General features: G+C 71.6%; 46 protein-coding genes, 1 tRNA gene and 4 pseudogenes (2 of these 51 cut by a window edge). 30 read left to right on the top strand and 21 right to left on the bottom strand.

What is annotated here, in order from left to right:
- From OG294_RS01375 to OG294_RS01340, 8 genes are all read left to right on the top strand, one after another.
- Positions 1–128 carry the end of an SDR family oxidoreductase gene (locus OG294_RS01375; protein WP_327064496.1) on the top strand. It extends 607 nt beyond the left edge of the window, so the window shows 128 of its 735 coding nt (coding positions 608–735); its start codon lies beyond the left edge, outside the window; it ends in the stop codon at positions 126–128.
- A gap of 204 nt (positions 129–332) precedes the next feature.
- Entirely contained in the window at positions 333–2,486 is a 2,154-nt protein-coding gene (locus tag OG294_RS01370; protein WP_327064495.1) for a transglycosylase domain-containing protein, read from the top strand.
- A gap of 249 nt (positions 2,487–2,735) precedes the next feature.
- A complete protein-coding gene (locus tag OG294_RS01365; RefSeq protein WP_327064494.1) occupies positions 2,736–4,910 on the top strand; it encodes an eCIS core domain-containing protein in 2,175 nt (724 codons plus the stop codon).
- A gap of 733 nt (positions 4,911–5,643) precedes the next feature.
- The gene (locus OG294_RS01360) at positions 5,644–6,378 is read left to right on the top strand and encodes a helix-turn-helix transcriptional regulator (protein ID WP_327064493.1); all 735 of its coding nucleotides are present in this window, start codon (positions 5,644–5,646) and stop codon (positions 6,376–6,378) included.
- A 150-nt stretch (positions 6,379–6,528) separates the two neighbouring features.
- Positions 6,529–7,065 carry an ImmA/IrrE family metallo-endopeptidase gene (locus OG294_RS01355; RefSeq protein ID WP_327064492.1) on the top strand — a complete coding sequence of 179 codons (537 nt, stop codon included), beginning with the start codon at positions 6,529–6,531 and terminating at the stop codon, positions 7,063–7,065.
- A gap of 4 nt (positions 7,066–7,069) precedes the next feature.
- Positions 7,070–8,419, top strand: coding sequence for an MAB_1171c family putative transporter (locus OG294_RS01350; RefSeq protein WP_327064491.1), 1,350 nt, complete (start codon positions 7,070–7,072; stop codon positions 8,417–8,419).
- Positions 8,416–9,621 (top strand): cytochrome P450 family protein, encoded by a 1,206-nt coding sequence (locus OG294_RS01345; RefSeq protein ID WP_327064490.1) that lies wholly within the window; start codon positions 8,416–8,418, stop codon positions 9,619–9,621. Before OG294_RS01350 ends, OG294_RS01345 begins: the two co-directional genes overlap by 4 nt.
- Before the next feature lie 137 nt (positions 9,622–9,758).
- Positions 9,759–10,229, top strand: a complete 471-nt coding sequence (locus OG294_RS01340) for a hypothetical protein (RefSeq protein WP_327064489.1) — start codon at positions 9,759–9,761, stop codon at positions 10,227–10,229.
- 672 nt (positions 10,230–10,901) lie between these two features.
- Here the strand turns inward: OG294_RS01340 and OG294_RS01335 are convergent.
- Positions 10,902–12,119 carry an MFS transporter gene (locus OG294_RS01335; RefSeq protein WP_327064488.1) on the bottom strand — a complete coding sequence of 406 codons (1,218 nt, stop codon included), beginning with the start codon at positions 12,117–12,119 and terminating at the stop codon, positions 10,902–10,904.
- Between the two features lie 642 nt (positions 12,120–12,761).
- Positions 12,762–13,157 carry a MerR family transcriptional regulator gene (locus tag OG294_RS01330; protein WP_327064487.1) on the bottom strand — a complete coding sequence of 132 codons (396 nt, stop codon included), beginning with the start codon at positions 13,155–13,157 and terminating at the stop codon, positions 12,762–12,764.
- Between the two features lie 99 nt (positions 13,158–13,256).
- On the opposite strand from OG294_RS01330, the gene OG294_RS01325 reads away from it, so the two are divergent.
- The 3 genes from OG294_RS01325 to OG294_RS01315 all read left to right on the top strand — a co-directional run bounded on the left by OG294_RS01325 (position 13,257) and on the right by OG294_RS01315 (position 16,096).
- Positions 13,257–13,997, top strand: coding sequence for an SDR family NAD(P)-dependent oxidoreductase (locus OG294_RS01325; RefSeq protein ID WP_327064486.1), 741 nt, complete (start codon positions 13,257–13,259; stop codon positions 13,995–13,997).
- A gap of 386 nt (positions 13,998–14,383) precedes the next feature.
- The gene (locus tag OG294_RS01320; protein WP_327064485.1) at positions 14,384–15,403 is read left to right on the top strand and encodes a hypothetical protein; all 1,020 of its coding nucleotides are present in this window, start codon (positions 14,384–14,386) and stop codon (positions 15,401–15,403) included.
- Between the two features lie 165 nt (positions 15,404–15,568).
- Entirely contained in the window at positions 15,569–16,096 is a 528-nt protein-coding gene (locus OG294_RS01315; RefSeq protein WP_327064484.1) for a peptidylprolyl isomerase, read from the top strand.
- 610 nt (positions 16,097–16,706) lie between these two features.
- On the opposite strand, the gene OG294_RS01310 is transcribed toward OG294_RS01315, so the two are convergent.
- From OG294_RS01310 to OG294_RS01300, 3 genes are all read right to left on the bottom strand, one after another.
- The gene (locus tag OG294_RS01310) at positions 16,707–17,771 is read right to left on the bottom strand and encodes a phosphatidylinositol-specific phospholipase C domain-containing protein (RefSeq protein ID WP_327064483.1); all 1,065 of its coding nucleotides are present in this window, start codon (positions 17,769–17,771) and stop codon (positions 16,707–16,709) included.
- A gap of 166 nt (positions 17,772–17,937) precedes the next feature.
- Complete coding sequence (locus tag OG294_RS01305; protein ID WP_327064482.1) at positions 17,938–19,194, bottom strand: cation:proton antiporter; 1,257 nt, start codon at positions 19,192–19,194, stop codon at positions 17,938–17,940.
- 222 nt (positions 19,195–19,416) lie between these two features.
- The gene (locus tag OG294_RS01300; RefSeq protein ID WP_327064481.1) at positions 19,417–20,433 is read right to left on the bottom strand and encodes an SMP-30/gluconolactonase/LRE family protein; all 1,017 of its coding nucleotides are present in this window, start codon (positions 20,431–20,433) and stop codon (positions 19,417–19,419) included.
- 455 nt (positions 20,434–20,888) lie between these two features.
- On the opposite strand from OG294_RS01300, the gene OG294_RS01295 reads away from it, so the two are divergent.
- Positions 20,889–21,101: a hypothetical protein gene (locus OG294_RS01295; RefSeq protein ID WP_327064480.1), complete on the top strand. Its 213-nt coding sequence runs from the start codon at positions 20,889–20,891 to the stop codon at positions 21,099–21,101.
- 228 nt (positions 21,102–21,329) lie between these two features.
- Here the strand turns inward: OG294_RS01295 and OG294_RS01290 are convergent, their stop codons facing one another.
- Positions 21,330–22,541: a glycosyltransferase gene (locus tag OG294_RS01290; protein WP_327064479.1), complete on the bottom strand. Its 1,212-nt coding sequence runs from the start codon at positions 22,539–22,541 to the stop codon at positions 21,330–21,332.
- 248 nt (positions 22,542–22,789) lie between these two features.
- Here OG294_RS01290 and thpR point away from each other — a divergent pair, with 248 nt between their 5' ends.
- The gene (thpR, locus tag OG294_RS01285) at positions 22,790–23,407 is read left to right on the top strand and encodes an RNA 2',3'-cyclic phosphodiesterase (RefSeq protein ID WP_327064478.1); all 618 of its coding nucleotides are present in this window, start codon (positions 22,790–22,792) and stop codon (positions 23,405–23,407) included.
- Positions 23,408–23,576: 169 nt separating this feature from the next.
- On the opposite strand, the gene OG294_RS01280 is transcribed toward thpR, so the two are convergent.
- Positions 23,577–23,666, bottom strand: a tRNA-Ala gene (locus OG294_RS01280).
- Between the two features lie 295 nt (positions 23,667–23,961).
- Between OG294_RS01280 and OG294_RS01275 the strand changes: the two genes are divergently transcribed.
- On the top strand, positions 23,962–24,675 hold the full coding sequence (locus tag OG294_RS01275; RefSeq protein WP_327064477.1) for a G1 family glutamic endopeptidase: 714 nt from the start codon (positions 23,962–23,964) through the stop codon (positions 24,673–24,675).
- Between the two features lie 1,530 nt (positions 24,676–26,205).
- Positions 26,206–29,118 carry a GDSL-type esterase/lipase family protein gene (locus OG294_RS01270; protein ID WP_327064476.1) on the top strand — a complete coding sequence of 971 codons (2,913 nt, stop codon included), beginning with the start codon at positions 26,206–26,208 and terminating at the stop codon, positions 29,116–29,118.
- 109 nt (positions 29,119–29,227) lie between these two features.
- Here the strand turns inward: OG294_RS01270 and OG294_RS01265 are convergent, their stop codons facing one another.
- Positions 29,228–32,320, bottom strand: coding sequence for a helix-turn-helix transcriptional regulator (locus tag OG294_RS01265; RefSeq protein ID WP_327064475.1), 3,093 nt, complete (start codon positions 32,318–32,320; stop codon positions 29,228–29,230).
- A 484-nt stretch (positions 32,321–32,804) separates the two neighbouring features.
- Here OG294_RS01265 and OG294_RS01260 point away from each other — a divergent pair.
- Positions 32,805–32,927, top strand: a pseudogene (locus OG294_RS01260) (SDR family oxidoreductase); the annotation flags it as partial.
- A gap of 252 nt (positions 32,928–33,179) precedes the next feature.
- On the opposite strand, the gene OG294_RS01255 reads toward OG294_RS01260, so the two are convergent.
- Both OG294_RS01255 and OG294_RS01250 read right to left on the bottom strand, forming a co-directional pair.
- Positions 33,180–33,803 carry a restriction endonuclease gene (locus OG294_RS01255; RefSeq protein ID WP_327064474.1) on the bottom strand — a complete coding sequence of 208 codons (624 nt, stop codon included), beginning with the start codon at positions 33,801–33,803 and terminating at the stop codon, positions 33,180–33,182.
- Between the two features lie 145 nt (positions 33,804–33,948).
- Positions 33,949–34,452 carry a DinB family protein gene (locus OG294_RS01250; RefSeq protein WP_327064473.1) on the bottom strand — a complete coding sequence of 168 codons (504 nt, stop codon included), beginning with the start codon at positions 34,450–34,452 and terminating at the stop codon, positions 33,949–33,951.
- Positions 34,453–34,633: 181 nt separating this feature from the next.
- On the opposite strand from OG294_RS01250, the gene OG294_RS01245 reads away from it, so the two are divergent.
- Positions 34,634–35,320 carry an alpha/beta fold hydrolase gene (locus OG294_RS01245; protein WP_327064472.1) on the top strand — a complete coding sequence of 229 codons (687 nt, stop codon included), beginning with the start codon at positions 34,634–34,636 and terminating at the stop codon, positions 35,318–35,320.
- A gap of 115 nt (positions 35,321–35,435) precedes the next feature.
- Here OG294_RS01245 and OG294_RS01240 read toward each other — a convergent pair.
- Positions 35,436–35,555: pseudogene (locus OG294_RS01240) on the bottom strand (SDR family NAD(P)-dependent oxidoreductase); the annotation flags it as partial.
- Positions 35,556–35,706: 151 nt separating this feature from the next.
- Here OG294_RS01240 and OG294_RS01235 point away from each other — a divergent pair.
- The 4 genes and pseudogenes from OG294_RS01235 to OG294_RS01220 all read left to right on the top strand — a co-directional run bounded on the left by OG294_RS01235 (position 35,707) and on the right by OG294_RS01220 (position 38,054).
- A complete protein-coding gene (locus OG294_RS01235) occupies positions 35,707–36,264 on the top strand; it encodes a GNAT family N-acetyltransferase (RefSeq protein WP_327064471.1) in 558 nt (185 codons plus the stop codon).
- 84 nt (positions 36,265–36,348) lie between these two features.
- The gene (locus OG294_RS01230; RefSeq protein WP_327064470.1) at positions 36,349–37,206 is read left to right on the top strand and encodes a helix-turn-helix domain-containing protein; all 858 of its coding nucleotides are present in this window, start codon (positions 36,349–36,351) and stop codon (positions 37,204–37,206) included.
- Positions 37,193–37,651 (top strand): annotated as a pseudogene (locus tag OG294_RS01225) (SDR family NAD(P)-dependent oxidoreductase); the annotation flags it as partial. The gene OG294_RS01230 and the pseudogene OG294_RS01225, both read left to right, overlap by 14 nt.
- Before the next feature lie 70 nt (positions 37,652–37,721).
- The gene (locus tag OG294_RS01220; protein ID WP_327071817.1) at positions 37,722–38,054 is read left to right on the top strand and encodes a hypothetical protein; all 333 of its coding nucleotides are present in this window, start codon (positions 37,722–37,724) and stop codon (positions 38,052–38,054) included.
- Positions 38,055–38,220: 166 nt separating this feature from the next.
- On the opposite strand, the gene OG294_RS01215 is transcribed toward OG294_RS01220, so the two are convergent.
- Entirely contained in the window at positions 38,221–38,892 is a 672-nt protein-coding gene (locus OG294_RS01215) for a GntR family transcriptional regulator (RefSeq protein WP_327064469.1), read from the bottom strand.
- Between the two features lie 179 nt (positions 38,893–39,071).
- On the opposite strand from OG294_RS01215, the gene OG294_RS01210 reads away from it, so the two are divergent.
- The 3 genes from OG294_RS01210 (at position 39,072) to murJ (ending at position 43,483) form a co-directional block, all read left to right on the top strand.
- A complete protein-coding gene (locus OG294_RS01210; protein ID WP_327064468.1) occupies positions 39,072–39,833 on the top strand; it encodes an SDR family NAD(P)-dependent oxidoreductase in 762 nt (253 codons plus the stop codon).
- Between the two features lie 835 nt (positions 39,834–40,668).
- Entirely contained in the window at positions 40,669–40,956 is a 288-nt protein-coding gene (locus tag OG294_RS01205; protein WP_327064467.1) for a hypothetical protein, read from the top strand.
- 220 nt (positions 40,957–41,176) lie between these two features.
- Entirely contained in the window at positions 41,177–43,483 is a 2,307-nt protein-coding gene (murJ, locus tag OG294_RS01200) for a murein biosynthesis integral membrane protein MurJ (protein ID WP_327064466.1), read from the top strand.
- A gap of 115 nt (positions 43,484–43,598) precedes the next feature.
- Here the strand turns inward: murJ and OG294_RS01195 are convergent, their stop codons facing one another.
- The 3 genes from OG294_RS01195 to OG294_RS01185 form a co-directional block, all read right to left on the bottom strand.
- Positions 43,599–44,801, bottom strand: coding sequence for an aminotransferase-like domain-containing protein (locus OG294_RS01195; protein WP_327064465.1), 1,203 nt, complete (start codon positions 44,799–44,801; stop codon positions 43,599–43,601).
- A 143-nt stretch (positions 44,802–44,944) separates the two neighbouring features.
- Entirely contained in the window at positions 44,945–45,733 is a 789-nt protein-coding gene (locus OG294_RS01190) for an alpha/beta fold hydrolase (RefSeq protein WP_327064464.1), read from the bottom strand.
- A 205-nt stretch (positions 45,734–45,938) separates the two neighbouring features.
- Positions 45,939–46,163: a hypothetical protein gene (locus OG294_RS01185; RefSeq protein WP_327064463.1), complete on the bottom strand. Its 225-nt coding sequence runs from the start codon at positions 46,161–46,163 to the stop codon at positions 45,939–45,941.
- A 182-nt stretch (positions 46,164–46,345) separates the two neighbouring features.
- Here OG294_RS01185 and OG294_RS01180 point away from each other — a divergent pair.
- The 3 genes and pseudogenes from OG294_RS01180 to OG294_RS01170 form a co-directional block, all read left to right on the top strand.
- Positions 46,346–46,525 (top strand): annotated as a pseudogene (locus OG294_RS01180) (IS701 family transposase); the annotation flags it as partial.
- A gap of 853 nt (positions 46,526–47,378) precedes the next feature.
- Positions 47,379–48,119 carry a lytic transglycosylase domain-containing protein gene (locus tag OG294_RS01175; RefSeq protein ID WP_442789095.1) on the top strand — a complete coding sequence of 247 codons (741 nt, stop codon included), beginning with the start codon at positions 47,379–47,381 and terminating at the stop codon, positions 48,117–48,119.
- Between the two features lie 649 nt (positions 48,120–48,768).
- The gene (locus OG294_RS01170; protein WP_327064461.1) at positions 48,769–49,293 is read left to right on the top strand and encodes an AAA family ATPase; all 525 of its coding nucleotides are present in this window, start codon (positions 48,769–48,771) and stop codon (positions 49,291–49,293) included.
- A 576-nt stretch (positions 49,294–49,869) separates the two neighbouring features.
- On the opposite strand, the gene OG294_RS01165 is transcribed toward OG294_RS01170, so the two are convergent.
- Positions 49,870–50,577, bottom strand: coding sequence for an SDR family oxidoreductase (locus OG294_RS01165; RefSeq protein ID WP_327064460.1), 708 nt, complete (start codon positions 50,575–50,577; stop codon positions 49,870–49,872).
- An 800-nt stretch (positions 50,578–51,377) separates the two neighbouring features.
- Between OG294_RS01165 and OG294_RS01160 the strand changes: the two genes are divergently transcribed.
- Positions 51,378–51,866 (top strand): hypothetical protein, encoded by a 489-nt coding sequence (locus OG294_RS01160; protein WP_327064459.1) that lies wholly within the window; start codon positions 51,378–51,380, stop codon positions 51,864–51,866.
- 27 nt (positions 51,867–51,893) lie between these two features.
- On the opposite strand, the gene OG294_RS01155 is transcribed toward OG294_RS01160, so the two are convergent.
- From OG294_RS01155 to OG294_RS01145, 3 genes are all read right to left on the bottom strand, one after another.
- Positions 51,894–52,157, bottom strand: a complete 264-nt coding sequence (locus OG294_RS01155; protein WP_327064458.1) for a hypothetical protein — start codon at positions 52,155–52,157, stop codon at positions 51,894–51,896.
- Positions 52,150–52,428, bottom strand: a complete 279-nt coding sequence (locus OG294_RS01150; protein WP_327064457.1) for a hypothetical protein — start codon at positions 52,426–52,428, stop codon at positions 52,150–52,152. Before OG294_RS01150 ends, OG294_RS01155 begins: the two co-directional genes overlap by 8 nt.
- A 460-nt stretch (positions 52,429–52,888) precedes the next feature.
- Complete coding sequence (locus tag OG294_RS01145) at positions 52,889–53,773, bottom strand: LysR family transcriptional regulator (protein WP_327064456.1); 885 nt, start codon at positions 53,771–53,773, stop codon at positions 52,889–52,891.
- Positions 53,774–53,872: 99 nt separating this feature from the next.
- Here OG294_RS01145 and OG294_RS01140 point away from each other — a divergent pair, with 99 nt between their 5' ends.
- Both OG294_RS01140 and OG294_RS01135 read left to right on the top strand, forming a co-directional pair.
- Positions 53,873–54,616, top strand: coding sequence for an SDR family oxidoreductase (locus OG294_RS01140; protein WP_327064455.1), 744 nt, complete (start codon positions 53,873–53,875; stop codon positions 54,614–54,616).
- Between the two features lie 352 nt (positions 54,617–54,968).
- Positions 54,969–55,622 carry a hypothetical protein gene (locus tag OG294_RS01135; RefSeq protein WP_327064454.1) on the top strand — a complete coding sequence of 218 codons (654 nt, stop codon included), beginning with the start codon at positions 54,969–54,971 and terminating at the stop codon, positions 55,620–55,622.
- Here the strand turns inward: OG294_RS01135 and OG294_RS01130 are convergent.
- Positions 55,540–56,838 carry an LCP family protein gene (locus OG294_RS01130; protein WP_327064453.1) on the bottom strand — a complete coding sequence of 433 codons (1,299 nt, stop codon included), beginning with the start codon at positions 56,836–56,838 and terminating at the stop codon, positions 55,540–55,542. The two genes, OG294_RS01135 and OG294_RS01130, sit on opposite strands and share 83 nt — an antisense overlap.
- A gap of 288 nt (positions 56,839–57,126) precedes the next feature.
- Positions 57,127–57,671, bottom strand: the 3' portion of a protein-coding gene (locus OG294_RS01125; RefSeq protein WP_327064452.1) for a helix-turn-helix transcriptional regulator. The gene runs 469 nt beyond the window's last position; the window shows 545 of its 1,014 coding nt (coding positions 470–1,014); its start codon lies off the right edge, out of view — the gene reads right to left on this strand; its stop codon occupies positions 57,127–57,129.

The following is a 57,671-nucleotide window of genomic DNA, read 5'->3' as shown; positions in this document are numbered from 1 at the left end:
TGAAGGCCTACCGCGCGGTGGCACTGCCCGCCGCCGCCGTCGCGCAGGCCATCGCCTACGCCGTCGCCCAGCCCCCGCAGGTCGACGTCAACGAGCTCGTGGTCCGCCCGGCGGGGAGTGCCCAGTGACCGCCGCCGATCTCCCGCCGGTCGTGGTGGTGCGCTCGGCGCCCGCGTCGGCCGGGGCCGGGCGCTGAGGCCGGCCGCGGGGAGGCCGCGGTGCCTCCCCGCGGTGGCCTGAGGACGGCTCAAAGCTGCACTGTGACTCTACTGTTACAAGCTGGAGAAAATATTCTTACTCTTTTCCCAGTGTGAGAACGTACGGTCAGCGCCATGGTGTCGAAGCCCCCTTCCAGCGCTTCTCGTCCGCTGGTGTTGCTCTCCTCAACTGTCCGCCTGGTCGGCGCGAGCGGCGTAGCCGGCGTCCTGGTGGCCGGAATGGCTCTTCCGTTCGTAGGCGGAATCGGCCTAGGCGCGAAGGACTCGGTCGACAGTTTCAACAGTCTGCCGAGCGACTTCAAGACGCCGCCGCTCTCGCAGGCCTCCACGATCTACGACGCGGACAACGGTGTGATCGCCACCGTCTACGACCGCGACCGCACGGTGGTCCCGAGCGACCAGATAGCCCCGCTGATGAAGTCGGCGCTGGTGGACATCGAGGACAACCGCTTCTACCAGCACGGTGCGATCGACCCGAAGGGCCTGCTGCGGGCGCTGGACAGCAACGCGAGCGGTGGCGGCACCCAGGGCGCGTCCACGCTGACCCAGCAGTACGTCAAGAACGTCTTCGTCGACGAGGCGGGCAACAACGCGGCGGCCGTGCAGGAGGCGCAGCGCCAGACCGTGGGCCGCAAGATCCAGGAGATGAAGTACGCGATCAGTGTCGAGCAGACCCTGACCAAGGACCAGATCCTCACCAACTACCTCAACATCACCTTCTTCGGCGAGAACGCCTACGGGGTCCAGGCGGCGGCCCAGCGGTACTTCAGTACCGACGCGAAGGACCTGACGCTCCCCGAGGCCGCCCTGCTGGCCGGTATCGAGCAGTCGCCCACCAACTACGACCCGATCGTGCACCCGGACAACGCGAAGGCCCGGCGCGACACGGTGCTGAAGAAGATGGCCCAGTACGGGACCATCACCGAGGCCGAGGCCAAGCAGGCGATCGCCACGCCGATCCAGCTGCACGTCACCTCGCCGCAGCAGGGGTGCATCACGGCCAAGGCGGGCGAGGGCTTCTTCTGCGACTACGTGAAGCAGATCATGCTCTCCGACCCGGCCTTCGGTCCCAGCGCCGCGGCGCGGCAGGCGCTGTGGAGCCGGGGCGGGCTGCAGATCCACACCACCCTCGACCCGAAGGACCAGAACGCCGTCAACCAGTCGATGGCGGACAACGCGAACGCCTCCGACAAGCCGGCGGCCGTGATGAGCGTCGTGCAGCCGGGCACCGGCAAGATCCTGGCGATGGGGCAGAGCCGGCCCTACGGGCTGGGGACCAACCAGACCACGATCAACCTGAACGTCAACAAGGCGCTGGGCGGCGGCCAGGGCTTCCCGACCGGGTCGACCTTCAAGCCGATCGTGGCGGCGGCCGCGATGGAGAGCGGCATGGGCGCCGACACGAACTTCAACGTGCCGTACAGCATGCCCTGGCCCACGATGAAGGACTGTCAGGGCAACGTGTACAAGGCGAAGGGCCAGACGGTCCACAACGACTCCACCTCGGAGGCCGGCAACATGGGCATGCCGCAGGCCCTGGCCGAGTCGATCAACACCTACTTCGCCATGCTGGAGGGCCAGACCGGTCTCTGCTCGGTGGACCAGATGGCCAACCGGCTCGGCATCACCCAGCAGGCCGGCGGCGACAAGCTGCAGGTGGTCCCCTCGATGACGCTGGGCGTCAACTCCCTGACGCCGCTGCAGATGGCCGGCGTGTACGCCACCTTCGCCGCCCACGGCACCTTCTGCGCGCCGACCGCGATCAGCTCGGTGACCGGCCCGGACGGCAAGGACGTGTCGGTCCCGTCGGGCAACTGCTCCCAGGTCATGTCGCCGACCACCGCCGACACGATCACCGCGATGCTGCAGGGCGTGGTGCAGGACGGCGGCACCGCCAGCGGTCAGGGCCTGGCCGGCCGCCCCTCCGCCGGCAAGACCGGTACCACCAACCAGGCCGAGCAGGCCTGGTTCATCGGCTACACCCCGGACCTGGTGGGTGCCACCGTGGTCGCCGACACCGGCAACCAGGAGCCGCTGCAGGGGCAGAACTTCGGCAGCGGCCCGATCGAGACCGCGTTCGGCGCCCAGGTGGCGGGCCCGGTCTGGCACGAGGCGATGCAGGCCATCACGGCCGGCACCCCGGTCAACGACTTCCCCGACATCCAGCTGCCCAGCGCACCGCCGCAGGACAACTCCAACGGTCCGACCGACGGCGCCTCGCCCACCGACGGTGCCTCCCCGACCGACGGGGCCGCCGGCGGCCAGTGACGCGGTCGAGCGGCACCGCCGCCGTGCTGCGCCGATCCCCCGGCCGGGGGATCGGCGCATGCGGCCGATCCGCCAGGATCCGCGAGAGGGGCCCCGGTCGCCCGGTCGTGCAACTCCTGCGGGAGAGGTGACTGTTCGGGCAGCGCGCGTGGCCCGCTGTCCGCCCTCCCCGCCCTTCCCCCGCGGCGGTCGCCGGGGCAGAGTCGTGTGTCGAGGCGATGCAGCAGGTCTCATGCGAGGGGATCTTCCATGCGGCGCACCACCGTGTCCCGATCGAACACCGGCTCCGACCGTGAACGGGTCGGGCCGGGTGCGCCCGTGCGCGGTTCCGGAACGCGCTCCTCCGGCGCGGCCCCGGTCGCAGGCGGCAGGCCGCTGCCGGGTTCGCCGGCCGCCCTGCAGCGGGCGGTCGGGAACGCTGCCGTCGCACGGATGATCGAGCGCGAGCGGGGCCGGGAGGGCGCCGGCCACGCCGCCGTGCAGGCCTTCGGGGGCGGCGGCGCGAGCGGGCCCGACGTCGTGCGGGAGGCTGCGGCAACGGCCGGGCGCGGCGGCAGCCGACTGCCGGCCGGCGTGCGGACGACGATGGAGAACGCCTTCGGCACCAGGCTCGACCACATCAGGGTCTCGGTCGACGAGCAGGCCACCGCGAGCATCGACGCCAGGGCGTACACCGTCGGCGACAACATCGTCGTGCAGAGCGCGAGCGTCCTGCGCGACGTGGAGACGATGGCCCACGAGATCCACCACACCACCCAGCACGACGCCCCCACCGGCCTCAGCGATCCCGACGACCGGTGGGAGCGCGAGGCGTCCGCCGTCGGGGCCCGGGTCGCCCGCGGCGAGCGCGTCCACCGCTGCGCCGACGACGACGAGGAGCACCGGGGCGGCGCCGTGCACCGCAGCGCGGTCCAGCGCCGCGTCGGCTTCGAGTTCGAGTCGCAGTGGCGGGTGCGCGACCACAACAACCTGACCGCGGAGGACGACCAGCGGCACCTCGACGAGGTCGCCCAGCGCGACGCCCAGATCGGCGTGCAGGTCCTGGTGCGGATGGCCGACCGGCGGCAGAACAGCGACCTCCTGGACGAGACGGAACGGGCCAAGGCCGGCGAGGAGTTGCAGAACGCCTGGCTCACCGCCCTGCCGGGCAGTCCGGTGCGGTACCAGGCCACGGAGGAGGGCAGGGCCCGGCTCGCCCGGGCACGGCAGGACGACCCTGGCTCGTACGCGCGGCACGTGGATCTCGCGACCCTGTCACTGCTCCAGAACGGCCGGATCCGGGAGACCCCCATCCCCGGCCGCGACGTCCCCAAGATGGGCACGGTCGGTGGCGGCGCGGGCTACCGGCTCACCTCGGACGTCAGCCCGACGGGCGGCTCGGCCCTGGAATGGGTGACCGATCCGCTCACGACGAAGGACGAACTCCTGCAGGTGATGGCCGAGATCACCCAGGTGTCGGGCGCGCTGGACGCCCGCAAGGACCAGGCGTCCTTCCCGCTCCAGGAGGTGGACCTGGGCGGTTTCAGGGCGGCCCCCGGGATCATGGTCTTCCCGCTGGACGGCGCGCTCGTCTACGCGCCGCAGATGACCGGCGGGTTCAAGCTGGACGAGCTGCCCCGGCTGGTGGAGTACCTCCAAGCGCCGGACAAGCGCCCCACGTTCACCACCCCCGCCGCCTTCGAGCAGCGCAAGGAGGCCAAGCAGGATCTGCACCAGGACAGCATCCGGATGGCCGACGGCATCCGTCGGGCGGCCGAGGCCCGGGCCAAGCGCCTGCCCGAGGAGATCACCGGCGGCGCGGACACGGACGGGCTGGTCGGCCTGGCCACCCTGATCGGCAGCTATCTGACGTACGGCGCCGAGCTGGGGAACCGGGCGAACTCGAAGTCGATCGCGGGCGGTCTGATGTCCCGCACCTCCTTCGCCCACAACTTCACGCTGCTGCCCCGCCCGATGCGGGTCTACTACCGCGAACACCCGGACGAGTTCGCCGCGTTCGTCCTGGAGGCGGCCGGTCTCAGCCCGACCGACGAGCAGGCCCTGGTGTACCCGAGGAGCGTCGAGCACGGGGACGCCGGTCACCGCGTCGAGCGGCAGATCCCGCTGACCCGCCATCAGTGGCTCAAGGGCATGCCGGCCGGCAAGGACCTGCTGCGGAACTACAAGCACCTGAACGAGGCGGAGAAGATCCAGGCCAACGAGGCGGACTGGAGCCACATCCACGGCTCGCTCGGCGCCCTGGGCTCGGTGGACGACAAGGTGGGCACGCCCGGCAGGGAGGAGGTCGCCCTGGTGGCCGAGCTGCGCCGGATGAAGGACGGCCTGCGCACCGCCGACCTCACGCCCCTGGCCGTCGCCGCCTTCGAGCTGGTCCAGCGCCTGAACGAGGGCAGGAGCCTCAAGTACGAGAAGAAGAAGCGATAGCGGCCCGCCGCTGGGTCGGTGACGTCTCGTCAGCTCGCCTGCTGGGGCCAGGGGTTGAGGGTCAGGATCAGCCGATTGCGGGTGAAACCGGGTGATCCCGGCGTCCCCACGAGCACCTTGTCCGTCCGGCGTCGGGCCCTGGGCCGGTGGAAGGCCGACCTGACCGCGCCCGGGCCCCTCGGCTCGTAGAGCACGGCCGGCGGATCGGAGGGTGGCCGTCCGGGGCGATGGGTGGTCGTCGCGGCACGGCCGCCCTGGCGGTGCGGGCTGTCGGCAACGGCCGGGCCGGTCATGCGCTTTGCGTGCGTGACGAGTGCGGAGCTGTTCACGGGTGTGGCCTTCCTTCTCCTGGCGAGCGCAACTCGGCTCGGGCGACTGGTGTCATGGCTTCGGGACGCCCTCCTGGAGTTCGGGAGGCGTCGGCGGAGTAAAGTGTTCGGGCAACGCCTTGAGGTGGCACCCGTTCCGGGCGCAGGCGGTGGTCACGTCGGCAGGTGGTGCGCACTGCAGGTTCCGCTGGATGTGCAGTCGACCAGTCCCCGTTGTCTGGCCGCTCGCCCAGTCGGCGCCGCCGGTCGGGTCGCCGTCCGGTTGCGGTGAGTCTCGATCGTGCATACCCCAGGCGGACCTTGTCAAGGATATTTGACGCTGGCGAACGCCTTGGTGATCGACCGTCAAGTATTCTGGATGTGTACGCTGCGCGCCCCACATCCGTGAAGGAGACACAAGACAGATGGCCGAGGACAGCATGGCCTACCAGACGACCATCGCGGAGCGGCTGGACCACCTCATGCGGACCGGCCATCCCGAGGGGACCGGGCCGCAGAGCTACGAGGCCGTCGCGCTGGCGAGCCAGGAGCACGCGAGGCTCCACGGCGGTCCGACCGTCAGTCGTCAGACGGTCTTCAACCTTCGCAACGGCAAGCTCGCGAATCCGAGCATCAACAGTCTCCAGGCCCTCGCCAACGTCTACGGCGTCTCGGTCGAGCACTTCCTCAAGAACGGTCCCCTCACGGACGACACCCGCAGCCGGGCCGCCGACCTGGACCCGCCGGCGCCCGGCGCACCGGCCGTCCTCGGGCGGCTGGACACCCTGCTCGGCGCACTGCAGCCCGAGGACCCCACCGCGCCACGCACCGACCAGGACCGCGCCGCCATCATCGCCACCTGGGGCGGCCGCATCACCGGCGAGCACCTCGCCGTGCTGCGCTCCGGCCGGTGGGACGAACGGCTCCGCGCACCCCTGCGCGACTTCGCCGAGCACATCGGCATCCCGTCCGACTACTTCGTCGACGACGAGACGGCCGCCGCCGCCTCGCCCGACCTGGGCGTCCTGACCGCCCTCAAGCAGTTCGGCGCCCGGAGCATCGCGATGCGCCGCGTCGCCGAACTCCCGGACGACGCACTGCAGGCACTGGTCCCGGTGCTCGAGCACCTCAGCCGACAGGGGCCCCGTCAGCGGATGTGACGGACCGCCCGGCGCCGGGCACAGGGGTTCGCATAGGCTCCGTGCTGCGCCCCGGATCCCGCGGTCGGCTGTGCCGGGCCGCGCCAACGGCCGGGGGTCGGTATGGAGTTTGTTCGCTGGACGGACGCTGACGGTTTAAGGGGACCGGAGATGGACGGCACGGAGCTGCGAAGGCGCTGCACCGAGGCAGTGGCTCAGATCAGGATCCCGAGCCCGTTCGACATCAACGCGTTGGTCGACGCCGTCGAGGGCCGGCGCGAGCGGGAGATCTCCCTCGTGGCCATGCCGCTGCCCGTGCAGCCGGGCAGCCCCTGCGGGCTGTGGGTGGCCACCGACCAGGTCGACTACATCCTGTACCACCGGGACACCAGCAAGGCCCACCAGGAGCACATCGTCATGCACGAGCTCGGGCACATGCTGCTGGGGCACGGATCCACCGACGCCGATCAGGACGAGGCCGCGAAGCTGCTGATGCCCAACCTCAAGCCGGAGTTCGTCCGGGCCGTGCTCGCCCGCTCCCTCTACACCAGCGAGGAGGAGCAGGCCGCCGAGCTCGTCGCCTCGCTGCTTCCCCTCCAGGCCCGCCGCAGCGGCGGGCCCGCACCGCAGCGGCCGGTCAGCCCCGGCGTGGCGAACCTCGTCCACCACCTCGGCGCTGCCCTGGAGCGCAACTCACGAAGGACCTGACCCTGTGCTGCTGCTCACCGTCGTCTACGGCGTCCTGTCGGTCATCACCTGGGCGGCCTTCGTCTACAAGGTCCGCGACCTGATCGGCAATTGGCGCAACCGCGAACTGCAACTGCTGTGCCTGGCGATCGCCACCTTCGCCGCACCGTTCGTCCTGGCCTCGCCGCACGTCTACATCCTGATCGACCGCGTGATCGGGACGCCCAACATCGCCTCGCTGATCATCTACATCTGCGTGGCGATCTGCCTGACCTCCTTCGTCGCCCTGCTGGTCTCCTGGTCCTCCGCCCAGGCCAGGCTCCGGGCCCGGCACTGGGTCGGACTGGGCTACGCGCTGGCGACGCTCGCCGTCATGACGATCTTCTTCTTCCTGGGGGACACCGGCTCCGTCGAGCACCCCATCGACTTCGACGTCACCTTCGAAGCAGTCCGCTACGTCGACGTGTTCCTGCTCAGCTACCAGCTGCTGTTCACCCTCGCGATGGGCATGCTCGTCGTGCTGTGCCGACGCTACGCCGCCATGGTCGACCGCCCCTGGACACGACGCGGCCTCAGGATCGTCACCGCCGGCGCCTGGTTCGGCCTCGGCTACTGCGTGCCCAAGGTCGTCAACATGGTCTGGGACCTGTTCGGCTTCTCCCCGCTGCACGTCGTCAGCAGCATCGTCGCACCGCTCTCCGCCAGCGTCTCCGCGGCACTCTTCAGCCTGGGCTTCACCATGCCCGCCTGGGGCGCCGGCGTCAGCCAACTGCGGGACCTCACCGCCGTCTACCGCTCCTACCAGCGCCTCTACCCGCTGTGGCGGGACCTCGCGGTCGCCTTCCCCGAGCTCGTGCTGATGTTCGCACCGACCGAGCGCACGAACCGCTGGTCGCTGCGCACCGCGCACCGCATCTTCGGCCGCCAGGTCATCGAGCTGTGCGACGGCAGCATCGCGCTGCGGCCGCACCACGGCCCCGAGGACGGCCTCGACTCGGTCCCCACCCTCAGGGACCTGGAACTCCTCGTCACCCGCCAGCAGGTGGAGATCCGCGACATCCAGCTCCGGCTGCGCCCGCACTACACCGAAGCGGTCGCCGCCGCGGCCCGCGAGCAGGCACAGCTCCACCGACTCGCGGCGAAGGACGTCGAAGCCGTCGTCGAGGCGACCCAACTGGCCGTCGCCCTCCACGCGCACAACGCCGGCATCCCGCTGCCGGCCCTCGCCGTCCAGGGGATCGACGACCCGGCCGGCGGAGACCGCGCCGAAGAACTCGCCTGGCTCGTCAAGGTCGCCGCGGCCTACGGCAGCTCGCCCGTGGTGGCCGACGTCAGGACACGCTTCGCCGGCTCCGACACCGGGGTGTCGGCATGACGGGGCCCGGGCCGGGTGCCGAGGCGCCCGAGCTCTTCGACACCGCGCTGCTGCACGACCCGCACGGCGGCTACGGCCGGCTGCGTGCCCAGGGCCCGGCCCTGCGCACGACGACACCCGACGGGGCCCCGGTCTGGCTGGTCACCCGCCACGCGGACGTGCGGGCCGGGCTCACCGACCCGCGGCTGTCCCTGAACAAGGCCACGGCCACCAGCAGCGGGCAGCACGGCGCCTCCATGCCCGCCGAACTCGACGCGCACCTGCTGAACATGGACCCGCCCGACCACAACCGGCTGCGCCGCCTGGTCGCCCCCGCCTTCACCCCGCGCAACATCGCCCGGCTGCGCCCGGCCGTCCAACAGCGCACCGACGCACTCCTCGACACCTTCCACCACGGCTCGGCCGACGTCATGGCGGACCTGGCGACACCGCTGGCACTCGCGGTCATCTGCGACGTGCTGGGCATCGCCGAGCAGGACCGACGCGACTTCCGTACCTGGACGAACGCGCTGCGCTCCCCGGCCCCGGACGCGGCACGCGCCTCCCGCCAGGCGCTCAAGGACATGCACACCTTCCTGGTCGCGCTGATCACCCACAAGCGCTCCCACCCGGGCGACGACCTGCTCACCCAGATGATCTCCGCGCGCGACCACGACGACCGGCTCTCGGAAGCGGAACTGGTCGCGATGTCCTTCCTGCTGCTGTTCGCCGGCTACGACAACAGCGCCAACCTGATCGGCACCACCGTCCTGGCCCTGCTCACCCACCCCGACCAACTGGACTCCCTGCGCTCCGGCACCCTCGACATCGCCCGGGTGGTGGAGGAGGTCCTGCGCTGGAACGGCCCGTCCATGCTGGCCTCCAGGCGGTTCGCCCGTGAACCCGTCCAGATCGGTGACGCCCGGATCGCCGCCGGAGAACGCATCTGGATGTCCCTGGCGTCCGCGAACCGGGACCCGCAGGCCTTCGGCGACCCCGAGCAGTTCAACGCCGACCGACCGGAGAACAGCCACCTCGGCTTCGGCCACGGCATCCACTTCTGCCTGGGCGCCGCCCTCGCCCGCCTGGAGGTCGAAACCGCCGTCCTCACCCTCCTGCGCCGCTACCCCTCGCTGCGCCTGGCCGGCCCCGCCACCGAGCCCACCTGGTGCGACTCCTTCCGCAACCGGGGCCTGCTCCACCTACCGGTCACCTGGGCGTAGGGGGAGCGATCCGGGCAGCGGGACCCGGTGATTTGCGTAGTCGGAGCCCGTAGTTCTACCGATGCCCCCGGGCCCCGCCGCCGGGGAGAATCGCCCGCGGCGACAGGAGCCGAGGCCGATGCGAGAGGAACCGTGTGATGGGCTGTGTGGGTCGTGCGATCGGCTTCGTCCTGCTGGTCACGGTCGTCGGCACGGTAGCCATGATCGTGTGGTGGAAGTCGGGCGACCAGTCGGGCATGCTGAGCCACGCTCAGCTCCAGGCGCTGAGACTGTCCGGCACCTGGAGGAACAAGGACGGCGCAACCATCACCTTCACCAGCCAGCCGACCGCCGCCGACGGTGCCCAGGGCAGCGCCACCTTCAGCAACGTCCTGCACTTCTTCACCTACGGGCAGGGCACACCACCGATGTCGGGCACGGGACACTGGCAGCTGGGCAAGGTGTGGTACGGGCCCACCGGCGTGCTCATCAGCTTCAAGGACAGCGCATCGCAGCAGAACTCCCCGACCTCGGTGGTCCTGCTCGCCGAAGGCAGTCCGACCTCTCCCACGCTGATCTGCGACAGCAGGAAGTCGACTCCCGCCTGCGATTTCACCAAGGTCTCCTGAACCTCGGCCCCGGCAGAGCGTCAGGTGCCCGCCGGTCCGCGGACGGGCGCCGCACGTAGCCTGACGATCGCGACGCTGAACACCCGCGGGACCCCGCTGCTGGGCACCCACCGGGCCGAGCGGTCCGCGGCCGTCGGCGCGGAGTTCGAGCACTCGCCCGTCGAGGTCGTCGGCTTCCCAGAGGTCCACACCTACCAGCATGTGCGGCAGCCCAGGGCCGCTCTGCCCGCGTTCCCGCACGTGGCGTACGCCCGCACGCCGGTCGGGCCCGCCCACGTTCCACCCCGCGTACCTCGGCCCCGGGCAGGCACCGCACTGCGTCGACTTCATCCTGGCCGGCGAGGACATCACGGCCACGCACGCGGAGCTGATCCTCGACCAGCAGATCGCGATGCCCTCCGGCCGCGGCTTCGTCTCCGACCACCTCGGCCTGCGCGCGGACCTGCTGAAGACGTGGAGGCGGACGCCGTCGACCTTCACGGCTTCCTTGTGCGGGATCCGAACGCCCCGGATCCCGCGGAGAAGGAGGCGGCACTCAGGGCAGCCGTGGCGGCCATGGGCCCGCCGCGTGCCTACCTGCTCGGCGCCGACGGCACGTTGGTCGAACGAGAAGCACCTGGGGGTGGGTTCTCGGCGGCTTGACGAGGGCCCACCGCTTGTTCGCGCTCCCGGTTACTGGATCTTCGCGGGCCCGAGCGGCCTCCAGGCGCACCCGGCGACTGCGAGCATGACCACAGCGGCCACCCAGAACGGAGTGGTGAGTCCCAGACTCTGGGCGAGAAACCCGCCGGCGATGGTCCCGATGGCGGCTCCGCCGAGGTCACACAGGATCCGGACGCTGCCGACGCGTCCACGCAACTGGTCCGGGACAGTCTGCTGGTAGAGCGTCGAGGCGACCGAGCCCCACACCATGGTGTGGATGCCGAAGAGGATGAGTACGGGGGCGGCGATCCACACATGCGTCGTCGCGGCGAGCGCGGCATGCGTGAACGCCTCGATGAACAGCCCTGCGCGCAGCAAGGTGGCGGCTCGGTAGCGCTGTTTGAGGTAGCGGACCGAGAGGGTGCCGAGGGTGCCGCCGATGGCGAAGGTGGTCAGCAGCAGGCCGTACCCGAGGCCGGTCACACCCAGACGTTCGCGAACGTAGAGGACGAACACCGAGAATGCGGCGCAGAAGACCGCGTTGCCGATGCCCATGCTGAGCGAGACGGTTCGCAGTACGCGGTGGCGGGCGAGCCAGCGTGCCCCGGTCGTCACATCCCTGCGAAGCGGGCTGCGAGCTGAGCTGGTGGCCGGAGGCGGGGTGGTCCGGACAGGGCGGAGAGTCGCTGTCAGCGCGGCGGCGACAGCGAAGGTCAATGCGTCGGTGGCGAACGGCGCCCCCACGGCGAGGGCGAAGAGCCAGGCGCCGAGCGGTTTGGCCATGAACTGGTTGCCGATGGTGAAGGTGAGGGAGAGTCGGGCGTTGGCTTCGGCAAGCCTCTCCTGGGCGACGACGGCCGGCAGCAGCGCTCCGCTGGCGGTGTCGGCGAGGGTGTCGGCTGTGCCGAGAGCGAAGAAGACGGCGTAGATGAGCGGGAGACTCACCGCGCCGAGTGCCGCGGCGGCGGCCAGCGCGCCGAGCGAGACCGCGCGCGCCAGGTTGACGGCGACGATCAGCCTGCGTCGGTCCAGCCGGTCGACGAAGACTCCGCTGACCAGGCCGAACAGTAGCCAGGGCACCTGCTGGCTGAACGCCGCGACGGCGACGGGCACAGGCTCACGGGTGATCGAGGCGACAATCATCGGGCCGGCAGCGAGAGTGATGCCGTCGCCGACGGTGGAGATGGCTGATGCGGCACAGAGCGTGCGGAATCCCGCGCCGAGCGGCGCGGTGTTTCGGGCAGACAAGGATGGCTCCTCGGTGGGAGAGAACGGTCGGAAGGTCCGAACCCGTCTCGCCGAAGGAGCTACGGCGCAGATCGATGGTCTGCGAACGGGCGCGATCAGCGCGCCCGCAGCTCCCGGGACGAGGCGGTAACCGTGTCCAAGCCGAGGCGCATGCCACATCCCCATCTCTCGATCGGTATCTGCAGGCACGTTACCGGGCCGCGTAGCCACGACGCCATGGGTTTTTGCGCCGTGCGCGGCCCGAATGGTCGTCAGGAGGCCTCAGGGGCACCGCCGGGGCCGATGATGATCCAGTGTCCGCCACCGCCGCCTGAGCGCGGAGGCCACCCCCCGCCGGGATGACCCCGAGTCAGGGAGGGTTGTGTGCTGATCGCTTCCGCGCTGCCTTGGCGGGTCCAGGTGGGTCGAGTGCGTGGAGAGGACCACGTCCGCGAGCACGTCGTCCACCACTTCGGCGACGAGCTCAGCGCCGAGCAGTTCGCCGGCGCGCTGTCGAACGCCGAGGCGGCGTAGGTGTCTTGAGGTCCGGCCCGTGTCGTGGCCTTCGCAGCTGCCCGGCCTCGCCCCTCCTGCGCCCGAGGGCGCGGCAGCCTGCGCCGGTCGGTCGGTCGGTCGGTCGGTCGGCCCGGCCCGGCCCGGCGCTCAGCGTCGAGGCGTGAGTGCGGCAGGCCCGGTGGCCGCGTTCTGTGACGCCGTATCGATCACTTCGTCAAGGACGTCGCGCGAGCGGACCAGTTCGACGATCATGCGGTCGATGCGGTCGCGCTCCGCCGCCAGCTCGTCGACCAGCTGCGGGGTGGCGACCTCGTTCGGGCGACCGTCCGTATCCCTCATGCAGGGCAGCAGTTGGGCGATCTTCTTGCTGTTCAGGCCCGCGGCGTAGAGCGTCTGGATGCGTACGACGCGGTCGACCGCCCACTCGCCGTAGTTCCGGTGGCCGCCGGGGGTGCGCTCCGCCCGCAGCAGTCCTTGCGCCTCGTAGTACCGCAGCGAACGCTCGCTCACCCCGCTGCGCCGCGCCAGCTCACCGATCCGCATTCCCATCCCCACCCCGTGTGACGACGACTTGAACCTGACACCGATGGCAACTTCTACCATGCCGGCATGACGAGCACACCGTTTCGGGAGGAGACGTCGATGAGTGAGCTGACCGGCAAGGTGGCGCTGGTGACCGGGGGCAGCCGCGGCATCGGCGCGGCGACAGCCAAGCGGCTGGCCGACGCGGGGGCAGCGGTGGCGCTGACCTATGTCGAGGCCGCGGACCAGGCGCGCGAGGTCGCCGAGCAGATCGAGGCGGCCGGCGGCCGGGCCGCGATCATCCAGGCCGACCTGACCCGGCCGGACGCCGCGGCGCAGGCGGTGGAGCAGACGGTCCGGGAGCTGGGCCGCATCGACATCCTGGTGAACAACGCGGGCTTCCTCACCTACGGTCCGCTGGCCGAGGTGTCCGCCACGGAACTGGACCGGGTGCTCGCCGTGGACGTCCGGTCGGTGTTCCTGGCCGCTCAGGCCGCCGCCCGTCACATGGGGGACGGCGGGCGGATCATCAGCATCGGGTCGTGCTTCAACGGGCGGGTTCCCGGCTCGAACTTCGTCCTGCAGGCGATGGCCAAGTCCGCGCTCGTCGGGCTGACCAAGGGCCTCGCCCGGGAACTGGGGCCGCGCGGGATCACCGCCACCATCGTGGATCCGGGCCCGATCGACACCGACATGAACCGGGCCGACGGCGGGACCGCCGATTTCCAGCGCTCCCTCACCGCGCTGGGGCGTTACGGCGAGGCCGAGGACATCGCCGCCGCGGTGACCTACCTGGCGGGCCCCGGGGGCCGCTACGTCACCGGCACCGCCCTCGCCGTGGACGGCGGGTACACGGTCTGACGGCGCCTCGTCCCTGCCCCCGTCCCCGTCCCCGTGCCCTCGCACCCGACCGGCCGCGAGGGGACGGGGACATCGTCGTGCTCCTGGCCCACTGGATGGAGCCGCACCCCGCGGCCTCACCTCCGCCGCACCGGATGCCCGAACCGTCAGGCGGCAGCGGCCAACCACGCCCGGGGCGCGCGCTGGTGGCCCCACCTGGCCCGGAACACCGCGCGCAGTCGCTCGGTCCCCGGCTCGACGCCATCGCCGCGTTCCGTAGGGTGGGCCGTTCGGAGGATCAGACGGCACGAGGGGTGGGCACGCGTTCGATGAGGTTTTCCAGGACGTGGGACGGTTGGCGAGTCCCGGCGCGGTCGCTGCGGCGGGCGTGGCGGGCGTGGCGGGCGTTGTACCGACGGTGGCCGCGGCGGCGGATCCTGCTCCTGATCGCGCTGGCCCTGGTGGCCGCGCTGCTGCTGCCGGTGGCCGGGATCGGCATCGCCCTGCGCCTGGAGGCCGGCGGCACCCCGGCGCCGCAGGCCCGCACCCGCGGGCAGGACGCCGCCTGGCTCGGTCACGCCTGGGTGGACGGCAGCAAGGGCCCGGCCGACCTGGCCGGCCTGCCGCAGCTGGTCCGCGGCGGGATGCGCGACCTCTACGTGCACGCGGGGCCGCTGAACGACGACGGTACGCTGCCCGCTTCCCGCTACCCCCGGGCGGGCGAACTGCTGGACGCCACACACCGCGTGCTGCCCGGGGTGCGGGTGCAGGCCTGGCTGGGCGACCTGGTGGAGCCGGAGGAGCACGGGCTGCACCTGGACGACCCTGCGGTGCGCCGGCGGATCACCGACTCGGCCGCACAGGTACTGGACGCGGGCTTCGCCGGGGTGCACCTGGACCTGGAGCCGGTGCACTCGGGCGACGCCGGCTACCTCGCGCTGCTCGGCCAGGTGCACACGCTGACTGCCGCCCGGGGCGCGCTGCTGTCGGTGGCCACCCCGCAACTGGACCCGCTGCCCGCGCTGCACACCGTGGCGGGCGTGCTGGCCGGGCACCCCAAGTGGTGGTCGCAGGACTACTTCGGGCAGGTGGCCCGCCGGGTGGACCAGGTGGCGGTGATGTCCTACGACACGGCGATGCCGCTGCCCTCGCTCTACACCGGCTACGTCGCCCAGCAGACCGCGCTGGCCCTGGAAGCCACCCCGGACCCGGTCGAGCTGCTGATGGGCCTGCCCGCCTACGATGCCGAGGAGATGGGCCACCACGGCTCCGCCGAAACGGTCCCGGCCGCGATCCGCGGGGTGCGCCTGGCACTCGGCCGCCACGCGCCGACCCGCGCGGCCTTCGGGGTCGCGGTGTACGCGGACTTCACCGCCACGCCGGCCGACTGGGCGTCCTACCGGCAGGACTGGTGCGGCGTGGAGTGAACCCCGCGCGGCAGAGGAGCCCCTGCGGCACCCTGCTGCGCGCCGCAGCCGCATCTGTGCCTTGTCCGCAACTCGTGCGGGTGAGATGCCGTGTTATCGCCCCGGGGGCGCCGATCAGCCTGCAGAATATCCGGGTCCGTAGATCGTGCACACCGAAGGATCACCATGGCGGAAGAGCTGTACGCGACACTGAAGACCAACAAGGGGGACATCGTGATCCGGCTGCTGCCGAACCACGCCCCGAAGACGGTGAAGAACTTCGTGGAGCTGGCGAAGGGCGACCGCGAATGGGTCGACCCGAGCACCGGGCAGCGGAGCACCGAGCCGCTGTACGACGGGACGGTGTTCCACCGGGTCATCGAGGGTTTCATGATCCAGGGCGGCGACCCCCTGGGCAACGGGACGGGCGGCCCCGGGTACAAGTTCGCCGACGAGTTCCACCCGGACCTGGCGTTCACCAAGCCCTACCTGCTGGCGATGGCCAACGCCGGGCCGGGGACCAACGGGTCCCAGTTCTTCATCACGCTCGGGGCGACCACGTGGCTCACCGGCAAGCACACCATCTTCGGTGAAGTGGCCGACGAGGCCAGCAAGAAGGTCGTCGACGCCATCGGCACGACGGAGACCAACCCCCGCAACGACCGCCCGGTGCAGGATGCGGTCATCGAGAAGGTCGTCATCGAGACCCGCTGACCACCGACAGCAGTCCGGGCCCGGGGGTTCGCGACACCACTCTCCCGTACTGAGCCCACCCCCGACCTGGCCCGCTCGAGGACTGCCCCACACCGGTCTCGGTGTGGGGCAGTCCTATGAGGCCGCAGGCCCGTCAGGCCCCTCGCAGGGATGTCCTGGAAGCCCCCGCCGGACTGGCTGGGCGCGCTCACGTCACGCCCGCCCCCGAACGATCACGTACAGCCTTCCATGCGCCTGGTCGGCTTCCAGTACCCAGGGCAACCGCTGGGATTGGGCGTGGTGATGGATCGATCGGCCCACGACCGCCACGCATCCCCTCAGGGGGCCGGGGAGTTCGCTCCCGCCTCCCGGCGGCAGGATCCCCATCAGGAACTCGCCACACCCTGGGGCAGGTTGGCGATCGCCTCTCGCAGAATCCCTGACCTCCCCGTCCGCTGCGCACCCGCGGACAGGGCTACCGCGGGGCGCCCGCTCGAAGCCGACAACCGCCGTTTGGCAGGATCGGCAATAATCACAGGGCTTTGACCATTCTTTACCCGTGCCATAATCCTTGATGGGAGAGCCGGCCGGCGGACGTCACGGTGGCTCTCGCCGGCCTCGCGCACCGATGTCAGCGGCCGCGCGGGAGCTGCTCGGCCAGTACCGTCGGCAGGCCCGTCCAGTCGCAGGAGACGAACGAGGCGTGTGCGGCGGCGAGTTGGGTCACCCGGGCAGCTGCGTCGGCTGCGGTCGGGGTGGTGTCGGACAGGGCGGGGGTCACGTTCTGGGCGTCGGTCATGACCAGCAGGTAGTGGTTAATGTCGTACCAGGAGGTGTCGATGCCACCGTCGACGTAGGCGTGGGCGTCGCCGTCGAAGACGACGAACCACGGGCGCAGCGAGGCGTCGGGGTAGCGGGTGCGCGGGTCGCCGGGGGCGGCGTTGAGCACGGAGGGGAAGACCTGTGCCTGGCCGAGCGTGCCGGCTGCCTGGAGTGCGGCCAGGTGCTGGGCGTACTCGGTGTCGGTCCACAGGTGGTCGAAGGGGTTGCTCTGCTCGAACGTCCCCGGGATCGCCTCCAGGATCACCTTGCCGGCCAGTGCCGAGCGGGTGGGCCAGTTGCCGGCCCGCGCTGCCGCGTCGAGTGTCGGGTAGCTGCCCAGCAGGTCCGCCGGGCGGTAGACGTCGGCGCCCAGGTGCGCCTGGACGAGCGCGTCGAGCTCGGTCGGGCCGAGGCCGACCGTGGCGTCGAATCCCGCCTTCATCTCCAGTTTGACCATGATCGGTGAGTGGCCGGGGTGGGCCGCGAGCCAGATGTGCAGGTCGTCGAGGCAGCTGCCGAGGTCCTTGTTGGCGCCGCCGCGGTAGAGGTCGGCGGCGGTGGTGGCGTCGACGCAGTTGTTCTGGTTGCCGAGCGGGTTGGAGTGGCTGACCTTCCACTCGTGGGTGAACGGATCCACCCAGGTGTCCAGCTCGATGAGCGAGGTCCCGGTGTCCAGGGCGTCGGCCAGGTGGGGGAACTGGCTGGTGTCGTCGTAGGTGTTGTGGATGCCGACCGAGGTGGCGGCCGCGAGCGAGAGGCCGCCGGTGTCGGCGGCGGTGGACGTCCCGGTGGCGAGTGGGAGCGCGCAGGCGACGGCGGCGAGCAGGACGGCCGCACGGCGGACCGGGCGAGCCAGGGCGGCTGGGAAGGACATGGGACCTCCGCGGGTGGGGGCGGACCTTCTGGCATGTACGCGGTCAGGCTAGCGGGCGCCGGTGGAGTTCATATGGCGATACGTCAAATACCGTCGAACACATGGACGGCGGCGTGGACCTTCTCCGCAGGGCGCGCCGGGGCCCTGCTCGTGGATGGAGGGTCCGTCAGCGGTCCGGGTCCTGCTGGGCGCCGGAGACGGCTTCGGCCCGCCGCTGCGCACGGTCGTAGCGCCCCGCCAACGGGCCGTAGGTCAGCCCGTGCAGAACCAGGCTCATCAGCACGGTCATCACCATCACCTGGCCCACCAGGTCCGCGGCGTGCGGGTCCGCGGGGGCCAGGCTGATGAAGGCGAGCAGGCCGAAGACGATGGAGGCCAGGCCGCGCGGTCCGAGCCAGGCGAGCAACAGCCGGTCGGCCCGGCTCAGGCCGCTGCCCACCAGGCAGAGCAGCACGGGCGCGATCCGCACCACCGTCAGGGTCAGGAACGCGTAGGCCACCACCCGGGCGTCGAAGGCGCCGGTGAACGCCTGGGTGACCAACTGTCCGAAGACGAACCAGAGCGCGAGCGAGAGGAGCGTCCCGATGTCCTCCAGCAGGTGCGGTGCTTCGGGCGGCAGCGCGCGGGAGGCCGGGGTGAAGAGCAGGCCGGCCACGAAGGCGGCGACGAAGCCGTTGCCGTGCAGCTCGGTGGCCAGTGCGTACGCCATCAGCGGGAGCGCGACGATCCCCAGGCGCAGTGCGGCCGGCCGGGTCCACTCGGCCAGCCAGGCGCGGCGCAGCAGCCAGCCGCCGGGCTTGCCGACCAGGGCGCCCGCGACCACTGCCCACAGCAGCGCGTCGAGGGCGTCGCCGAGGTCGTCCGAGGGGGTGTGCGCGGCACCGTGTGCGACGCCGCCGTGGGCCTCGAAGCCGGCGAGGCAGAGCAGGAAGAGCGGGGCGACGATCCCGTCGTTCAGTCCGCTCTCGACGGTGAGCACCCCGCGCAGCCAGGAGGGCAGCCGGACGTCGCGGATCAGCTCGACCGCGGGGGCCAGGTCGACGGGTACGGTGATCGCGGCGAACAGTGCGGCCAGCCACCAGTTGTGGGCGGGGAAGAGCAGGACGCCCGCCAGTACGGCGACACCGAAGGTGAGGGGCAGGGCGAGGACCAGCAGCCTTACCAGCAGACCCCGTTGGCGGTGCATCACCTGGCTCGGCACCGCGGTGGCGTCGACGAAGAGGAGGACGGCGAGGATGATCTCGACCGCGTGCTCGGCGTCCGAGGTGGTCAGCGTGATCCGGACCAGCGGGTGTGGTCCCACGGTCAGCGCCACGCCCGCGGCCGTCATCGCGACCGGCGCCGTGATGCTCCACCGGGTCAGCCGGCCGGCCACCAGGGACCAGGCGAACAGCGTGCCCATGCTGACGACCAGCGCGATCACGGATGCACCTGCCTTCCCTGGTTCTGTGGTCCCCGGTTCTGTTCGTCCCCGGTTCGTGATCATGACGGCGGCACAGCCGTCATGATCATAGGGCGCGCCACCGCACCGGACGCGGGCTCCGCCGTTCCCGCGTGTCCCGTTGGCGTGTCCCGTTCGTGGGTCCCGGCGTCGAGTGCCGGCGCTCACGGGATCGGGCGTTGGAGCGGGGCGGCGGTTGTCCGGTCAGCGGTCGTGCGAGGCCAGGTCCAGCACGACGATGTCGCTCTCGTGCAGACTGCCCGCCACGACGGTCCCGTTGTGCTCGGCGACGCTGGTCACGAGCCCGTAGGATCCGTCGCTCGCCCGCAGGTCGTGGACGAGGCGGCCGTCGAGGTCGAAGGCCATCACCTGGGCCAGCGGCGTCGGCTTGGGGCGAACGGCCTCGGGGAGGTTCCACACCAGGATCCGCCAGAGCCCCGCAAGCGGCAGCAGCTTGTCGAGCAGGGCGTTGCGCGGGGCGGCGATCGAGACCCACAGGAGGCCGTCGCTGCCCAGACTCATGTTGTCCGGGAGCCCGGGCAGGTTGTCGGCGAACGGCTCCACGGTTGCGGCCCGGGCGCCGGTGAGCCAGTAGCGGCTCACCCGGTATCCGCCGGTCTCGGCGAACAGCAGGTGCGAGGCGTCGGGAGCGAGCACGAGGCCGTTGGCGAACTTGAGGTCGTCGAGCAGCACGGTCACGGTGCCGTCCACGTCGCGGCGTACCAGCATGCCGGTGCAGGAGTGTTCGATGATGTCGCCGAGGTAGTGCTCGAGGTCCCAGCGTCGCGTGGAGACGGTGAACCAGATCGTTCCGTCAGGACCTTCGACCACATTGCTGGTGAAGGTGAGCGGGCTGCCGTCGACCTCGTCGACGAGGACCTGGACCGACCCGTCGGGGCCGACCCGCAGCAACCCGCGGTCGTGGTCGCAGACCAGCACGCTTGCGTCGGCGCAGGGCTCGAGTCCCAGCGGGCGGCCTCCGGTGGTGCCCAGCACGGTGCGGGCCCCGGTCACGGGGTCGAGGCGGACGATGCTCCCGTCGGCGAGCCCGGTGAGCAGACCACCCTGCCGGTCGAAGATCACGTCCTCGGGCCCGTGCCCGCCGGTCGCCAGGCGGCGGGCGATCCGGAAGCGGCTCGTGCCGTCCGTGCCGCCGTGCCCGGGGGCGCCCGGCGGTGGGGTCCAGCGGCGGGGGGAGATCAGGCGGCGGTGCGGTTTCACGGCGGCGTTCCTGCCTGCAGATGGGGCGATGTCGGGGCTCAAGTGTGCAGCAGCGGAGGTGATACGGCGTCACCGCGGGGTGCTGCGGCGGGCTGATCGGTGACCGTCCGCAGCCGGAGGCGGGGGAGCGGATCGTCTGTCGGGAGCAGGGCCCGATGGGGCTCTCCGCCTACCCGCCCGCAGGTACTGCTGTTGCGTGGGTCTACCTCGTCGGCCGTGCTCAACCCCTGGGGTTGGCGCGGGCGTTGGAATTCTCCAACCACGGCTCGACGCGCGGTGGGCTGCGGCGGCGGCAGAGTTCTCGCTGTCGCCCCTGGCCAAAGGGTCGGATGGGGGACATCAGGAAGCTGGCTCGGACCGCCGTTGTCGCAGCAACGGTGTTCGCAGCGCTCGTTCCGTCGGCCGTCGCGTTCGGCGCGGACTCGACCACGGACCCGGTCGCGGACCCGTCGAGCGTGACGGACATATCCGGTGCGTCCGACTCGTCCGATGCGCCGGCCACCGCCGCGCGGGCGCACCAGGACTGGGCCACGCCGACCGGCGCCCTGCACACCCCCGGCAGCACCAAGCACGACTGCAGCGGCAGCGTGGTGCGGAGCGGATCTGGTGTGGAGTACAGCCCCTGGTTCGCGGACACCTTCGCCGCCGCCTACGACTCGGTGAAGTAGGCCATCGCCGGGTGCTGTTCACGCCGTTCGCGCCGTTCACGCCGTTCACGCCGTTCGTGCCGAGATAGCCGCGATGGCTGCGACGGCCGCGACGGCCGATTTGTGCACGGCTTCGGGCGGCATCAGGGCCCATGGCGGCGTCCGAAGTGTCCAGGAGGCGAGGCAGCGCCAGGTGCGGCCTGGGCCCGGTTCGCTTCAGTAGGGCGGTGGTGGGGGATCCTGGGGGAGTCAGTGGCCGAGTTCGTCGATGCGGGAGAGGACGGCACCGGCGCCGTCCTCTGCCGCTATGCGCCGGGCGATGTCGGCTGCGCGGCGTCGGACGGCCTCGGCACTGGCGGCCGTGATCGCGGCGGCGAGGTGCTCGGCGGTGAGGTCCGGGAACGGGAGCGGCTGAGGGGCGACTCCCAGCCGGTGCAGGCGTGCCGCCCAGAACGGTTGGTCGGCCATGACGGGGACCGGCACGGCGGGGATCCCCGCGCGCAGTCCGGCTCCGGTGGTGCCCGCTCCGGCATGGTGGACGACGGTGGCCGTGCGGGGGAGCAGCCAGTCATGGGGCAGGTCGCCGACGGCCAGGAGGTCGTCACCCGTCCCTCCCAGTCCGGCCCAGCCTGCCTGCACCACCGCGCGCACACCCGCCCGCCTCACCGCGGCGGCCACCAGCTCGCTGAGCCGCTCGCCCTCTCCGGGTGCCATGCTGCCGAAGCCGATGAACACCGGGGCCGGACCGGCCTGGAGAAGGTCGACCAGTTCGCCCGGGGGCTGCCAGCCCTGCGGTCGAGCGGGCCACCAGTAGCCCGTCACCTCGGCCCCGGACGGCCAGTCGGCCGGACGCGGCACCACCAGCGGACTGAAGCCGTGGAGGACCGAACCGGTACGCCCGGGCGGTGCCGGGGGCGTTGCGGCGGGCAGTCCCAGGCGGTGGCGCAGCCGGGTCGCAACGCCGGTGAGGAGCGCCTCGCCGCCTCGGAGCACCGCTTGGCCGGCCGCGAGATTGCCGTCCGGCCCCAGGTCGTCGACGCCCCGGGCGCCGGGCAGCGGGAACTCCCTGGTGGCGAAGGCGGGCGCGAGGTACGTGCCGATGACCGGCGTGCCGAACGCCTCCCTGGCCGCCCGGCTGAGCGCCGACGGGCCGAAGGCGGTGAGCAGCAGGTCGGCACCGCCCGCCACAGCCTCCACCACCCCATCGGCGAGTCCGTCCAGAAACGCCGCCATCACTGCCCGGGCCTCCTGCGGGGACGCCGCCTGGCCCCTGGAGCGGATGAGTGCCAGCGGGTCTCCCGGCAGCGGCCGGTACTCCAGATCGCACGCCTCGACCAGCGTCGCGAAGGGCGGGTGAGCGGCCACGGCAACGTGGTGCCCCGCCTCCAGCAGACGCCGGCCCAAGCCCGTGAACGGCGCGACGTCCCCTCGTGAGCCGGCCGTGATGATCACAATCCGCATGGAGCGATTCTCCACCACGGCGGTTCGCGCCCGAACGCCCCTGACCGCCAGCGGGACCGCTCCGCTGCGGAACGAGCCGGAGCGGAGCCGGTGCGACTCCGGTGCCACTCCCGTGCCCGGCGCTGTTCGCGCCGAAGGCCCGGCCGGGCCCCGCACCCGGGCTGTCCGCGGTCGCGCTGCCCCCGGGCGCCGGGGGCCGGTGCTGGTGCCGGTGGCCCGGGGTGTTGGTGAGGTGCTAGAAATCCCTGGTGGACGATCACCCCGAGCCCCTGACCCTGCGTGTCTTCGTGGCACTGGCTCCGCCGGACGCCGCGAAGGACGAGCTGGCCCAGGTCCTGCGGCCCGCTTACGCCAGGTATCCGCGGCTGAGGTGGAACCGGATCGAGGACTGGCACATCACGCTGGCCTTCCTCGGCGAACTCCCCTCCACGACCGTACCGTTGCTGCGGTCGGCGCTGGCCGGCCGGGCGGCGTCGCACCCCGCCCTGCAGCTGGGCCTGCGCGGTGGCGGCCACTTCGACGAGCGACTGCTGTGGAGCGGGATCGACGGGGACCTGGAGGGACTGCAGCTGCTCGCCGCCGATGTCCGGGAGCTGGTCAGATCCTGCGGGATCGAGTTCAGGGACCGCGCGCTGCGCCCCCATCTGACGCTGGCACGGTCCCGCCGCGACGATCCCACCAGCGTGCCGCAGGCTGCGGCCGAGCTCAGCGGGTTCGCGGGCCGACCGTGGCAGGCCGAGCGCCTCCACCTGGTCGGCAGCAACATCGGCCGTGGGCCTGGGCCGATCCGGTACCGCGACATCGAGGCGTGGCGATTCGGCGACGCGATCCCGGCCGAGGGCAGCAGCGCCCCCGCCGAGCCGTAGGCGGTCCGGGGGCAGCAGAGGAGCTCGTCGTCCGAGCGGCGGTCGATCGGTAGACGGCCCTCGACCTCGCCGGCGGGCCGACGGTGGTCACACCGGCGCCGCGTCGGGCAGGGACCACCCGAACGGCCACAGCGCGTAGCCGGTCGGGTGTTCGTCTCCCTTGGTCGGGCGGAGAAGGCAGGATTCGAACCTGCGTGGGCATGCACCCGACCGGGTCGTGCGACCCAGGTCCCCGATCAGCCGCTCCGGGCACCTCTCCTCGTGCTCCTCGACCGACTGCCGTCGTCCGCTGGGCACATGACCATGGTGCGGCACCGGGCTGACGGCCTGCTGACGCGAGCCTGACGCTCCGTCGTCGCTGATTCGGCGCAGGCGTTCAGGCGCGGAGCAGCCGTCAGGCGTGCTGCCCGGCCGCCGAATTCACGGGAAACTCGAAGCTTCCAGGCTCTTGCCCAGCGCATGACAATAGGTCACTCTGTACTGCCCCCCAAGCCCCCCACACGGCTCGGGCGGGCTCGCGAGCATCCTGTTCGTCCCCCCACGGAGGAGCCAGCATGCGCAAGTTCCTGATACGCGTCGCCACCCTCGCGGCAGCGGCCACCGCTCTCGCCCCCGTCGCGCCGACCACTGCGGCGGCAGCCCAGCACCTGGCGTTCCGCCCCCTGAGCTACAACATCAACGGCTACAACTGGGGCGGCTACGCCGCTACCGGCAGCGGCTTCACCTCGGTCTCGGCCACCTGGACCGAGGCGCGCGCGACCTGCAACTCGACCAACGACCTCTACGCCCCCTGGGTCGGCATCGACGGGTACGGATCGTCCAGTGTCGAGCAGACCGGCGTGGCGACCGACTGCTCCAGCGGCAGCCCCGTCGACCAGGCCTGGTACGAGATGTACCCGGCGAACCCGGTCTACCTGAGCACCAGTTCGTACCCGGTGTCGGCCGGGGACGTCATCAACGCCTCGGTGACCTACGCCGGGAGCAACAAGTACAACCTGAAGCTGACCGACTCCTCGCGGGGTTGGACCTACAGCACCAGCAAGACCCTCTCCGCGCAGCGGGCCAGCGCCGAGGTGATCATCGAGTCGCCGAGCGGGGCCTACCCCAACTTCGGTACGCTGAACTTCAGTTCCGCCACCGTCAACGGCAAGTCCCTCGGTTCGTCGAACCCGGTCGCGATGGACCCCTCGAACGGCGCCTACGAGGCCCGCACCAGCGCGCTCGGCTCCGGCGGCACCAGCTTCAGCGAGACCTACCTGCAGGAGTAGTCGCACCGGCGCTGGGGCGGCCACCCGCCCCAGCGCACGCGGTTCGTCGGTTCATCGGGGCGTCCGGTGCAGGAGTTGATCCGCTCCACGTCCTTTGATCCGCGCCACGTCCGGCCGGACCCGGGTGCGGAGCAGGTCCCGCTCGCCGCTGGCCCCTGCTGCGTCTCCGGTCCCGGTGGGGGACGACCGCCAGGGCCGGCCCGAGCCCGCCTCTCGTGCGGCCCGTGCTCATCGAGCCCCGACACGAGGGGGCGTTCACCGTCCGCAGCCGCCGGCCTGCATGGCCCGGCCGGCGAAGTCGACGCCGCCGCGCAGGCGGTGGCTCTCGCCGTGGAGCTCCTGCCGCCCGGCCCCGGCCCGACGATCACCAGCACCGTGTGACTGGCTGTCAGCCGCCGCGATTCGATGTCGTTCACGGTGATGTGGTCAGGGCCGCACGCGGAGAGCCGTCATCGCCTCCTTGCGTGAGCGCGCGGCACGCGGATGGGCCCCTCCCCGCTCGACGAAGCGGGCGCAGGCGGCGCGGCTCTGCCGGAAGCGGGCCGCCCGGGCCGCCCGGATCGCCCGGCGCTTGGCCGAGCTGCAGGCTGCCGTCAGGTCGGATCTCTTCCAGAGGTTCCTGCTGCGCGGTGCTGTTCGGCCCGAATCCGCGGGGATCGTCCTGCCCTCACCGCCCAGGGGCCGCTGATCCGTCCATGAAGCCCGCGCTGTCCGTCGGCGCCTCGGCCGGTCTCCGGTCCGCCTGCCACCCGTGCGGGCGGCACCTCCAGGTGCCGGCACAAGGTGGGGGAGAGGCGGCCCCCGGCCCCTGGCCCCAAGCTACCGGCCCCCGGCCCCCGGCCCCGACTCGCGGATCCGGGAACGCCCGGGCGCTGCGAGGACTCCGCCGCCCCCGTGCAGCGACGCGCGTGAGCCGTTCGACGCGGATGCGACCGCGTCGGCCCTCCGATCCGTCCGTAAAATCGCGGGTTTCTTCCGGTGCTTTGTCCCGTTCTTCTTCCTGGTGCTCCGGTCCGGCTCGATGGTCTGCTGTACGCGTTCAAGCGATGGAGATCCACTGCGGTTTCTCGTCGCTTGCCGCGCAGGGTCCACGGTTTGCCCCCCAGGCGGGCGCGGCCGCCCCCTTTTCATCGAGCACAGGAAGGTGGCGCCGGTGAACGTCCTCGTCTCCCGACCCCCGCAGGAGATCTTCCAGAGCCATGGGAAGGCGCTGCTCGTCGGGAACCAGGACGGCACTGGGCGCAGGGTGGACACGTTCGTCGTCAGGGGCCGGCTCATCCAGGCCCAGGCCCGGGCCGTCCGTCACCTCCGCACCCCGAATGGCTGACGCAGCTTCTGACGCGTGCACAGCTCCAGGTCCGGGCGGGTGTGGCGTCGCCTGCCCCTCTGTACTCCGTGGATCCGCGTGCCACGCCTGCACGGGCTCAGGCGTGGTCGAACCATTCATCCTTCGTGGAAGTGGAGATATTCGTGGGCCCAAGGCAACGACAAACCCATGGGCGGGCAGGGCGCTCTCCCGTCGCGATCGCCGTGCTGGCGCTGTTCCTGGCGGGGCTCGCTCCGGTGTTCCCGGCATCAGCCGAGGCGGCCACTGGTGGCTCCGGTTCGATCGCCCCGGAGCAGGTCAAGCAGGTGGTGGTCGCCAGTGACCCCACCAACGGCCCGCTGATCGGCGTCCTCACCGCCGACGGCGACGCCTACGTCAAGGAGAGCGACCGGGATCCGGACTGGGTGCTGGAGTACAGCGGAGCCACCCAGCTCGCGCTGGCCAGTGACCCCACCCACGGGCCGTTGATCGGTGTGCTGGGAACGGACGGCAATGCCTACGTGAAGGAAGGCAGCCTGAACGCCGGTTGGGTCACTGAGGACAACGGGGTGCGTCAGCTCGCGTTGGCGAGTGATCCCACGAACGGGCCGTTGGTCGGTGTGCTGGGCACGGACGGTCATGCCTACGTGAAGGAAGGTGGCCTGAGCACCGGTTGGGTCACCGAGTACGGTGGGGTGAGCCAGCTCGCGCTGGCCAGTGACCCCACCCACGGGCCGTTGATCGGTGTGCTGGGCACGGATGGCAATGCTTATGTCAAGGAAGGCAGCCTGAACGCCGGTTGGGTCACTGAGGACAACGGGGTGCGTCAGCTCGCGTTGGCGAGTGATCCCACGAACGGGCCGTTGGTCGGTGTGCTGGGCACGGACGGCAGTGCCTACGTGAAGGAAGGTGGCCTGAGCACCGGTTGGGTCACCGAGTACGGTGGGGTGAGCCAGCTCGCGCTGGCCAGTGACCCCACCCACGGGCCGCTCATCGGCGCGCTGGGCACCGATGGCACCGACCACGTCAAGGAAGGCGGCCTGAGCAGCGCCTGGGTCACCGAGTACAACGGGGTCAGCCAGGACGCGCTGGCCAGCGATCCCACCAACGGCCCCCTCATCGGCATCGGCTCCGGCAGCGCCGCCTATGCGAAGGAGGGCGGCCTGAGCACCGGCTGGGTCACCGAGTACAACCAGGTTCCCCAGAACCCCAGTTACAGCTCCGCCACCCTGGTCTACCTGACCAACGGGCTGTGGGGCAACGCCATGCTGTGTGCCGCCGCCGACAACGACGACACCTGGATCTCCGACGACAGGACCAACCCCTACTGCCAGTGGGAACGGATCGGCAACGACGGGCAGTTCAGCCTGTACAACCCGGCCAAGGGCAAGGTGCTGGGCTACCAGGGCGGCGACCAGGGCCTGCTGGTGATGCAGGAGCTGGCCTACCCCACCCAGGGGGCCCAGCAGTTCTCCTTCGGCGGCTCGGAGAGCTGGGGGGCTCGGGCCCTGCAGTGGTTCGGCGACTCCGGACAGAACGTCGACGCCGGAACCGGCACCACTCCCCGCACGGATCCCGTGCGCACCCGGGGCTGGCGCCACGGCGACCAGATGCAGTTGACCTGGAACGTCGCGCCGGTCAGCCAACCCGCGGGGGAGACCGCCCGGTCGGCCGGCGCGACGTACATCATGAACGGAAACTGGTCCGACCAGCTGCTGTGCGCCGCCGCCGACGGCACCCTGCGGTTGTCCACCGACAAGACCAACCTCGGCTGCGAGTGGCTGCGCTTCGGCTCCGACAACGAGTTCCTGCTCTACAACCCCGAGTTCGGCAGGGCCGTGGGCTACACGGGAGGCAACCAGGGCCTGCTGAACCTGCAGCCGCTGGCCTATCCCACCCAGGGCGGGCAGGAGTTCTCCTTCGGTGGCTGGGAGAGCTGGGGGGCTCGGGCCCTGCAGTGGTTCGGCGACTCCGGGCAGAACGTCGACGCCGGGATCGACAGCCCCACCGCCGGCCCGGTGCACACCCGGGGCTGGCGCAACGGCAACCAGCGGCAGTTGACCTGGAACGTCGGATCGGTGGCCCCGCCGACCGCCGTGGTGAGCCTGGGCGACAGCTTCATGTCCGGTGAGGGCGGTCGCTGGCAGGGCAACAGCAACACCTTCACCACCAGCCGCGACGGCACCGACCGCGCCTACACCGGCTGGGGCACCTACGACCCCTACAAGGTCTACGGCACGTCCTACGACGACGGCTGCAACCGTTCGGACTCCGCCGAGGTGCACAGCGCCACCGACATCGCCCAGGTCTCGGTCAACCTGGCCTGCTCGGGTGCCACCACGGCCGACATCTTCCGCGCGGCCGACGGCGGCCAGAGCTTCAAGGGCGAGGACCCACAGGCCGACCAGCTCGTCAACGTCGCCCGGCAGTACGACGTGAAAGAGATCGCCTTGTCCATCGGCGGCAACGATCTGGGCTTCTCCGACATCATCAGCGCCTGCGTCCAGGCCTTCACCCTCGGCAGTGGGGCGTGCAACACGGCCCAACAGGCCACCATCGACGCCAAGATCGCAACCACCCAGCAGAACGTCGCCAAGGCCGTCAGCGAGATCCAGGCCGCGATGACCAGTGCCGGATACGCGGCCGGCAGCTACCGGGTCATCCTGCAGTCCGCCCCGTCCCCGCTGCCCAGCGCCGCCGGGATCCGCTACCCGGAAGCCGGTTGGGACCGCCTGACCACCGGCGGGTGCCCGATCTACAACGCGGACGCCGACTGGGCGCATGGTCGCCTGGTGAACCAGATGTCCGACGCTCTCAAATCCGCCGCCCAGAGCGCGGGTGCGGACTTCCTGGATCTGCGGGACGCCTTCCAGGGCCGGGAAGTCTGCTCCACGGCCACCTCCTTGGCCACCTCCTCCAACCCCCCTTCGGCAACCACCAGCAAATGGGCCCGGTTCCTGGTCAGCGGCCTGGCCCAGGGAGAACTGCAGGAATCCTTCCACCCGAACTACTACGGCCAACTCGCCCTCGGCCGATGCCTCACCCTCATGGCCGCCGCCCCCGAGGTCCACCAGGCGGCCTGCGACAACACACCAGGACAGGACGCCCAGGGCATGCACCTGACGACCGCGTCCTGAGCACGTGGTAGCGGGTCGGCACAGCGTCCCGGCGACCACTGTCCCGGCGACGCACCGGCCCGCTACCGGTCTCGGCGGGTGCCCTCCGGACACCCGCCGGGCGCCCGGACTACTCGGTGCCGCTCCGGTGGCGGGCCTGGGCCAGGCGGACCAGCTCCGCCCTGCTGGTCGCCCCCAGCGCGCGGCCCGCGTGCTCGACCAGGCCGGTCACGTCCTGGGGGGTCAGCAGCAGGGCCTGGGCGACCTGACGGTCGCTGTGGCCGGCGCCGATCAGCTCCACCACCCGGTGCTCGGTGATCGACAGGCTCGCAGCCACCGGCGGCACGGGCTTCGGGCGTACCCCTGCCGCGGCCAGCGCCCGGCCTGCCCGACCGGCCAGCAGGGTGCTGCCGCAGCTCTGCGCGAGCTCCAGTGCCCGGCCGAGGGCCCGGCGGGCCTGGTCGGCCTCGCCGGTGCGCGACAGGGCGCTCCCCAGCTCGTACTGGGCCCGGGCCAGCTCCAGGCGGTCCGGGGAGCGTTCCAGCACGGCCACGGCCTCGCGCAGCAGGGCCTCTCCCTCGCGGCCGCCCAGGACGGTGCCAAGGCAGCGCGAGGCCACGCCGATGGTGCGCCCGGTGCCCCACTGGTGGGCCAACTCCAGCTCCTCGGTGGCCAGCTGGAGCGCATCGGTCCGCTGTCCGAGTGCCAGGTGCAGCACCGCCGCCCGCGACCGCCAGGGCGTCATGGCCACGTTCGTGACCTGTGCGCGCCTCTCCTGCGCACCGTAGTCCAGCAGGACCGCGAGGGCGGCGGCCGGATTGCCCCGCGCCGCGTGGAGGCGGCTGCGTACGAGGACCATCGGACCCTGCCACGTCCAGCCCACCCGATCGGTGTCGGCATCCGGCACCAGCACCGCCGTCGCGGCGGCCAACTCGCACCGCTCCAGCAGCGATTCGCCCACCAGGGCCATCATCCCCAGCCTGACCCGGGGCTCCAGCTCTTCCCCGGCCGCGGTGGCGGGATGTCCGAACTCCGGGGTGAGCGCGAGCCGGTGACCGCGACGGGCGCGGACCAGCAGCTGCCACGTCAGCGCCGCCGACACCATCAGGAACGTGCCCCAGCGCCCACCCACCTCGGCGATCTGGTCGAATCGCGCCGCCGCGTCGTCGAGACGGTCCGTGGTCACGAACGCCAGCCCGGCCAGGGTCACCAGCATCTGCGACGTGTCCGTCGCCGCCAGCCCGCCCTGCAGGGCCCGGTCGAGGAGGTCGTCGGTGACCGAGGCGCTTGCGTCCCCGGTGACGGCCGAGGCGGACAGCGCGGCCAGGACCGCGCACTCGCCCGGTGTGTCACCGGCCAGCTTGTGGTCCCACGGCCGCCGGGCGTGCTGCCGGGCCGCGGGGAGGGTGGACAGCTGGTCGTAGCCGATCAGCAGCATCTGGGCCTGCAGGAACCACGACACCTCACGAGCGATCCCGCTGCCGTCGTCCGCCTGCCGCAGGTCCTCCACCGCATGGGCGAGGACATCGACGGCGCGCTCGTGCTGCTGCCCGAGGAACAGCGCGTTGGCGAGCAGATAGGCCGCCTGGGCGCGGGCGTACGGGTCGGTCAACGCGGAGGAGGCCTGGGTCAGATGGTGGCGGGCGGCGCCGACGTCGACCTGCAACTCGTCCGCCCCCAGCTCCAGCAGCAGCGGACCGCGCTCCTCGGCGGACATCGGCTCCCGCAGTGCCCGGCGCAGATAGGTCACGGTGATCTCCGGAGCCCCGCGCCCGCGGGTCGCCCGCGCCGCCTCCCGCAAGGCCTCCACCCGCCAGGCATCACCGCTCGGTTCGGCCAGCAGCAGATGGGCCGCCACCAGATCGTCGGGCGCACCGTCGCGCCGGAGCAGTTCGGCCGCCCGGGCGTGTCCGGCGGCCGACTCCACCGGGCCGACGGCCTCCTCGGCGATCGCGGCCCGGACCAAGGGGTGGTCGAAGCGGGCCGCCTCCCCGGGCGCCAGCACACCGATGCGCTGCAACCGGCGGCCGAGTTCCCGTGCCCTCGCCTCGCCCAACCCCGCCAGTTCGGCCGCGACGTGCCAGGCGGCCCCGTTGCCCAGCACGACCAGGGCCCGGGCCAGCCGACGGGTCGCCTCCGACTGGCCCGCCAGCCGCTTGACCACGGTGCTCGCCAGGATCCGGCCGCCGAACTCCGCCACCGCAGGTGCCTGATCGCCGAGGGGCCTGACCCCGTTGTCGACCAGGGTCCGCAGCAGTTGGTGCAGCAGCAAGGGGTTGCCCTGGGTCGCCTCGGCGCAGGCGGCGAGGAACGGCGGTTCGGCGTCCCCCAGGCTCGCCCGCACCAGCTGGGCCATGCTGTCGGCGCCCAGCGCCGGCAGCGCGACCGGAAGGCAGAGGGGCTGTCCGGCGATCTGCTCCAGCAACGGCTCGACCCGGGTCCCCGCATCCGGCCGGGCCGCCAGCACCAGCAGCAACGGCAGACCGCGCAGGCGCCGCGCCAAGTACTCCAGCCACCGGGCGGACGGGCCGTCCGCCCAGTGCGCGTCGTCGATCACCAGAGCGAGCGGGCCGTCATCCGTGACGTGCACCACCAGCCAGTACAGGCTGTGCAGCACACCCAGCGACGCCTCGGGCGACAGGCCCGTGCCCTCGCCGGTGCCGTCCACGCGCAGCGCGTGCGACGCCAACTCCGCGGGACCGGACAGCAGCCGCTCCCGCTCGGCGCGACCGGCCCGGGCCAGCAGCGGCTCGGCCAGCTGCCGTAGGACCGAGAAGGCGAAGTCCTGCTCCAGTTCCGCCCCGCCGGCACGCACCACCCGCAACCCCCGCGCCTGCTCGGCGCAGGCCCAGGCGTTCACCAGCGAGGTCTTCCCCAGGCCCGCGTTCGCCCGCACCAGCACCACGGAACCGCGGCCGGTCCGGGCCTCGCCAGCCGCATGCTCCAGTACCGCCAGCTGGCTGTGGCGATCGAGCAGGCCGGATCCCGGCGCACCGCCGTCGGCAGGAGGCTCCACTCTCCGACCGGAACGGCCGGCCGCGAGCAGCGCGGCGGCCTCGGCGTCAGCCAGCCCCAGGGCCGCTACCAGCAGCTGCACCGTGCGGCGCTGAGGCCGCTCCCGCCAGCCTCGCTCCAGATCCCGGATCGACCGGGCGGCCAGCCCGGCGGCCTCGGCGAGTTCCTCCTGCGTCAGTCCCGCGGTCCGGCGTAACTCCCGCAACATCTCACCGAACGTCGTCACCCGCCCACCCCCACAGTGCCCCAATCTCCGAGACGGTCCGTCATCCCCACCGAGGGCCCCGGACGAGGCGCTGCGTCGTTGCCCAGCTCCTACTCGCCGGTAACCGCTCAGGACCCTACCGGCTGTCCGGTCGGCCGTCACGCCTCGCTACCGCCGAGCTGCGAACGGGGATCACGCTTGTCCGCGGGGGAGCCGTTCGCCGGCGGCCGCGCGGTGCCGCGACGGTGGGGCGAGCAGGCGAGTACGTCACCAACTGCGCCACAGTGGAACGGGTTTCGTGCGCCCGTCACCCCCTTCGCCGGCGCTGCGGGACAGCTGCGGGGCGGCCCAGCGCGGGAGCGTCGGAAGCACTGTCCCGGCGAGCCGGTGCTTTGTGGCAGAGTGTCAGTTCGCATGCAAGCGAATGCTCGTGACCGGGGAGTGGACATGCACAAGACCTTCAGCTTCGGACAGGCGGTACGGCGGCGTCCCGCTCGGCCGGATGGCCGAGCTCCGCGATCCCGCCCGGGTGGCCGCGTGGCTGCTCAGTGACCGGGCCTCGGTGGTGACAGGCGCGATCGTGCCGGTCGACGGCGGCGCGGACGCCTGATCGATCAGACGCGGATGGTGCCGGTGCACGGGGCCGCCCGGGCGGCCCTCGCCGGCTCCGTCGGCGACCTCGGCATTCCGTCTCCGGGTCAGGCCTCCGGCGCTGCGAGCGATCAGGAACCGGACGGCGCCGGCAGTCCCGATCCTCGCGGTGCCCTACGACCTGCGGGTCGAGCGGCTGCCCGGCCCGCAGGCGCGCGGTCAACGACGCGGCGGCGCACCGGACTTCACGGCGGAGGACGCCGGTCGGGGATCAACCGGCCGGTCCGAGTCTGCGGTTGGTGCCGGAGCGGGCGATGTCGAGGTCGAGGAACGAGGTCAGCGGGGTGCCGTTGTTCCAGAAGCCGAGCAGGTCGACGTCGATGAGGGTGAGCCGGTGTTTGGCGGCGAACGTCCGGGCCGGCTTGGTGAACACGCAGGAGGCGACGAACAACGGGACGTCGGCGTGGTGTTCCAGCCGGGCGGTGCCGTTGAAGAGCTGGATGTCGCGGCTACCGACCGAGCGGTGCGGGGCGTAGCGCTTGCACTGGATGACGAGGCGGCGACCGTCGGGCAGCGTGGCGGTCACGTCCGCGCCCAGGTCGCCGGCGCCGCCGACGCGCTGGACGGAGCTGCAGCCGTCGCGGCGGCACAGCGCGGCGACGTGGTCCTCGAACTGGCGGTCGTCCATGGCCCAGACGGTGTCCATGGACCGGCGCGCCGCCAGGGCGGCCTCGCCGGCGAGGCGGGCCCGCTCGGCTGCGGACTCCCGCCGCCCGGCCCGCACCAGACCGGTCACCAGCACCCCTGCGGCCAGCGCCCCCAAGACGATCACCAAGACCACCACGCCGGGTCCCCCCTCGTCGCCCACCTGACTGCCGTCCTTCTTGTTGCCCACGCAGTCAGGTGTCTACGCGCTGCTTCAGCTGATCCGGTCCCGGATGCACGGATGCACGGATGCACGGATGCACGGATACACGGGTGCCTGATGCCGGCCCAGGCCACCTGGTCGTGATCCACCGACGGATCGCCCTGCGCGCGGATCAGCCCCGGTTGTGGTCACCGGTCGAGCCGTCGACGAGCTCGCGCAGGATGTCCATGTGGCCCGCGTGCCGTGCGGTTTCTGTCGTCATGTGGATGAGCACCCAGCGCAGCGACACGGCGTTGCCGGCGTAGGACGTGCCGAGGTCGTCGAGGCCGAGCTCGTCGATCACCTGGTCGGCGGCGCCCCGGGCACGACCGTAGAACTCCAGGATGTCCTCGGTGGACTCGTGCGGTTCCACCCGCATGTCGGAGGTCTCGTCCCGATCGAAGTCGAAGGGCAAGGGCCCCGTTTCGCGGCCGAAGGTCTCGCGGAACCAACCGAGCTCAGCGCCCCCGAGGTGCTTGACCAGCCCCAGCAGGTTCGTCCCCGACGGCGTCATCGGCCGCCGCAGCTGCTCGTCGTCGAGGCCTTCGAGCTTCCACAGCACCGCATCGCGATGCCGGTCGAGGGCGGCGTACAGACTGTCCTTCTCGTCACCGGTAAACGGCACGCTCTTTGTCATGCGCGGACGGTAGCAGCCGCGGGGCACCCCAGCTTCGGGAGCCCCGGAGCACTGCCCGGCGACACTGCCCCCGAGGGCCCGACGCCTCGGTCGAGGCCCAATGGGACCATCACGAACAGTAACTTCCCGGGTACTCGACGTAGGGTGGCGTCATGGCGTGACAGCTACGAAGGAGGACGTCATGGCAGGCAAGGCCAGCATCGTTTTCGCGCACGGACTCTGGGCCGACGGGTCGTGCTTCAGCAAGCTCATCCCCGTGCTGCAGGCCGAGGGCCACCAGGTCTACAGCTCGCAGCACGGCCTGGACTCCCTCGAAGGCGACGTCGCGTGCGTCACCCGGGCCATCAACCACGTGCCGGGCCCGGTCGTGCTCGTCGGGCACTCCTACGGCGGGACGCTGATCACCAAGGCGGGCGTGCACGACCGGGTGGGCGCGCTGGTCTACATCGCCGCGCTCGCGCCCGACGAGGACGAGACCTCGCAGAGCCAGCAGGAGAAGTTCCCCAGCATGCCGGTCTTCAAGCACCTCGACGTCGCCGACGGCCGCCTGTGGCTGCTCGAGTCGGGCATCGGCGACTTCTGCGGCGATCTGCCCGCGTCCGAGCAGCAGCTGGCCCTGGCGACGGGCGCGGTGCCGGTCGCCGACCTGTTCACTCAGCAGGTCCCCGGCACCGCCTGGCGTAAGAAGCCGAGCTGGTACATCGTCGCGAACAACGACCGCACCGTGAACCCGGAGCTGGAGCGGGCCGCCGCCGAGCGCATGGGCGCGAAGACCTACAGCGTGGACAGCAGCCACGTGCCCATGCTGTCGCACCCCGACTTCGTCCTCGACGTCATCCGCGACGCCGCGAAGGCCCTGGAGGCGTAGCCAGGGCTCTCCTACGGATCGGCGGGCCGACGAAGCTTCGTGGTCGGCCCGCCGCGCGAGCGTCCGATGGCGTGGTGGACGGGTTCGCCGAGGGCTCCTGCACCTGCTCGAACTGGAGCGAGATGACGCGGATGCCCTCGGGGCGAAGCCGGTGGGAGAGGATGTCGGCTAAGCCGGCCTGAGCGGCTTTGGCAGCGTAGAACGCGGGGTGTGCCTGGGAGCGGTGGTTCCGGGGTTCCTGTCCGGCGGGGCTTTCCGGTCTTTCCGGGTGCACGCAACTGGCACCGCGTCGGAGCGCGTCCTGCTGCGTGGCGACGTCAGAAGTCGTTGCCCGCCGTGGCCGTACGAGGTCCGACCGTGTGGCCGAGAGGATCAGGAGCCGTTCCATGCCGGACGAGACCACCGTGAACCCCGTCGCCTGGCCGCCTGCCCCGATCAAGACCGGGCGGCTCGTGCTCCGCGAGGCCGAGGCCCGGGACCGTGCGGCGCTGATCGAGCTGGCCGCCTCACCGGAGGTGGGCACCTATGTCGGCGGCGCTCGACCGCGTGACGAGCTCGAGCGCGCGATGCCCGAGGTGCCCGGACAGCGCTTCGGCTTCTTCGTGGCCGAGCTCGACGCGACAGCGATCGGCATGATCACGCTCGATCGGCGCGACCCGGAGCGCAAGGGCCACATCCGTCCGGAAGGCGGGGAGCCCGAGCTCGGCTACCTGTTCCTGCCGCAGGCGTGGGGGCGCGGGTACGCCACCGAGGCATGCGCGGCGGCGCTCGACTGGTTCGCCGACGCGCATCCCGGCGAGCCGGTGGTGCTCTCCACCCAGACCGCCAACGCGGCCTCGATGCGCGTCGCGGCGAAGCTGGGGTTCACCGAGGTGGAGCGGTTCGAGGACTACGGCGCCGAGCAGTGGCTCGGCGTGTGGTCGCGGGGCACGACGTCCGACTGACCTTGCCCGACAGAGGGTTCGCGCCGACCGGGTGGGTGCGGCAGGGCCACCTTCCTCGCGGTGCCTGCCCCTACCGTGGTGGGCATGCACACGAAACGGCTGAGCGAGTTCCTGCGGGCCCGGCGCGCGCTGGTGCGTCCCGAGGACCACGGGATGCCTGCGGGCGCGCGCCGTACTCCCGGTCTGCGACGCGAGGAGATCGCGGTCCTCGCCGGGGTGAGCACCGACTACTACATGCGGCTGGAACAAGGGCGTGAACGCAACCCCTCGCCCCAGGTCCTGCGGGCCCTGGCGGCAGCCCTGCTGTTGAGAGGCGAGGAAGCCGCCTACCTGCGCGCGCTGGTCGATCCGCCGCAACCAGGGCGCCCCAAGCCGGCCAGGGAGTACGCGGGCCCGCAACTGGTGTCCTTGCTGGACACCTGGGCGGACACACCGGCTCTGGTCTACGGCCGGTACCTCGACCTCCTGGCCCTCAACTCCCTGGGTGAGGCGCTGTTCTGCTGGCTGGGCAGCGAGACCAGTCTGATCACGGCGATGTTCCTCGATCCGGCCGCCCGGGACTTCTACCGCGACTGGGCCGTCGTCGCGCAGGGCTGCGTGGCCGCGCTGCGAGCCGCCAACCCCACGGCGGACGATCAGCGGCTGCAGGAGCTGGTGGGCGAACTGTCCGTGCGCAGCCACGACTTCGCACGGATGTGGGCGCGCCATGAGGTACGGGCCAAGACGGCCTCGGTGAAACGCTTCCACCATCGGCTGGTCGGAGACCTCACCCTGGGCTTCGAGACCTTCTCCGTCAACAGTGCCCCCGGCCAGCACCTCGTCGTCTACCGGGCCGAACCCGGCACCGCCGCCGAGCGGTCACTGGCCCTGCTCGCCGGCCCCACCCTCACCCATTTCCACGATACTTCGAGCGAAGGGCACCTCCCGCATGACCTCCCCTGACGTACCGGTCTGGTTCATCACCGGCTGCTCCTCCGGCCTGGGCCGGGCACTGGCCACCGCCGTGCTGGAGCGCGGATGGCGGGCAGTGGTCACCGCCCGAGACCCCCGCGCGGTCGCCGATGTGATCCGTGGACACGAAGAACGCGCCCTCGCACTGCCGCTGGATGTCACCGACTCCGGGCAGATCGCGACGGCGGTCGCCCGGGCGCAGACCGCCTTCGGAAAGATCGACGTCCTGGTCAACAACGCCGGCTACGGCTACCTCGCCGCCGTCGAGGAGGGCGAGGACGACGAGATCCGCTCCCTGTTCGACACCAACGTCTTCGGCCTGGCCGACACCACCAAAGCCGTCCTGCCGGGCATGCGCGCCCGCCGCGCCGGCCACATCGTGAACGTCTCCTCACTCGGCGGCCTGGTCGGCTTCGGCGCCACCGGCTACTACCACGCCACCAAGTTCGCCGTGGAGGGCCTGTCCGAGTCGCTCGCCGCCGAAGTCGCCCCCCCTGGGCATCAAGGTGACGATCGTCGAACCCGCCGCATTCCGCACCAACTGGTCCGGGCCCTCCATGCGCCAGTCCGCCACCACCATCGACGACTACGCCCCCACCGCGGGCACCCGGCGCGCCGGCACGCTGGCCACCTACGGCCACCAGCCCGGGGACCCGGCACGCGCCGCCCGGGCCGTCATCGACGCCGTCACGGCCGAACAGCCACCGCTGCGCCTGCTGCTGGGCAAGGCCGCCTACGACATCGCCACCGCCAAGCTCGACACCCTCAAGGCCACCTTCGACGACTGGCGGGAGGTCACCCTCAGCACCGACTTCCCGGCGACGCAGGCCGCAGACTGACGGCGTGCCTCACCGATCCCGAGGCTGACCACGGGCGCGCGCGGCCGGCGTTGGACAGGCTGCCGCCGGTCGGTCACCGCTCGGAAGGCACCGGGCGCAGGGCCGCTGCTGGCATCATGGGTCCCGGCCGCGCTGTTTGTGGCGGCGGCCGGCCTCAGGCCCGGGCTCAGGTCGCCAGATCCGCCAGCAGGCTGCGGCGTGCGGAGTCCACGTGCTCCGCTGCCCGGCGGTCCAGTGTCCGACGGTCGCCGGAGCGCAGCAGTACGGCCAGTTCGCGGTGCTCGTCGACCACGCGTGCCCGGTAGTGGCCGTAGCCGGCGTCCACGCGGCGCAACTGGAAGAGGTGCAGCTGGGAGCGGATGGCCTGCCAGGCGGTGATGAGCCTGCCGTTCCCGGCGGCGGCGTAGATCTGGTCGTGGAAGGCGAGGTCCAGCGCCACCAGTCGGCCGGCATCGGCGGCCCCGGCGCTCTCGGCGGCCATCTCGGCCACCAGCCGGTCCAGTTCGGCCAGATGCTGCGCGGTGGCGTTGCGCCGCGCGGTGGTGGCGGCGAGCCGGTCCAGGGCGGCCCGCAGCGAGTAGACCTCCTGGACGTCCTCGGCCGTCACCTCGATGACCACGGTGTTGCGGTGCCAGCCTCCGCGGACCAGCCCCTCCTTTTCGAGCTGCGCCAGTCCTTCCCGGACCGAACCTCGGCTGACTTCCAGGCGTTCGGCCAGCTCGACCTCGCGCAGCGCGGACCCGGGCGGGAAATGGCCGGAGAGGATCGCCGCACGCACCAGGTCGGCGGCCTCATCGGCCAGCCCGCGACGAGCGGCCTTCGGCAGGACAGAGGACATGGAGGCATGTTGACATCCGGTCATCGTTCGCACCAGTCAATCCTGTACGGAAGCCCGCCTGGCCCCTCCGTGGATCCCAATGTTGACATCAAGACATTGCCCTGGGCAGGCTGGTCCGGTCAGCGAGTCCGCTGGAGAGGAGCCCCAATGCTGTGCGACGAGTCGATGGTGTCCGCCCGATGAGGGGCGTCCTGGTGACCGGCGGCTCGCGCGGCATCGGCCGTGCGGTCGCGCTGGCCTTCGCCCGCGGCGGCGACCGCGTCGCGGTGCAGTACGCCGGCAGCCGCGCGGATGCCGAGGAGACGCTGCGGCAGTTGCCGGGGGAGGGGCACACGCTGCTCCAGGCCGACTTGGGGGAGCCCGGCGCGGCCGAGCGCGCGGTGGCCGAGGCGCTCGCCGCCCTGGGCACGCTGGACGTCCTGGTGAACAACGCAGCCGTCGCTCCCACGGCCGAGACCCGGCACCCGATCGCGCACACCCCGCTGGCCGACTGGCAGCGGATCTGGCGGCGCATGGTCGAGGTCAACCTGCTCGGTGCCGCCGACCTGAGCTGGGCCGTGGCCCGCCATCTCGTGGAGCGCGGTGCCGGCGGCGCCATCGTGAACATCGGCTCACGCGGAGCGTTCCGGGGCGAACCCGACTTCCCCGCGTACGGAGCGACGAAAGCTGCGCTCCACGCGCTCGGCCAATCGCTGGCCGTGGCACTGGCTCCGCACGGCATCGCGGTCACCTCCGTCGCCCCCGGATTCGTCGCCACCGAGCGACAGGCAGCGAAGCTGTCCGGCCCGCAGGGCGAACGCCTGCGAGCGGAAAGCCCGTTCGGCAGGGTCGGCACCCCGGAGGAGATCGCCGCCACTGTGCACTTCCTGGCCTCTCCCGCGGCGGTCTGGGCCTCCGGAACCGTCGTCGACCTCAACGGTGCGTCCCACCTGCGTACATGAGCCCAACGGCGGCAGCGGGCGAACAGCCAAGCTGACGAACACCCTGGACGCCTCACCGAAACCGGACGCCTCACCGAGCCGGACGCAGACCCTGGGCCGGACAACTCAACTCCGCCGTCCGCCAGCTGGATTCGATCCTCAGCCCGCACGGCTGGAACCGCCAGGCCGGTGTCGGCAATCAGGAACGTCGAAGGTGGCGGGCCTTCATCGAGCGAGACCGGCCTCTCGGTCCGCGGCAGCGATCTGGTCGAAGAAGCGCTTGTGAACCCAGTGACGCTCGCCAAGGATGCTCACCTGCCCCCAACGGCCGGAGACCGGGCCGAGCCGGGTCTGCCGTGGCATCGTGCCCGCCAGACGCCGTGGGCCGGGCGCCGCCGGAGAGCTTGCCACTCTCCAACACGGGGATGGCGTCCCAGATGAACCCCTGCCGTACCTCGCTGCCGGCGGGAAGAAACGGTGCCGCACGCCGCGCCAGGTCCGGTCACGGCTCGGGGACTCGTGGACCGCTCTCATCAGTTCCGTCGATCAAGGCGTCCCCTTCCCCCTGCCGCGCATCCCCAGCGCACGAAGCTACCGTACCGCCCTGGCACGGCGTTTCGTCTGCGGGCGGGCGTGACGGTACCTCCAGGAGGGTTCACTGACGGATGATCAGAACCACAGACCCGCCCGCGGCCAGCACGAGCACCCCGGCCGAGCACGCAGAAGTGCGGTGGCGTGCTGGGCGCTCATGCGAACCTCGACGAGGGTGCGCCAGTGCCCTTCCGCCCGGAGAACCTTCCGCGCCGAGCCTGCGTCCTACCTCGCGACCGCCCCCACACATCCAGGAGAACAGAGCATGGCCGACCGAGACGTTGAGCAGACCGAGGAGCGGGATGGCTCCCACGGCGCCTGGTGGGCGGAACTCGGGACGTGGGGAGCCGTCGCACTGATCGTCTTTGGGGGAGTCGCGGCAGCGTGGGTCTCTTTCAGGCTGCCCGGCACTCCGGAGGAGCTGGCGTCCGGCTACTACCAGGCCGCCAGGATCGTCGCCATCGGCCTGGTGACGGTGGGATTCACTGTGTTGGGCCGCCGCCGCGCCCGGGCCGCAGCAGTCGAAGACGTGAGCGAGCAGGAACGCGCCTGATCCCCACCGGCCGGTAGCAGGCGCTCGGGCAGGGCAGAGTGCTTGGACCGGACGTATCCATGCCCGGTGCGGGGGAACTGAGCACGACAGCACGGCAGTGGCCGGTCGTCCGGAGTTTCGCGCTCATGCGCCGGCTCCGTGCACCGACCACAACGACCGCGCTCGCTCTGTGGTTGGCCCCGCGGCAGTACCTGCCCAGGAATTGAGCGACGGGGGTTCGATGATCACGCACACGGACGGTGAGCCGTACGGCCCGTACGGCTCACCCGAGTCGAACGGGGCGGCGCAGCCGCACCTGGCGGCACCGACGCAGGGTGAAGCGGATCCAACCGGGCAGCAGCAGTCGACGGCGTACGGGGAGCCGGTGTACCCCTACCCGCCGGTCCACGAGCAGCAGCAGCCGTACGGACAGCCGCAGGGCGACGGACAGCCGCAGGGGTTCGGGCAGCCGCAGGGCGACGGGTCGGCCGACGGCTTCGGGCCGGTGCAGGCCTACGGCCGGACAGGGGGATACAGCCGGCTGCCAGGGCAAGGCGGGCAGTCGGGCGCCGAGCAGTACTCCGCGGGGTACTACCGGACCGAGCCGGAGCCGTACGCGGTCTCCCAGCCGTACGTCCTGCCTGCGGACTACGGCATGCCGATGGCCTTCAACGACCCACCGACGATGTCCCTTCGCACCGTCTCCGCCCAGGACGCCTACCCGCCGCAGGCCCCCGCCCGACTGCCACAGCAGCGGGAGACCGGTGAGGCGTCGGCGAAGCCCGCGGGGGAGGAGACGGCCGGGCGCCATGGTCTGATCATGGCCCTCGGCACGCTGGCGTCCCGGGCGCTGGGCTTCGTGCGCAGCGCGACGGTGGCCGCGGCGATCAGCGTCGGCGCTGTGGCCGGCTCCTACACCATCGGCAACACGATCCCCACCGTCATCTTCGTGATGCTCGTCGGCGGCGCGCTCAACTCGGTCTTCGTGCCCGAGCTGGTCAAGGTCGCCAAGACGCACAAGGACGGCGGCGCCGCCTACACGGACCGTCTGCTCACCCTGTGCGGCGTGGCCCTGGTGGCGCTGACCCTGGTGGCGGTGTTCGCCGCCCCGTGGATCGTCAGCGTGTACGCACCGAGCTACACCGGGGCGCAGCGCGATCTGACGGTCACCTTTGCTCGCTACTGCCTGCCCGAGATCCTCTTCTACGGCATGTTCACCCTGCTGGGGCAGGTGCTCAACGCGCGCGGCAGGTTCGGCGCGATGATGTGGACCCCGGTGCTGAACAACGTGGTGGTCATCGCGGTCTTCGGGCTCTACATCGTGATGGGCGGCCACGCCAAGGCGGCCGGTGACGTGACCTCGGGCCAGGCGATGCTCCTGGGCGTCGGCACCACGCTGGGCGTGGTGGTCCAGGCGCTGGGCATGCTGCCCTCGCTGCGGGCGGCGCAGTACCGCTTCCGGCCCCGGTTCGACTGGCGCGGCGCGGGCCTGGGCCGACCGCTACGGGCCGCGAGCTGGGCGCTGCTGCTGATGATCGCCACCCAGGTGGCCTTCACCGAGCTCACCGCGCTGACCACCGCCGCCGACGCGCTCGGCGCCAAGGTCCACCTGGACGGGGTCGGCAATGCCGCCTACTCCAACGCCTACCAGCTGTTCGTGGTGCCGCAGGGCGTGATCACCGTCTCGCTGGTGACCGCGCTCCTGCCCCGGATGTCGCGGTCCGCGACCGAGGGCAACCTGACCGGGATCGGCGAGGACCTGGCCGGTGTCCTGCGCACCTCGGCCGCGATGATCGTCCCGGCGACCGTGCTGTTCGCTGCCTTCGCCGGTCAGATCTCCGGCCTCGCCTATGGATACGGCGCCGCCGCCAGGAACGGGACGGGTCTGACCGTCATCTCCGAAACGCTGCTGGCGTTCGCGATCGGCATCCCGTTCCTCTGCGCGCAGTACGCACTGGCCCGCGGCTTCTACGCGATGGGCGACGCGCGCACCCCGTTCTGGCTGACCGTGGTCTCCTCCGGCACCAACGTGCTGCTCTCCTACCTGGCCTACCTGCTGCTCGGCCCGCGCTGGATCGTGGTGGGAATGGCCAGTGCGCAGACCGTGGCCGGTGTGATCAGCATGGTGATCACCGGGCAGGCGCTGGCCCGCCGGCTGCGCTCGCTTCCCGCCGCTCCCGACGACCCCGAGGCTCGCACCCGGGTGCTGCGCGCCGCGCTGAGCGCGCCGATGCGCAGCGGCCTGGACGGGCGGCGGGTCTACGGGCTGCACCTGGGGCTGCTGCTCGCCTGCCTGCCCGGGGCGCTGGTGGGGCACTTCGTGGCGGGCCGGATCGGCGGGATGTTCGGCACGGCCAGCACTGTGAACATGTTCCTCGGCAACGCGATCGGGCTCGCCGTCGGGTCGCTCTGCGTGCTGCTCTCGCTCTTCGTGCTGGCCAAGCCGGCCGGCGCCGCCTCGGCGGTCGCGCCGCTGGCCCGCAAGCTGCGGCTGCCGTACCCGCAGGCGCCCAAGCCCGGCGGACGGCGGCGGCGTGGCCGGGGCTGAGCGGCCGTCAGACGGGCACGGCGTCCGTCGTGGAACTTCTTGACGCTCTGCGACCACATGCAGGACTGTGCCTGCCTGCGGCTCGCTGTAGGGCGGGCCGCAGGCAGGCCCGGGGTCAGCTGAGGGCCTTGGCCAGCCGGGTCAGGCCGTCCGCGATCTCGGCGGGGGTGTGGGTGGTGAACGACAGGCGCAGCGTGGCCGGGTCCGGGTGGCCGGCGAAGAAGGGAGCGCCGGGCACGTAGGCCACGTTGTGGGCGACCGCCTGCGGGAGCAGGGCGGTCGCGTCGTAGCCGGAAGGCAGGCTGGCCCAGAGGAACATGCCGCCGTCCGGACGGTTCCAACTGCTCCCGTCCGGCAACGCGTCGGCCAGTCCGGCGAGCAGGGCGTCGCGGCGCTCGCGGTAGGCGTCGCGGACGGTGACGAGGTGGGCGTCCAGGTCGCAGTCGGCGAGGTAACGGGCCGCAGCGGCCTGGTCGACCGTCGAGGTGTGCAGGTCGGCGGCCTGCTTGGCGATCACGCAGGCGCGCCGGATGGCGGCAGGTCCGCGCAGCCAGCCGAGCCGCAGGCCGGGAGCCATCACCTTGGAGAAGCTGCTCAGCAGCACCGTCCGGTCCTCTGCCCCGGCGCAGCCCGAGATCCACTGCACCGGCTCGCCGCTGAAGCGCAACTCGCCGTACGGGTCGTCCTCGACGATCCACAGCCCGCGCCGCGCCGCGACCTCCGCGATAGCCCTGCGGCGCGCGAGCGGGAGGGTCCGGCCCGTCGGGTTCTGGAAGTTGGGCACCAGGTACAGCAGCTTGGGCCGCTCCGCCGCGATGAGCGCGTCCAGCGCCTCCACCATGATGCCGTCACCATCGGTGGGGACCGGGACAATCCGCGCGCCCGCGAGTCCGAAGCACTGCAACGCGGCAAGATAGGTCGGGTCCTCGACCAGAACGGTGTCGCCGGGCTCCAGCAGGGCCGAGGCCAGCAGCGACAGTCCCTGCTGCGAGCCGCCGGTGATCAGCAGATCCTCGGGATCGGTCGGCAGTCCGCGCGTGCTGAGCCGGGCGGCGACGGACGCGCGCAGCAACGGGTCGCCCTCGGTGGTCGAGTACTGGAGCACCTGCCGCGGCGACTCGCGCAACACCGCGTCGTAGGCCGCACGGATGCCCTCGGCGTCGAAGAGCTCGGGAGCGGGCAGGCCGCCCGCGAACGAGATGACCTCGGGGCGAGCGGTCAGCGCCAGAATCTCCCGGACCGGGGACCCGGCCACGGCGGTGGTGCGGGCGGCAAGAGCAGGGGCCGGGGCAACGCCGAGATTAAGTGTTGTCGTCATACTGGCCCACCTTACGAAGACTCAGTCGTTCGTCCAGCAAGATTCCATGATCCGGTCGCCGTGCGGCCGGCCGGGTGCGACGCGGTGACGGTGCTGGTCGCCGGGATCAACGAGCGGCCTTGACCAGCACCTTCGCGCAAACCCTAGGTCCAGACCTCGGCGAGCAGGCGGTTCACGGATGCGGGCTGCTCCTGGTGCGGTGCGTGGTCGGCCCCCATGATCCGGGCGTGGCGGGCGCCGATCCGGTCCGCGATGAACTCGCCGCACGCCATCAGGGCCTCGCCGATGAACGCGCGGTACTCCGGGTGCGCCCCCTCCCAGGTGCCGTTGACCACCAGCTTCGGAAAGCCGGCCAGCAGGAGCGGGGCCAACGGGATCTCGGCGTCCCAGGCGACGCGCTCCGCCATCGCCGACGCGGTGGCACGCAGCAGCTGCGGCGTGAACTCGGGCACCGGGAGGCCGTAGCCCTCCGTCGAGTAGCGCAGGTACTCCTCGGGGCTCATCGGCGCGCGCTGCTCGCCGAAAGCCGCCCGGATCCGGACCAACGCAGCCCCCACCGCCGGGTGCTCCTCGGCGACGCGCAGCGCGGAGGGCTCGATCAGCGTCAGCGATTGAATGGCCTCCGGACGGCGCGCCGCCGCGATCATCGCACCGGCAGCGCCGTAGGAGTGCCCCACCAGGTGCGCGCCGGCGCCGAGCAGCTCCACGATGTCCTCGGCGTCCACCTCGTAGTCGCTGCGCTCGATGTCCGGACTCTCCCCGAAGCCGCGCCGGTCCATCAGCTCCAGCCGGAACCGGTCGGCGAGCGGGCGCTGGCCCCGGAAGGAGTCGGTCCCCCAGCTCATCGTGCCGTGCACGAGAAGCACGCGGGGAACGGTCGCCGCCGATGCCTCGTCCTGCCACAGCGTCACATGCACTGATTCGCGTTCCATGCGGCTCATCCTACGAACCGTCAGCCCTGGTGAAGGGAGTCGAGTGCGAGCGAAGGCGCTCGGGTGGTTGGGCTCAGCAGCCGCCCGCGCAGAGCGTTCCGCTGGGCCCCCAGGGCCGCGTCGTTGAGTGGATCTTCCCGATGTGGCGGGTCAGTATGGCAGCTGTAGATCGTGATCTTGTCCTCGAGCGGCCCTCTGCGGCCCTCTATCCTGCCGACCCGCCTGCTGGGTCCTCTGCGCCGTCGACGACCGAACGAACGCACCTCATCCAGTCCTCCCACGCAGCGGGGTCCGTCGTCCCGCCGTCCGCCTCGATGCCGATGTCGCCGAGGAGCGTGAGAAGGTCGTCCCCGGCGCGGTTCGCGAACTGCCACACGAACCGCGACATGGCGAGGAAGGCCTCGCGCTCGTTCAACTCGTAGCGACTCATCAGGGCTTTCCATCCTCGGGCGGCGCCCGGGAGTCCAGGGCCGTGGGCCGTGACCTTGCTCGCCTGGGCAACAGCGCGGCCACCGAAGACCATCGTGGTCTGTGAAGACAGTGAAGGACCAGGCAGTGGCCGCAGGTCACAGCGTAGACGTTGAACGATGGCAGGCGATGTTCGAGGGCCTGATGGGCCGTGTCGCAGGTCGGTTCGCCCGGGTGGAACCCCGACGCCGGGCCCGCTCACTGGTACTTGGGCTGCTGTCGGCCCTGCCGCGCGAGAACTGCCGGACGATCGTCGAGCACGCCGGGGACACCAGCCCGCACGGGATGCAGCACCTACTGGGCCGTGCCAAGTGGGACGCCGATGCGCTGATCCTGCGGCCCGCCCACACCGCAGCGCACCGCCTCCGCTGGTCCCACTGGCGACGACGCCACCAAGCCCGAGCCCGCGACAGCCACCACCTGCGACAAGCAGCAGCTCAACCATGATCACGATCTACAGCTGCCGTATTGGGCCGAGCCGTGCAGCCCAACCCGCCATGTCGGGAGAGACGTCCTCCACCTCGGATGAGTGGCCGTACGGGCCCCGGGTAAACATGAGCCGGTGGCCCACAGCACTCGTCACACGGTCTTGCTGCTCGTCGCTCTGGTGAGGCGTCGCCGATGTGAGGATTCGTCCGGTCGTGGTGACGCGAGCATCACGCCGTGCGGCAGGGGCGGTCCCTTGTAAAGGAATCCGCTCTTCGCGCATATCACCCTCACATGCTCCAGGTGCTCCCCGAGTGTCGCCCCGACGGCCGGGACGCTGAGGGCATCCAGCCGCAGCCCACGGCATGGCGTATGCGAACGATCCCTCTGGGTGCAGGTCTTCGGCGGGAGTCGGGCGGATCGTCGGCAGATCGAACCGGGTGCTGCCCGCCGAACGACCGATCTCCACTGCGGGGGCTGATGTGAGCTTCGCCACGTAGGCGGGAATTGCGTACCCATGTGCGGTTGCGGCATGGTGAGGCTTCTGTCAGGCCCCGCGTACGGCCCGTTTGTTGGGCGTCAACTGAATACCGATGGTCCGTACGCCGCCCGAACTCCTTGCCCGCACCGGCTCGTCCGGTACCCGGGCTCCGGGCCAGCGTCTCCCGTGACCAGCTACAGGTGGAGGCCAGTGACCAGGGCACATTGCGTCCTCAAGGTCACGCGGGGGGCGACGCTGGAAGGAAACCATGTGACTCGGATCTCGGTCCGGGGAGTTGCTGTGGTCTCTGCCACCGCCGTCACCGCCGTCGGTGCCGTCGTGGGTGTGGCCTCGAGCAGCGAGGGCGCTACGCCCCAGTCGGTCGACGTCGCGGGAGCCACGCTCCTCGCGGACGTGCCGTCAGCCGCCCAGGCGCAGATCGTCAGCGACAACTTCGCTGTCCAGTCCTCGGCTCAGCAGCAGTCGGCCGACCTCGCGGCGCAGACGGCCGCTCAGGAGGCCGCCCGGCTGAAGGCCGCCGCCGACGCGCAGGCGAAGGCCGACGCCGACAAGGCGGCCGCCGATGCCGCCGCAGCTCAGAAGGCCGCTGCTGACGCGAAGGCCAAGGCCGACGCCGCCGCGCAGCAGGCTGCCGCCCGCGCCGCGGCCAGGTCGCAGCTCGCCACCACCACGGACTCCGCCTCGCCCGGCGACTCGTCCTCCGGGGGCTCGCCGCAGTCGATCGCGGCCAGCTTGATGGACAGCACCCAGTTCCAGTGCTTCAGCAACATCGTCACGCGTGAGAGCGGCTGGGACGTCACCGCCCGCAACCCCTCCTCCGGCGCGTACGGCCTGGTGCAGGCGCTGCCCGGTTCGAAGATGGCCTCCGTCGGCTCGGACTGGCAGACCAACCCCGCGACCCAGATCAAGTGGGGCCTGGGCTACATGAACAGCACCTACGGCAGCCCGTGTGACGCCTGGTCGTTCTGGCAGGTCCACCACGCGTACTAGCGTGATCGTCGGGCAGCCGCGCCTTCCGTGAATCCCTGACGTCGGCGCCGCTGTGACGAAGAGCCGTCGGGGCGTCTCCCTCGCACACACGGGGGAGGCGCCCCGGCGGGCGCGCGTCAGCGATCGGGCCGGCCGCGTTCAACTCGGCCAGGAGTATGGATCACCGTCCTACAGGGTCCACCTCTGGTTGCATGGCCGCCACCCTCGCCTCGCGCGTACTCGGGGGCATGCTCCTGGGCAGCACCGCACGACCGGCTCCGCTCTGGCAGGACCTCGGCTCCGGGACGGAGACCGGGCTCATCACCACCGCCTGCTACACGCTGGCCTTCACTGCCTGGGGCCAGTGGCTGCTCTTCACCCGCATCTGCCTCCCCCCTCACCGGGTGCCTCCCCTGGGACACCATGGCCCTCCTCGACGGCGCCTACCAGCGCGGACTCCTGCGCCAGGCCGGTGCCGTCCACCAGTTCCGCCACGCCCGCCTCCAAGGCCACCTCAACCCGGCCCCGCACCGCCTGGAACACGAAGATCACGGCGAAGCGGCGCAGGGTTTCACCCCGTTGTCCCGTCCGCCGACCTGGGGCGAGTGGTTGCTGGAAGTCGGCGAAAGAGCGGTGGTCGTCCGCCGGCCTTCCCTGACACGATCCCGGTGTGACCACGCTATTCCTGATGGTCGGCCTGCCAGGGGCTGGCAAGACGACGCGTGCCCGGCAACTCGCCGAGGAGCACGGCGCGCTGCGGCTTACGCCCGACGACTGGATGCTTCCACTGTTCGGTGCATCGGAGGCGGACGGGAAGCGCGACGTGCTGGAAGGACGGATGCTCTGGCTCGCCCTGGAGGCGGTGAGGCTCGGCACCAACGTCGTGGTGGACTACGGTTGTTGGTCCCGGGACGAACGGACCGCGATCCGCTGGCTGGTGGAGGCGGAGGACGTGCTCTTCCACATGATCTACCTGCCAGTGGACGATGAGACCCAACGCGCCCGGATCGCCCACCGCTGGGCGACCACCCCTGGGGAAACGTTCCCGATGACCGAGGCCGACATCCTGCACGGGCGGACGCACTTCGAGGAGCCCGACGTGGCAGAACTCGACGGGCGCGAGCTCGACGGCCCGCCTCCGGGGTGGCCGACCTGGCGGGAGTGGGCCGTAGAGCGGTGGCCGTCGTTCGCCTGAACGGCCCCACCCCGTCTCCGCAGCGCCCTCCCGCCGCACCGGCCGGTGTCACCGCTCCCGCCGCCCGGACGGCGGACAACCCGGGGCCAGTAGGGCGGTATCGCCCTCACAACGGGGCGAGTTCGTCCGAGCGCCGTGCGGAGTGCTCGCCGGCGCGGCCCACGAGGCGGCCGGTGGCCAGTCAGGCGGAGGCGATCAGCAGGTCGGGCGCTCGTTTCCGTCGGCCGGGCGGAGAAGGCAAGATTCGAACCTGCGTGGGCATGCACCCGACCGGGTCCTGCGACCCAGGTCCCCGATAAGCCGCTCCGGCCACCTCTCCTCGTGCTCTTCGGTCGACTGCCGTCGTCCGCTGGGCACATGACCATGGTGCGGCACCGGGCTGACCGCCGGCTGACGCGAGCCTGACGCTCCGTCGTCGCTGATTCGGCGCACGCGCGTTCACACGGCGATGCGAGATCCGCGCCTTGACGCCGTGGCGGGACAGTGACCGTGACTTGCGCCGGGGCCGGGGCCGGGGCCGGTGTGGGCTGGAGGGGAGTTCTCGGCCTCTGGAAACCGCCGAGGGTTCCCCCGGGCTCAGCGCTCCTGGCCGATCGGCCGGACCGTCACGCTGGTGACGTCCACTCCGGGCGGCTGGGTCAGTGCCCAGACGATCGATGCCGCGATCTGGTCATCCGTCAGCATCGGGGCGTCCGGCCTGGCCGTGCCGCCGGGCTGGTTCCAGAAGCCCGTCTCCACGCGGCCCGGGGCGACCAGCGTGACGCCGATCCCGGAGCCGGTCACCAGCAGCCGGGTGTTCTCGGCCAGGCCGGTCACCGCCCACTTGGTGGCGCCGTAGAGGTTGCCGGGGATGTTGATGTGCCCGGCGACGCTGCCGACCAGGACGATCCGGCCGCGCGACCGCGTGAGCGCCGGCAGCGCGGCGTTGATCAGCAGGGCCGGGCCGAGCACGTTGGTCAGCACCATGGCGCGCCAGTGCTCGGGATCGCCGTCGGCCAGGGTGCCGGCAGTGCCGAAGCCGGCGTTGGCCACCGCGTTGTCCAGTCGGCCGAACCGCTCCACGGTGGTCGCGACGGCCGTCCGCACGTCCGCGGGCTCGCTCGCGTCCCCGGTGACGGTGACCAGGGCCTCGGGCCGCCCGAGTTCCTCGGCGAAGTGGCGCAGCCGCTCTTCACCGCGCGCGGTGACCGTGACCCGGTGGCCGAGCTCCAGCAGTTGCCGGGCCGCGGCAGCGCCGATTCCGCTGCTGCCGCCGGTGATCAGCGTGACCGGAGAGTCCTTCATCGTCAGCTCCCGCACTCCAGGTGAATGGCCCCATGGCCAAGGGCAGTTCATCACGTGGAGCGCGCGAACCACTCGTGCCGGCACGCCGTGTCGTCATCCGGTTCCCCGACCGGCCGCCCGGCGCCACGTGACTGGCCCGCGCCCTTTCGCTGGGCGCGGGCGGCTTCGCCCCGAGGGGCCTGTGCCCTGTGATGCCTGCGGGCCCGCGTCGGGGGACGCATCAGCGACGACGAAGATCCGTACGCCGGACTGAGGCACGCGGTACCGGTGGATCTCCGTGGCCGAGGGGTCGTTGTCCGGTTCGACCGAGACGCCCGGGGCGGCCACTGCCGCGCTCAGCTCCTCGAACGTCGTCCGGGGCGGGAACGCACCGTACGAGTCTCGAAGGGGCCCGGACACCGCGGAGGGGCCGTCCAGGCGTAGGCGGTGGACCTGCACGCTGATGCCGAAACAGGACCACCCGTTCCCGCCTTGTTGGAAGTCGACCTCGACGAGTCCGTAGTCCCGTCGGATGAAGCCCGGCGAACCGACGTCCAGATGGTCGGTGGCGAGTCCGGCTTCCCATGCGGCGGGATGCGAGCCGATGCCCAACCCCCAGCAGATCGCCGTGGGTGGCCACGCGGGCGTAGAACTTCGCCTCGCCCATGATTCCGCCCTTGCGGTCGGGCCGGAGGGCCACCTCCACGCCGTCCTGCAGGTTGACGTGGGCGCCCTTGGTCACCCAGTCCTGGTCGGCTTGGGCCAGGTCGCCGACGGAAAATTCGGTCGGCAAGTCAGGACCCAGCGGGCAGGATGGCGGGATGGCTGATCTGCTGTGGGACGACCGGGTCGCGTGGCTGCTCGATCCCACCCAGGAGGGCTGCCTGCCCGATGCGTTCATCGAGCACACGACGGCGGCGGACTGGCAGGCCGTGCTCGACCTGATCGGGGAACAGGGCTGGGCCTTCGAGTACGCCGACGGCAGCGCGGTGTTGCCGCTGCCGCGAGCCGAGGCGGTACTGGCCCGCCCGGCCGATGCCGAGTGTCCGAGCCTGCGCGTGTGGCCGGATCCCGGGGTCTGCGCGATCTTCCGCTTCCTCGGGAAGGAGCAGATCGACTTCGACCTCGACCTGCGGGAACTCCAGGGGCAGGAGCGATTGGACGTCCTGTGCGGGTTTCTGGCCGCGATCGGGCGCCGACTGGGCACGTCGGTGCCGCTGTTCCCCGAAGGTGGTGGCGTGCGGCCGCTGCTCGGGTTCGATCTCGCCGCCGACCGGATCAGGATGATGTCGACACCGCCGGACACGTGAGGCGAGCCGGTCCCGCTGCTCCGTGTTCTACGGGCCGGCGAGGATGTGTACGACTCGGATCTCCGTGTCCAGGATCCGGTGGACGATCGTCATACCGGGAACCGCGCGGTCGCCCGGGGCGACCACCAGACGGCCCGACAGATCACCGCCGGGGGTGTACGGCCTGCCGATCTCCGGGTCCCGCTGGATGCTCCGGAGCGTGTGCAGCAGTTTGCGACGCTGGTCCGGGGTCAGGGTGACGGCGACGGTGCGGGCGGAGTCGTCGAGGTAGACGTCGGGCAGGTCAGACACCGGTCTCCTCCCACTCGGGGAAGATCTCGCCGATCGGGGTGCCAGGGCGATCGCCGGCGCTGCGCAGTGCGTCGCCGATCTCGGGGATCGCCCGCAGGCGCAGGACGTGCTGCCAGGCCTCCAGGTACCGGTCGATCTCGTGCAGCGGCACGTCCTCGACCTCGCTGTTGAAGACTTGCAGGTCGCCGGCGGGGAGGACCGCCCGGAACTCCCTGATGGTCTGCGGGAGTCGGCTCTGCGGCAGGTGCTGCTCGATCGGCTGTGCGGTCATGGCGAAGAGTCCGTTCGCTGTGGCGAGGGCGGCTGCGCCCTGTCGGGACGGGCCTACGCTACCCGGTGGCGCGGCCCGTGCAGGCACGGTCGGTCGACCTTGTTCACCTTGGACCAGCCCCGGAGGCCGGGTTACGTTTCCGCACCTCGCATCGTCGTCAGCGGGCACACCGTTTCGGCCGGGCGTCGTCAGCCGTGGGTTCGCGGCTGGTTGCCGGGTCGGTGCCTTCCGGCTCGGTTCAGTGCGTCCCCGACCTGGGCTGCCAACCTGGTGACGAGGTCGGCTGCGGACGGCAGGTCCGTGATGAGGTCGGCCGCCTCACCGTGCCCTGCCCCGCACCCACGCCGCTCACCGACGTGCCGAAGGGCGGGGCCCGGTCAGCGCGCCGGCCGGCAGCGGCCCGTGTCGCGCACCCTGGGCCGGCCCCGCCGGGGGTGTGACGGCCCGGGGTGCCCGGCGTTCAATCATGGAGCCCGGGGGAGCCGCCGAGCCATGTCCGTGCGACGTCTTCCAGCGATCCGAGCAGCGGGTTGGGGTCGTCAGTGCGCGTGACGAGCACGACCTCGCAGGGAGCGATGTCGATGACGGGCACCAGGGCGATGTCCTCGCGCACGGCAGCGCGTCGATCGCCGGCAGGGAAGATGGCGACACAGTGGCCGGTGGCGATGAGTTCCAGCTTGTCCTCGTAACTGTCGTCGATCGCGGGCGGGGGCGGTGCCGGGCGGTTGCCGACGGGCTTGGGCGTGCCCCAGAGGACCGGAGTGCTGACGCAGGCGACCAGTCCCTCGTCCGACAGGGCCCGCAGGCTGACGGCCTCTTCGTTCGCCAGATGATGACTCGCCGAGGTGACCAGCACCCGCGGCTCCTCGTGGAGCTTGGTCACCCGGAAGCCGTCCGTGGGCAAGGGCAGGGGCCGGTACGCGACGAGGGCGTCGACCCGCCCCTCGGCGAGGGCGCGCGTGTCCCGCCAGTCGAGGTGCCTGGTGCGGACCCGGCCGTCCGGGTGCCGGCGGCGCAGCTCCTGTACCCAGGCGGTGATGACCAGTCCTTCGGCGCAGCCGACGGTGATGGCGGGGGACTGGACGGTGGCTCTGGCCGTGTGAGCGGCTTGCTCGGCCTCGTGGAGCAGTTTCCGGGCCCTGGGAAGGAAGGCCTGACCGGCGTCGGTGAGGCTGCTGCCCTGCGGCGTGCGGTCGAGGAGCCGGACACCGAGCTGGGCCTCCAGCCGCTGGATCTGACGACTCAGCGACGGCTGCGCCAGGTGGAGGCTGGTGGCGGCCCGGCCGAAGTTGCCGTACTCCGCCACGACCGTGAAGTAGCGCACGAGCCGCAGGTCGAGGTCCATCCGCCCAGGGTACGTCGCGCGCCGTCATGCGCCTGGGGCATGACGGCATGCGGAACGGGTCTTGGACAGGGTGTGCGGGTGGACGTTTGGCTTGAGGGCATGACCACTTATGACGGCAAGAAGATCGTGATCACGGGCGGAAGCAGCGGTATCGGCCTGGCTACGGCCCGGTTGTTCGCCGATGGTGGGGCACAGGTACTGATCACCGGCCGGACCCGAGCCACCCTGGACGCCGCGCTGGAGCAGTTGGGGGACAAGGCGATCGCCGTGCGCAGCGACGCCGCGTCCCTGGAGGACGTCAAGGCGCTGGCCGGCACGGTCCAGGAGCGGCTCGGCGCGGTGGACGCGCTGTTCGTCAACGCCGGCGTCACCGCGTCCGCGCCGTTCGACTCGACGACGGAGGAGATGTACGACGCGCTGTTCGGCGTCAACGCCAAGGGCCCGTACTTCACGGTGCAGGCGTTGGCGCCGCTGTTGCGCGAGGGAAGCGGCGTGGTCCTCACCACGTCGGTGGTGAACGTCCTTGGCCTGGACGCGCTCAGTGTCTACTCGGCGAGCAAGGCAGCCCTGCGGTCGATGACGCGCACCCTGGCCCGCGAGCTGCTGCCGCGCGGGGTGCGCGTCAATGCCGTGAGCCCCGGGCCGATCGACACGGGCATCCTGGACCGCTCCTTGCCGGCCGACGTCGTCGAGACGATGAGGGACACCTTCCGGAGCGGCAACCCGATGCAGCGGCTGGGGTCGTCCGAGGAAGTGGCCGCCGCGGTGGCGTACTTGGCGTTCGGTGCGACCTTCTCGACCGGAGCGGAGTTCCCCGTCGACGGAGGGGCCACGCAACTCTAGGGCCTGTGCGGCAGGACACCGGCGCCGTTGCGGGTGGCGCGGGTGATGGTGCGGTGGCGCCGGACCGGTCCGCGGTCAGCGGTCAGTGCTCGGACAGTCCGGGCACCGGAAGCCGTGGCGATGGACGACGGGACCGTCGTGGCCGGGCAGGACGGCGGACCAGCTCAGCCACACGGCGTCACCGTCCTTCCGCGGCAGGCCTCCGGCCGCCCGGGGATTCGCTGCTCCCGCGGGAGTACGCCCGAAGCCGTCCGCCGGAGGACGCCGGCAGCAGCGCCGATCCGGTGGACTGAACGGCGCCGGACCTGGGCCTTCCAACCGGCACCGTCCCGACAACCGGAGGCTGTTGACCGTGTCGCCCTTCACCCCGCCTGCCCGACGGTCCGCAGGAGCGCTCAGCGGTGTTCTGTACGCCGTCCTCTTCGTGGCCGGACTCGTCGCCGGCGGCGTCACCGCGCCGTCCGGGCCGTTCGCGACCCCGTACTCGGGCGACGACGTGGTGCGGCGCTACCTGGCCGCCGATCCCGCTGCGCTGCACCGCTCGCTGCAGCTGACGGCTCTGTTCCAGATGCTCTCGGCCTTGGCGCTGCTGGCCTTCGTCCCGTGGCTCACGGACTTCGTGGGCCGCCACGGCACCGCGGTGCGGGCGGGCGTGGTCCGGGCGGCGGGCACTGCGTCCGGGGTCCTGCTGGTGTTGTCCGCGAGCGCGGGTTGGGTCCTGTCGCTCCTGGGCTCCGCCACGGACCTGTCGGTGTCCCGCGCCCTCATGGACCTCGCCTTCATCACCGGCGCCGCCCCCGCCATCGGCACGCTCGGCCTGGCCCTGTGGCAGGTGTCGCGCACCGCACGGGGGAGTCGGGCGCTGCCCGCGTGGCTGTCCTGGACCGGGCTGGTCCTGGCCGACACGCGCGTTCCGTCCCGGATCAGGGAGCGGAGTTCGGCACGTCCGGGTTCTGCGCGAACGCCTGGACCGGGGAGCCGAACGCGGTGGTGTCCTCGGTGCTGACCTTGGCGCAGCCCGGTGCGGCGGCGGCGTTGAGCGCGTTGGTGTCGCCGGGCGCGGTGGTCGGGGCGGTAGCGGGGGGAGCGCTCTGCGGGGCGGTGGTGTGGACGGCGTCCGCGGCCTTCCCGGCGTTCGGTGGCGTGCTCGGGGGAGCCGTCGCAGGGCTGCCGGTTCCGGAGAACGACCGGTCGGCCAGGATCGCCCGGAAGACGGCCGACGCCCCGGGGGCCGGTACGAGGTCCTGCGCGAAGACCGGATCGGCGCCGGTGTAGGGCGAGTTGGGGGTGGTCAGGAAGGTGATCCGATTGGTGGGCACGTCGTTGAGCTGGTTCGCGAGGTCGGCGAGGTCGGCGAGCCCGTTGAGGGCGGGGTCCACGGTCAGGGCCTTGGTCGCGGCGCTGGCCAGCGAGTAGAGCGTGACCGGGTTGGTCAGCGTGCCGGCGCTCTTCAGCTTCTGGACCATCGCGGACAGGAAGATGTGCTGGGCGTCCTCACGGCCGAGGTCGCTGCCGTCGCCGAAGCCGTGCCGGGTGCGCAGGAACTCCAGTGCCGCCAGGCCCTGCAGGGTGTGGGTTCCGGCTGTCAGCTTGAGGTGCGAGTCCGGGTCGTAGACGTTGTTGTCGACGCAGACCCGGACTCCGCCGACGGCATCGGACATGTTCACCACCCCGGAGAAGTCGATCATCATGAAGTGGTCGATGGTGATCCCGGTCAGCTGGTGGACGGCGGCCACCGTGCAGCCGGGGCCGTACTGCAGGCTGCTGGTGATGACGGCCTGGCCGGCGCCGGGGTGGACCTGCCCGGTCGTCGGGTCCGTGCAGCCGGGCAGACTCATCACGACGTCGCGCGGGATGCTCAGCACCGTCGCGTTGGTGCGGTCGGCGGCCAGGTGGACGAGCATCTCGACGTCGGCGTTGGCCCCAGGGCCGCAGTCCCCGCCGATCGCGCAGTCGGCGGCGGAGTCGCGGGTGTCCGAGCCGATCACCAGGATGTTCTCCGGGCTGCGGCCGGCCGCGTCCTTCGTCTCCGGGGCCTGACCGCCGGTCCCACTGAACAGCGCGCTGCTCCTGATGTTGCCGTCCAGGTCCACGTACACGTACGCGCCGGCGCCCAGTAGCAGGGCCAGGGGGACGCCGAGCCACAGCACGATCCGGCGCCTGCGCCGCCGCTGCTTCGTCACCTGGTCCGCGCCGTCGCGGGAGGGCTGGTGGTCACCCATGCGTGTGTTCGTTCCCCGTCCGTGCCGACGGCAGGTCCTCGGCCGAGTCGTCGCCGCGCCGCCTTCGCGCCGCCTTCGCAAGGCGCAAGGCCCCGCCTCTGATGAACCATCAGTGTGCCCCCGGTCGGTCCCCGGTGCCGCGCGACGCACCCTGAACCGTCGGGCGTCCGCCCGTCCGGAGGCTCCGCCTGCGCACGTCGCCGTCCGGTCCACCGGCGACCCGGTGGAGTGCGGCGCGGGCCGACCCGGAGAGCGGGCGTCGCACGGGCCCGGCTGGCTGCGCTGCCGTCAGGTCTGTTCGACGACCGGCTCCAGGAGCCCGGAGCGGGCGGCGATGGCGCCGGCCTGGAAGCGGCTGTCGGCGTCGAGGGCGTCCAGCAGCTCGGAGATGTGGCGGCGGCAGGCGCGCACGGACAGGCCCAGGCGCTTGGCGATGGCTTCGTCCTTGAGACCGTTGGCCATCAGGGTCAGGATCGCGGCCCTGATCTCGGTGGCCGCCGTCCGGGTTGCCGAGGGGCCGATCCGGTAGGGCGAACCGAGGCTCCAGGCCTGTTCGAAGGCCGAGCAGAGGTAGTCGAGGATCGACGGTTCGCGCACGACGATGGCCCCGGCGGGATGGTCGCGGTGCGGCAGGAAGGCGATCTGACGGTCCAGGATGATCATCCGCCCCGGGATCTCGGCGACGGTGCGAATCTGCGAGCCGGCCGCGAGGGCCTCCTCGGCGTAGGCCTGGGTCGCGGGGTGGAAGCGGGCCGTGTGCTGGTAGAGGCTGCGCAGGACGATCCCGCGGTCGAGCAGCTCCAGGTCCCTCGGCAGGGCTTCGGCCAGGGCCG

Origin of the sequence: Kitasatospora sp. NBC_01302, from assembly GCF_035976515.1 — a bacterium.
Taxonomy (GTDB): Bacteria; Actinomycetota; Actinomycetes; order Streptomycetales; family Streptomycetaceae; genus Kitasatospora.
This window is presented reverse-complemented; position numbering and strand designations above follow the sequence as displayed.

Coding starts and splice junctions, on each gene's coding strand:
- OG294_RS01195 (WP_327064465.1), bottom strand. CDS start 44,801: ATGACGACAACACTTAATCTCGGCGTTGCCCCGGCCCCTGCTCTTGCC.
- OG294_RS01235 (WP_327064471.1), top strand. CDS start 35,707: ATGCCGGACGAGACCACCGTGAACCCCGTCGCCTGGCCGCCTGCCCCG.
- OG294_RS01360 (WP_327064493.1), top strand. CDS start 5,644: ATGGCCGAGGACAGCATGGCCTACCAGACGACCATCGCGGAGCGGCTG.
- OG294_RS01340 (WP_327064489.1), top strand. CDS start 9,759: ATGGGCTGTGTGGGTCGTGCGATCGGCTTCGTCCTGCTGGTCACGGTC.
- OG294_RS01355 (WP_327064492.1), top strand. CDS start 6,529: ATGGACGGCACGGAGCTGCGAAGGCGCTGCACCGAGGCAGTGGCTCAG.
- OG294_RS01165 (WP_327064460.1), bottom strand. CDS start 50,577: ATGAAGGACTCTCCGGTCACGCTGATCACCGGCGGCAGCAGCGGAATC.
- OG294_RS01130 (WP_327064453.1), bottom strand. CDS start 56,838: ATGGGTGACCACCAGCCCTCCCGCGACGGCGCGGACCAGGTGACGAAG.
- OG294_RS01265 (WP_327064475.1), bottom strand. CDS start 32,320: ATGTTGCGGGAGTTACGCCGGACCGCGGGACTGACGCAGGAGGAACTC.
- OG294_RS01245 (WP_327064472.1), top strand. CDS start 34,634: ATGGCAGGCAAGGCCAGCATCGTTTTCGCGCACGGACTCTGGGCCGAC.
- OG294_RS01325 (WP_327064486.1), top strand. CDS start 13,257: ATGAGTGAGCTGACCGGCAAGGTGGCGCTGGTGACCGGGGGCAGCCGC.
- OG294_RS01140 (WP_327064455.1), top strand. CDS start 53,873: ATGACCACTTATGACGGCAAGAAGATCGTGATCACGGGCGGAAGCAGC.
- OG294_RS01210 (WP_327064468.1), top strand. CDS start 39,072: ATGAGGGGCGTCCTGGTGACCGGCGGCTCGCGCGGCATCGGCCGTGCG.
- OG294_RS01310 (WP_327064483.1), bottom strand. CDS start 17,771: ATGTCCTTCCCAGCCGCCCTGGCTCGCCCGGTCCGCCGTGCGGCCGTC.
- OG294_RS01230 (WP_327064470.1), top strand. CDS start 36,349: ATGCACACGAAACGGCTGAGCGAGTTCCTGCGGGCCCGGCGCGCGCTG.
- OG294_RS01190 (WP_327064464.1), bottom strand. CDS start 45,733: ATGGAACGCGAATCAGTGCATGTGACGCTGTGGCAGGACGAGGCATCG.
- OG294_RS01345 (WP_327064490.1), top strand. CDS start 8,416: ATGACGGGGCCCGGGCCGGGTGCCGAGGCGCCCGAGCTCTTCGACACC.
- OG294_RS01370 (WP_327064495.1), top strand. CDS start 333: ATGGTGTCGAAGCCCCCTTCCAGCGCTTCTCGTCCGCTGGTGTTGCTC.
- OG294_RS01160 (WP_327064459.1), top strand. CDS start 51,378: ATGGCTGATCTGCTGTGGGACGACCGGGTCGCGTGGCTGCTCGATCCC.
- OG294_RS01185 (WP_327064463.1), bottom strand. CDS start 46,163: ATGAGTCGCTACGAGTTGAACGAGCGCGAGGCCTTCCTCGCCATGTCG.
- OG294_RS01150 (WP_327064457.1), bottom strand. CDS start 52,428: ATGACCGCACAGCCGATCGAGCAGCACCTGCCGCAGAGCCGACTCCCG.
- OG294_RS01205 (WP_327064467.1), top strand. CDS start 40,669: ATGGCCGACCGAGACGTTGAGCAGACCGAGGAGCGGGATGGCTCCCAC.
- OG294_RS01315 (WP_327064484.1), top strand. CDS start 15,569: ATGGCGGAAGAGCTGTACGCGACACTGAAGACCAACAAGGGGGACATC.
- OG294_RS01290 (WP_327064479.1), bottom strand. CDS start 22,541: ATGCGGATTGTGATCATCACGGCCGGCTCACGAGGGGACGTCGCGCCG.
- OG294_RS01145 (WP_327064456.1), bottom strand. CDS start 53,773: ATGGACCTCGACCTGCGGCTCGTGCGCTACTTCACGGTCGTGGCGGAG.
- OG294_RS01250 (WP_327064473.1), bottom strand. CDS start 34,452: ATGACAAAGAGCGTGCCGTTTACCGGTGACGAGAAGGACAGTCTGTAC.
- murJ (WP_327064466.1), top strand. CDS start 41,177: ATGATCACGCACACGGACGGTGAGCCGTACGGCCCGTACGGCTCACCC.
- OG294_RS01365 (WP_327064494.1), top strand. CDS start 2,736: ATGCGGCGCACCACCGTGTCCCGATCGAACACCGGCTCCGACCGTGAA.
- OG294_RS01330 (WP_327064487.1), bottom strand. CDS start 13,157: ATGCGGATCGGTGAGCTGGCGCGGCGCAGCGGGGTGAGCGAGCGTTCG.
- OG294_RS01275 (WP_327064477.1), top strand. CDS start 23,962: ATGCGCAAGTTCCTGATACGCGTCGCCACCCTCGCGGCAGCGGCCACC.
- OG294_RS01215 (WP_327064469.1), bottom strand. CDS start 38,892: ATGTCCTCTGTCCTGCCGAAGGCCGCTCGTCGCGGGCTGGCCGATGAG.